Origin of the sequence: Paenibacillus sp. JNUCC32, from assembly GCF_014863545.1 — a bacterium.
Taxonomy (GTDB): domain Bacteria; phylum Bacillota; class Bacilli; order Paenibacillales; family Paenibacillaceae; genus Paenibacillus_AQ; species Paenibacillus_AQ lautus_A.
The window spans coordinates 4261030-4318700 of record NZ_CP062260.1 but is presented as its reverse complement, the minus strand read 5'-3'; the positions used below and the strand labels follow the sequence as shown (position 1 = coordinate 4318700).

The 57671-nt window shown below is 53.1% G+C and carries 48 protein-coding genes (1 of these 48 running past the window's edge); 37 read left to right on the top strand and 11 right to left on the bottom strand.

Annotated features, from left to right (window positions below):
* Positions 1–123 precede the first annotated feature (123 nt).
* Positions 124–663 (top strand): GrpB family protein, encoded by a 540-nt coding sequence (locus JNUCC32_RS19355; protein ID WP_192569517.1) that lies wholly within the window; start codon positions 124–126, stop codon positions 661–663.
* 13 nt (positions 664–676) lie between these two features.
* Here JNUCC32_RS19355 and JNUCC32_RS19350 read toward each other — a convergent pair whose 3' ends face one another.
* Positions 677–1738: a response regulator gene (locus tag JNUCC32_RS19350; RefSeq protein WP_192569516.1), complete on the bottom strand. Its 1062-nt coding sequence runs from the start codon at positions 1736–1738 to the stop codon at positions 677–679.
* Positions 1716–3584, bottom strand: a complete 1869-nt coding sequence (locus JNUCC32_RS19345; protein ID WP_192569515.1) for a sensor histidine kinase — start codon at positions 3582–3584, stop codon at positions 1716–1718. Before JNUCC32_RS19345 ends, JNUCC32_RS19350 begins: the two co-directional genes overlap by 23 nt.
* Positions 3585–3779: 195 nt before the next feature.
* On the opposite strand from JNUCC32_RS19345, the gene JNUCC32_RS19340 reads away from it, so the two are divergent.
* The 8 genes from JNUCC32_RS19340 to JNUCC32_RS19305 all read left to right on the top strand — a co-directional run bounded on the left by JNUCC32_RS19340 (position 3780) and on the right by JNUCC32_RS19305 (position 12019).
* Positions 3780–5144, top strand: coding sequence for an ABC transporter substrate-binding protein (locus JNUCC32_RS19340; RefSeq protein ID WP_192569514.1), 1365 nt, complete (start codon positions 3780–3782; stop codon positions 5142–5144).
* Between the two features lie 29 nt (positions 5145–5173).
* Positions 5174–6139 carry a carbohydrate ABC transporter permease gene (locus tag JNUCC32_RS19335; RefSeq protein WP_012819332.1) on the top strand — a complete coding sequence of 322 codons (966 nt, stop codon included), beginning with the start codon at positions 5174–5176 and terminating at the stop codon, positions 6137–6139.
* Between the two features lie 63 nt (positions 6140–6202).
* Positions 6203–7027 carry a carbohydrate ABC transporter permease gene (locus JNUCC32_RS19330; protein ID WP_192569513.1) on the top strand — a complete coding sequence of 275 codons (825 nt, stop codon included), beginning with the start codon at positions 6203–6205 and terminating at the stop codon, positions 7025–7027.
* A 55-nt stretch (positions 7028–7082) separates the two neighbouring features.
* Positions 7083–7949: a sugar phosphate isomerase/epimerase family protein gene (locus tag JNUCC32_RS19325; protein ID WP_192569512.1), complete on the top strand. Its 867-nt coding sequence runs from the start codon at positions 7083–7085 to the stop codon at positions 7947–7949.
* Positions 7946–8956, top strand: a complete 1011-nt coding sequence (locus JNUCC32_RS19320) for a Gfo/Idh/MocA family protein (RefSeq protein ID WP_192569511.1) — start codon at positions 7946–7948, stop codon at positions 8954–8956. Before JNUCC32_RS19325 ends, JNUCC32_RS19320 begins: the two co-directional genes overlap by 4 nt.
* A 54-nt stretch (positions 8957–9010) precedes the next feature.
* Positions 9011–10039, top strand: coding sequence for a Gfo/Idh/MocA family protein (locus JNUCC32_RS19315; RefSeq protein WP_096775167.1), 1029 nt, complete (start codon positions 9011–9013; stop codon positions 10037–10039).
* Between the two features lie 17 nt (positions 10040–10056).
* Entirely contained in the window at positions 10057–10848 is a 792-nt protein-coding gene (locus JNUCC32_RS19310) for a glucosamine-6-phosphate deaminase (protein WP_192569510.1), read from the top strand.
* Positions 10841–12019, top strand: coding sequence for an N-acetylglucosamine-6-phosphate deacetylase (locus tag JNUCC32_RS19305; protein ID WP_192569509.1), 1179 nt, complete (start codon positions 10841–10843; stop codon positions 12017–12019). Before JNUCC32_RS19310 ends, JNUCC32_RS19305 begins: the two co-directional genes overlap by 8 nt.
* 118 nt (positions 12020–12137) lie before the next feature.
* On the opposite strand, the gene JNUCC32_RS19300 is transcribed toward JNUCC32_RS19305, so the two are convergent.
* The gene (locus JNUCC32_RS19300) at positions 12138–12800 is read right to left on the bottom strand and encodes a CatB-related O-acetyltransferase (protein WP_096775170.1); all 663 of its coding nucleotides are present in this window, start codon (positions 12798–12800) and stop codon (positions 12138–12140) included.
* A 219-nt stretch (positions 12801–13019) separates the two neighbouring features.
* Positions 13020–13967 carry a helix-turn-helix transcriptional regulator gene (locus JNUCC32_RS19295; protein ID WP_192569508.1) on the bottom strand — a complete coding sequence of 316 codons (948 nt, stop codon included), beginning with the start codon at positions 13965–13967 and terminating at the stop codon, positions 13020–13022.
* A gap of 111 nt (positions 13968–14078) precedes the next feature.
* Between JNUCC32_RS19295 and JNUCC32_RS19290 the strand changes: the two genes are divergently transcribed.
* The 3 genes from JNUCC32_RS19290 (at position 14079) to JNUCC32_RS19280 (ending at position 15912) form a co-directional block, all read left to right on the top strand.
* Positions 14079–14567 (top strand): DinB family protein, encoded by a 489-nt coding sequence (locus tag JNUCC32_RS19290; protein ID WP_096775172.1) that lies wholly within the window; start codon positions 14079–14081, stop codon positions 14565–14567.
* Between the two features lie 38 nt (positions 14568–14605).
* Positions 14606–15094: a helix-hairpin-helix domain-containing protein gene (locus tag JNUCC32_RS19285; protein WP_192569507.1), complete on the top strand. Its 489-nt coding sequence runs from the start codon at positions 14606–14608 to the stop codon at positions 15092–15094.
* 146 nt (positions 15095–15240) lie between these two features.
* The gene (locus JNUCC32_RS19280) at positions 15241–15912 is read left to right on the top strand and encodes a DUF4097 family beta strand repeat-containing protein (protein WP_192569506.1); all 672 of its coding nucleotides are present in this window, start codon (positions 15241–15243) and stop codon (positions 15910–15912) included.
* Positions 15913–16063: 151 nt separating this feature from the next.
* On the opposite strand, the gene JNUCC32_RS19275 is transcribed toward JNUCC32_RS19280, so the two are convergent.
* The 3 genes from JNUCC32_RS19275 to JNUCC32_RS19265 all read right to left on the bottom strand — a co-directional run bounded on the left by JNUCC32_RS19275 (position 16064) and on the right by JNUCC32_RS19265 (position 18382).
* Positions 16064–17515, bottom strand: a complete 1452-nt coding sequence (locus JNUCC32_RS19275; RefSeq protein ID WP_192569505.1) for an erythromycin esterase family protein — start codon at positions 17513–17515, stop codon at positions 16064–16066.
* A gap of 128 nt (positions 17516–17643) precedes the next feature.
* Positions 17644–17841, bottom strand: a complete 198-nt coding sequence (locus tag JNUCC32_RS19270; RefSeq protein WP_009594955.1) for a helix-turn-helix transcriptional regulator — start codon at positions 17839–17841, stop codon at positions 17644–17646.
* Positions 17842–17866: 25 nt separating this feature from the next.
* Positions 17867–18382: a DUF6773 family protein gene (locus JNUCC32_RS19265; protein ID WP_192572699.1), complete on the bottom strand. Its 516-nt coding sequence runs from the start codon at positions 18380–18382 to the stop codon at positions 17867–17869.
* A gap of 438 nt (positions 18383–18820) precedes the next feature.
* On the opposite strand from JNUCC32_RS19265, the gene JNUCC32_RS19260 reads away from it, so the two are divergent.
* Complete coding sequence (locus JNUCC32_RS19260; RefSeq protein ID WP_192569504.1) at positions 18821–19717, top strand: putative RNA methyltransferase; 897 nt, start codon at positions 18821–18823, stop codon at positions 19715–19717.
* A gap of 108 nt (positions 19718–19825) precedes the next feature.
* On the top strand, positions 19826–20251 hold the full coding sequence (locus JNUCC32_RS19255; protein ID WP_192569503.1) for a VOC family protein: 426 nt from the start codon (positions 19826–19828) through the stop codon (positions 20249–20251).
* 85 nt (positions 20252–20336) lie between these two features.
* Here JNUCC32_RS19255 and JNUCC32_RS19250 read toward each other — a convergent pair whose 3' ends face one another.
* Complete coding sequence (locus JNUCC32_RS19250; protein WP_009594975.1) at positions 20337–21386, bottom strand: S-layer homology domain-containing protein; 1050 nt, start codon at positions 21384–21386, stop codon at positions 20337–20339.
* A 380-nt stretch (positions 21387–21766) separates the two neighbouring features.
* Between JNUCC32_RS19250 and JNUCC32_RS19245 the strand changes: the two genes are divergently transcribed.
* The 14 genes from JNUCC32_RS19245 (at position 21767) to JNUCC32_RS19180 (ending at position 42046) form a co-directional block, all read left to right on the top strand.
* Entirely contained in the window at positions 21767–22681 is a 915-nt protein-coding gene (locus JNUCC32_RS19245; RefSeq protein WP_192569502.1) for a coiled-coil domain-containing protein, read from the top strand.
* 222 nt (positions 22682–22903) lie between these two features.
* Positions 22904–23947, top strand: coding sequence for a LacI family DNA-binding transcriptional regulator (locus JNUCC32_RS19240; protein ID WP_192569501.1), 1044 nt, complete (start codon positions 22904–22906; stop codon positions 23945–23947).
* A gap of 420 nt (positions 23948–24367) precedes the next feature.
* Positions 24368–25735 (top strand): ABC transporter substrate-binding protein, encoded by a 1368-nt coding sequence (locus tag JNUCC32_RS19235; protein WP_096775181.1) that lies wholly within the window; start codon positions 24368–24370, stop codon positions 25733–25735.
* Positions 25736–25795: 60 nt separating this feature from the next.
* Positions 25796–28753, top strand: coding sequence for an extracellular solute-binding protein (locus JNUCC32_RS19230; protein ID WP_192569500.1), 2958 nt, complete (start codon positions 25796–25798; stop codon positions 28751–28753).
* 12 nt (positions 28754–28765) lie between these two features.
* On the top strand, positions 28766–29734 hold the full coding sequence (locus JNUCC32_RS19225; protein WP_096775183.1) for a carbohydrate ABC transporter permease: 969 nt from the start codon (positions 28766–28768) through the stop codon (positions 29732–29734).
* 4 nt (positions 29735–29738) lie between these two features.
* Entirely contained in the window at positions 29739–30650 is a 912-nt protein-coding gene (locus JNUCC32_RS19220) for a carbohydrate ABC transporter permease (RefSeq protein WP_009589726.1), read from the top strand.
* A 12-nt stretch (positions 30651–30662) separates the two neighbouring features.
* Complete coding sequence (locus JNUCC32_RS19215; RefSeq protein WP_192569499.1) at positions 30663–32126, top strand: gluconolactonase; 1464 nt, start codon at positions 30663–30665, stop codon at positions 32124–32126.
* Positions 32107–32727, top strand: a complete 621-nt coding sequence (locus JNUCC32_RS19210; RefSeq protein ID WP_096775185.1) for a Yip1 family protein — start codon at positions 32107–32109, stop codon at positions 32725–32727. Before JNUCC32_RS19215 ends, JNUCC32_RS19210 begins: the two co-directional genes overlap by 20 nt.
* A 14-nt stretch (positions 32728–32741) precedes the next feature.
* Positions 32742–35318, top strand: a complete 2577-nt coding sequence (locus tag JNUCC32_RS19205) for a DUF5696 domain-containing protein (protein ID WP_192569498.1) — start codon at positions 32742–32744, stop codon at positions 35316–35318.
* Positions 35315–36214 carry a carbohydrate ABC transporter permease gene (locus JNUCC32_RS19200; protein ID WP_009589745.1) on the top strand — a complete coding sequence of 300 codons (900 nt, stop codon included), beginning with the start codon at positions 35315–35317 and terminating at the stop codon, positions 36212–36214. Before JNUCC32_RS19205 ends, JNUCC32_RS19200 begins: the two co-directional genes overlap by 4 nt.
* A 49-nt stretch (positions 36215–36263) precedes the next feature.
* Entirely contained in the window at positions 36264–37259 is a 996-nt protein-coding gene (locus tag JNUCC32_RS19195) for a carbohydrate ABC transporter permease (RefSeq protein WP_096775188.1), read from the top strand.
* Positions 37260–37435: 176 nt separating this feature from the next.
* Positions 37436–38452, top strand: a complete 1017-nt coding sequence (locus tag JNUCC32_RS19190) for a glycosyl hydrolase (protein ID WP_192569497.1) — start codon at positions 37436–37438, stop codon at positions 38450–38452.
* Between the two features lie 146 nt (positions 38453–38598).
* Positions 38599–41157, top strand: coding sequence for a glycoside hydrolase family 2 protein (locus tag JNUCC32_RS19185; protein WP_192569496.1), 2559 nt, complete (start codon positions 38599–38601; stop codon positions 41155–41157).
* Positions 41158–41503: 346 nt separating this feature from the next.
* Positions 41504–42046, top strand: a complete 543-nt coding sequence (locus tag JNUCC32_RS19180; RefSeq protein WP_192569495.1) for an RBBP9/YdeN family alpha/beta hydrolase — start codon at positions 41504–41506, stop codon at positions 42044–42046.
* Between the two features lie 450 nt (positions 42047–42496).
* Here JNUCC32_RS19180 and JNUCC32_RS19175 read toward each other — a convergent pair whose 3' ends face one another.
* The 3 genes from JNUCC32_RS19175 to JNUCC32_RS19165 all read right to left on the bottom strand — a co-directional run bounded on the left by JNUCC32_RS19175 (position 42497) and on the right by JNUCC32_RS19165 (position 47360).
* Entirely contained in the window at positions 42497–44317 is a 1821-nt protein-coding gene (locus JNUCC32_RS19175; protein ID WP_192569494.1) for an ABC transporter substrate-binding protein, read from the bottom strand.
* Between the two features lie 78 nt (positions 44318–44395).
* Positions 44396–45904, bottom strand: coding sequence for an ABC transporter permease (locus tag JNUCC32_RS19170; RefSeq protein WP_192569493.1), 1509 nt, complete (start codon positions 45902–45904; stop codon positions 44396–44398).
* A gap of 13 nt (positions 45905–45917) precedes the next feature.
* The gene (locus tag JNUCC32_RS19165; protein WP_192569492.1) at positions 45918–47360 is read right to left on the bottom strand and encodes an ABC transporter permease; all 1443 of its coding nucleotides are present in this window, start codon (positions 47358–47360) and stop codon (positions 45918–45920) included.
* 145 nt (positions 47361–47505) lie between these two features.
* Between JNUCC32_RS19165 and JNUCC32_RS31795 the strand changes: the two genes are divergently transcribed.
* The 9 genes from JNUCC32_RS31795 to JNUCC32_RS19120 all read left to right on the top strand — a co-directional run.
* The gene (locus JNUCC32_RS31795) at positions 47506–49248 is read left to right on the top strand and encodes an ABC transporter ATP-binding protein (RefSeq protein ID WP_192569491.1); all 1743 of its coding nucleotides are present in this window, start codon (positions 47506–47508) and stop codon (positions 49246–49248) included.
* Positions 49249–49455: 207 nt separating this feature from the next.
* The gene (locus JNUCC32_RS19155; protein WP_009589707.1) at positions 49456–50091 is read left to right on the top strand and encodes an SGNH/GDSL hydrolase family protein; all 636 of its coding nucleotides are present in this window, start codon (positions 49456–49458) and stop codon (positions 50089–50091) included.
* A gap of 315 nt (positions 50092–50406) precedes the next feature.
* Positions 50407–51528, top strand: coding sequence for a sugar ABC transporter substrate-binding protein (locus tag JNUCC32_RS19150; RefSeq protein WP_192569490.1), 1122 nt, complete (start codon positions 50407–50409; stop codon positions 51526–51528).
* Positions 51529–51672: 144 nt separating this feature from the next.
* Positions 51673–53163 carry a sugar ABC transporter ATP-binding protein gene (locus JNUCC32_RS19145; protein WP_192572698.1) on the top strand — a complete coding sequence of 497 codons (1491 nt, stop codon included), beginning with the start codon at positions 51673–51675 and terminating at the stop codon, positions 53161–53163.
* Positions 53160–54155: an ABC transporter permease gene (locus JNUCC32_RS19140; protein ID WP_192569489.1), complete on the top strand. Its 996-nt coding sequence runs from the start codon at positions 53160–53162 to the stop codon at positions 54153–54155. The genes JNUCC32_RS19145 and JNUCC32_RS19140 overlap by 4 nt, the downstream gene beginning before the upstream one ends.
* Before the next feature lie 287 nt (positions 54156–54442).
* Positions 54443–54898, top strand: coding sequence for an acyl-CoA thioesterase (locus JNUCC32_RS19135; protein WP_036662299.1), 456 nt, complete (start codon positions 54443–54445; stop codon positions 54896–54898).
* A gap of 50 nt (positions 54899–54948) precedes the next feature.
* Positions 54949–55947, top strand: a complete 999-nt coding sequence (locus JNUCC32_RS19130) for a Gfo/Idh/MocA family protein (RefSeq protein ID WP_192569488.1) — start codon at positions 54949–54951, stop codon at positions 55945–55947.
* A 128-nt stretch (positions 55948–56075) separates the two neighbouring features.
* Complete coding sequence (locus tag JNUCC32_RS19125) at positions 56076–57152, top strand: Delta(5) desaturase DesA (protein ID WP_192569487.1); 1077 nt, start codon at positions 56076–56078, stop codon at positions 57150–57152.
* Between the two features lie 87 nt (positions 57153–57239).
* On the top strand, positions 57240–57671 hold the beginning of the coding sequence (locus JNUCC32_RS19120; protein WP_192569486.1) for a sensor histidine kinase. Its footprint extends 702 nt past the window's final position; 432 of the gene's 1134 nt are visible here — the first part of the coding sequence; the start codon lies at positions 57240–57242; its stop codon lies off the right edge, out of view.

Below are 57671 nucleotides of genomic sequence, written 5' to 3'. Positions count from 1 at the left end.
CATAGCACACTGGCTCTTGTCGATTAAAACCATATAGGGCATGATGGAGTCATACGTGGCCCGCTACTTTTGGCTTGAGGAGCTTCACCAGCACGCACGTACCCATTCGAAGGAGGTTCCTTCATGACCATTGACGAAGCCATCCACTTGGAGCCCTATGACAAGCAGTGGGCGGATCGGTTTAACGACGAACATCGGCTCTTGATCGGGGAGATCGGTCCTTATACGGGTGCAATCGAACATTTCGGAAGCACGTCCGTACCGGGCATGACGGCCAAACCCATCGTCGATATACTGGTGGGCGTGGAGACCGCCCGGCATACGGATGAAATCCTTCCCAAACTGGCCGCTATGGGTTACGAGAACTTGGGCGAATCCGGGATCATCGGCCGCATTTACCTCCGTAAAAGAGGAGAGCTCGCCTATAACGTTCATATCGTGTCGTACCGTGGCGACATCTGGAACCATAACATCATAATTCGGGATTACCTCCGGGCTCATGCCGTGGAATCCGAGCGATACAGCGAGATCAAACAAAGGATCGTTTCGCAAGGAGCCCGGACCCTTCTTCGATACTCCGATGAGAAGAATGCGTTCATGGAGAAGCTTCTTGCCAGAGCGAAGGAGTGGAAGAACGGGAGAACAGGAGAACAAGCTAATTAAACTCCTGCCTGTCTCATTCTCCTTTCATGGCCTTGCATTGCTTTCGGTACGCCGAAGGGGTGAGGCCATGAAATTTTTTGAACGTCTTGCTGAAATGGACATAGTCCGAGAAGCCGACGCGGTAGGCTGCTTCCTGAGCGGAAAGCTCCGACTCCGCAAGCAATTCCCTCGCTTTTTCCATGCGAACCTGCACCAGGTATTTCACGAAGTTCATATTGGTTTCGTTTTTGAAGGTACGGCTTAAATACGTCACCGACATCCCCACCGAATCGGCTACCTCCTGCAAGGACAAATCCTCCATCGCATAGTTTTCTTCAATGAATCGTTGGGCTTTTTGGATATTATGGCGGGATCCCAGATTTCTGGAGCCTTTAATCAATGCCAGCATTTCCTTGACCTTATCCTCTGTTTGGCGGCGGCAGGCAAGGGGATCATCCTGCGCCCACTGCTCCTCGCCGGTGTCCATGTTCAGCATCAACCCGCGTTCTTCAAGCGCAGACAGCAGTTCCGATATCAGCATATGGGCGTACCGTGACAGGCTGACCTCTTTCGGTCCCATCGTCTCAAAAAGGGCCATGATCTCATGGGTTTGTTCCAAGGCCTCCCGCTCCTCGGCAGACCACAGCAGCTCGGCGAGCCTGGCTTTATGGCGCTGCTGCGCAAGCGTCCATTTCGTCTGCTGGGAGAATCGCGCTTTCCGCTCGTCCAGCTCCCTGCAGGCACGTTCCAGCGTTGCATGGAACTGGGCCGGGTCGATGGGCTTCAGCAGGAAATCCGATACGCCATAACGCATGGCCTGACGCGCGAATTCGAAGTTGTCGTGGCCCGACAGGATAATGAAATGCATCTGTGCATGGGATTCCCGGACACGGCGGATAAATTCCAGCCCATCCATTTCAGGCATGCAAATATCGGTCACGATGATGTCCGGACGGCTGTTCTCCAGCATTTCTAAGGCTTCAACCCCGTCTTCGGCTTCGCCGGCAACCTCAATCCGAAGCCCCGACCTCTCGACAAGCTTTCGCAAACTCAAATGAATGGCGTATTCGTCATCAATCATCATGATCCGGTACATAATGTCCCTCCTCGCTAGTCCTATATGGCAGTCTGATTTCAAATATCGTGCCTTCCGAGGGCACGGATTCCACAAGGTACAGTCCATACTCGTCCCCGAAGGTAAGCTGGAGCCTTTGATGGACGTTCAAGAGGCCGATGCCGCTGGTGGTTTCGTCCCCGTCGTTTCGCAGGACGCCAGCTTCCGGCTTCTTGCCGGAATTCAGAATTCGCCTGATCTGCCGCAGCGTTTGCGCCGTCATGCCCACCCCTTTGTCCCGGATCACGATCGCATAATAACCAGCCTCCGCGCGTGAGCTTATCCCGAGGTAGGAAGGCTTCTTGCCCCTGTATCCGTGGATGAACACATTCTCCACGATCGGCTGCAGCGTCAGCCTGACGGCGTTCACGCGATCCAGATCCCGTTCGTTCACGTCCATATCGATCCGCAGCTTGCGGAAGCGGGCGCTTTGAAGATCCAGATAATACTGGACATGCGTCATTTCCTCCCGGAGCGGCACAACGGATCCGGCATGGCCGATATTGTAGCGGAACATATGGGCCAGCGCCCGCGTCATGCGACTGATTTCCATATGATCGTCCGCGATGGCATATGAATTAATAATCTCCAGCGAATTGTACAAAAAGTGCGGGTTGATATGGGACTGCATGGAGCGGAGCTCGGATTCCTTCTGCTTGATTATGAGCTCCCGCTCCTTCAGCTGGGAATCCTGCACCTCCCGGATCAACCGCTTCAGCTCTCCCGTCATGCTGTAGAAGCTTTGAAACACGGCCGTCATTTCATTGTTGCGGAACCGGTTCATATGGGTGGGAAGAACGAAATCGCCCCGTTCGACGCGGGCCATCAACTTCTGCAGCATGGAGAGCGGCCTTGTCAATGACAAGGAAAAACCGCCAACAAGCGCCAATGCGATGATCAAGAGCATCGACGCGGCCGCAAGCGAGTAGTTCCGCTGGGTGATTAAATCGCCGATGAGATTGTTCAGCGGCAGATCGGCGACAACCGTCCAGCCGGTGATCTGCGATCGTTCATGGAGGACCATCTTCTCGGTGCCCGATACCGCGTCTTGATGCCGGAAGAAGGAGGAGTCCCGGTTCCGAATACGCGATAACAGCCCGGGCTCGACTTCGGCCCCGATCTGTTTCGGATTCGGATGGTAGATCATATGCCCGTCGCCGCCCATAATCCAGACGTCAAAGCCGCCCAGCGAATCGTTGGAGCAGATGGCGCCAATCTGCTTCAGATTGAGGTCGACGATCAATAAGCCCTTATATAGAAAGGATGAATTGTCATAGAGCTTCCGGGCGACGGTGAGGGATGGCGTGTTTCCTACCCGGCTGAGGCCGATGATCTGAAAATCGTTGTATTGGTCCAGCTGCGCTTGAAAGGAGCGGTTGCGTTTGCGGATTTCGCTCATATCGAGCAGTCCCGGCGCGCTTTCGTAATCGGTAATTTGCCGCTTGTTCTCGGCGACGAGCGAGATCCCGATGATATCCGATCTCCCGTAGATCATCTGGGCGAACAAGTCGTCCTCCACTTTTTTGGCAAGCTGAAAATAGGCATAGGGAGTGAGCTCCGTGGTCGAGAGAAATTGCTGGATCTGCGGGTTATGGATAAAGGGATAGGTGGAATTCTCCAGATTGGATATGTAAGAATCCAGCGAGACGTTGGTTTGCTCGATGATACGCTTGTTGGCGCCTGCGGCAAACTGTTCAATCGCTTCGGTGGACGACTGGTACCAGAAGCTGCCGAGCAGAAAGAAAGGGAGGCCAATGAATAGGATGATCAGCACGAACAATCGTTGGTTAATGGTCAGATTACCGATGGAAACGCCTTGGATGTTCATCGCTCTTCCGCCTTCCTGGCTTTGAAGTAGGGAATGTAAGGAACATTGTAGCAAAAAAACACAAGTTGTAAATAAAAAACCATGATGCCGCGGCAAGAAATCACAAGTGGGATAAGAAAGTACATGGGCGCTGACGGTCGTTATCAACTACAATCTCATTAATCCATTTCAACATTAATAGGGGGGCGACGTTTAGTGAAAAAGAGAAAAGGGTTCTACAGCTGGGTAACGGCCTTATTGCTGATATCCATCATTGTAAGCGGATGCGGCAATGCCAGCGATGGTAAGACCGGCACCGCATCTCCCGGCACCGGAGGCGGCGAGGAAGATAAGAAGGTAGAAATCCTGCTCGGATATTATTCGAGCGACAGCTCCGATGCGAAGATGAAGGAGCTGATCGAGCAGTTCGAGGAAAAGCATCCGAACATTACGGTGAAGACGCAGAGCGCCCCTTACGGGCAGTTCTATCAGAAGCTGGATACGCAGATCGCGGCCGGCCAGGCGCCGGACGTATGGCTGTCCGACGGCGTCTACGTCATGAAATATGCCCAGCGCGGTGCCGCCAAGGATCTGACCGATTGGATTGCCAAGGATCTGAAAGCCGACGAGTACTACGGCCTCGATTTCAACAAGGACGCGGACGGACGCTATTGGGGCGTGCCGCAGGGCATTCAGGTCGGCGTGCTGTTTTACAACAAGGATCTGTTCGATAAAGCAGGCGTAGCGTATCCTACGAACGAATGGACCTGGGAAGACCTGAAAGCGTCGGCAGCCAAGCTGACGGTGGACGCCGGCGGAAAAACAGCCGAGGACACCGGATTTGACGCAGCCAGCGTGAATCAGTTCGGGCTTACCTTCTTCAGCATTACCGAGGGCTGGTTCTCCGTGATGAAATCCTACGGCGGCGGTGCCCTTGACGAGAAGGCGGAGAACTCGATCATCAATTCCCCGGAGAACAAGCAGGCGTTCGAATGGATGGTCGACGGCATGCAGCGCGGCATTATTACGGATCCGGTCGACCTGAAGAGCTTCCAGAGCAATACCGCCGTGTTCCCAAGCGGATCGGCCGCCATGCGGATCGGCATTTATGCCCGGGTGCAGGCAGCGAATGAAGCCGGGCTGAATTACGACGTGACGCTGCTGCCGAAGGGACCTGACGGCAAGCGGGTGTCCCCGGTCATCGCCAATTCATGGGTGATTAACCAGAAGTCGAGCGACGAGAAGGCGCAAGCTGCCTGGGAGTGGATTAAATACTGGGCTACGGAAGACGATGTGCAGAAGCAGTGGACGGAGCTTGGCGAAGCCGTGCCCGTGAAAAAATCCGTAGCGGAATCCGAAGTGTTCCTCAAAGCGGGAGAGCAGCCGGCTAACCGCCAGGCCTTCCTGGACAGTCTGGAGTTCGCCCAAACGCTCGACAACAACGCGGTATGGGAAGAATGGGTGGGCAAATTCAACGAACATGCGGAGCGAGCCTTCCTGGGCGATGCAACCGTCGATCAGGCGTTAAGCGAAGCGGACGCAGCCGTTCAGGCGGTCCTCGATGATTTTTATAAAAAATAAATCAAGGGTGGAAGAAAGGCGGGAGTGAAATGGACAATACGCTAAACGACAATGCAGCACTCAAAGCCGATCCGATGCCGCATGGAAAGCCCGCCCGAAAACGGAAATGGGATCATGAGGGGAGATGGGGGCTGCTCATGGCCTCCCCTTATCTTCTCCACTTTATCATTTTTGTGGCGGGTCCCCTCGCCGCATCCCTGTACTTCAGCTTTTCCGATTACGATATGCTGAATCCGCCCGAGTGGAGCGGACTGGATAATTTCCGGCGCATGGCCGAGGATTCGATGTTCTGGCGTTCCCTGTGGAACACCCTGTATTTTGCGGTTCTGTTCGTACCGCTCCAGACCTTTCTCGCGCTCGTGCTGGCCGTCGCGTTAAACCAGCGATTGAAAGGGCTTAAATGGTTTCGGATGGCTCACTTCATCCCGGTGATCTCCTCATGGACCGTCATCCTCTACGTCGCCGACGCCGTATTCAATCCTCGCTTCGGCCTGGCCAATACGCTGCTCGCCAAGCTGGGGCTGGAAGGGCAAGGCTGGCTGCAGGACCCGAAGCTGGCCATCCCGCTGCTCGTCTTCATTGCGGTTTGGAAAGGGATCGGTTATATCATGGTCATTTATCTGGCGGGACTTCAGAGCGTTCCAGGGGATTTGTACGAAGCCGCGGAGATCGACGGCGCAGGAGCCCTGCGTAAATTCCGGTACATTACGGTTCCATTGATCTCGCCGACGACCTTCCTGGTTGTTATCATGAGCACGATTTCTACCTTCCAGGCATTCGAACAGATCTACGTGCTGACCGGCAGGGGCGACATCAGCTCGGCGGGAGGCCCGAATAACTCGAGCCTGGTCATGATGCTGTATTTATATCGCGAAGGGTTCACGTTTATGAGGATGGGCTATGCTTCCGCCATTGCCTGGGTGCTGTTCATGATCCTGTTCCTGCTGACGCTCATCCAGCTTCGCGCTCAAAAGAAATGGGTGCATTATGACTGATCCGGCGTTCAAGATGGAACTACTGCAAGTGCGGAACGGCATCGGGGGAAGGAGGAGCCTCAAATGAGAAGAAGACTGCTGGGAAAAAGTATCGGATACGTACTGATCGGGATCAGCTCGCTCATCATGATCGTGCCGTTTCTGTCGGCGCTTATGAATTCATTGAAAACCTACAGGGAATATACAACGGTTCCGCCCCGTTGGATTCCCGAAGTATTCCAATGGTCCAATTACGCCCAGGTGTTCCAGCTTGGGAATATTGGCGGCTACACGCTAAACAGCATCTTCGTGGCCGCGTTGTCCGTCATCGGCGCACTAATCTCTTGCTCGATGGTCGGCTATGCGTTCGCGAGACTGCGCTTTCCGCTGAAAGGCGCGCTGTTCGTGATGGTGCTGGGGACGATGATGATTCCGGCGGTGGTCATCATCATCCCGCATTTCATCATTTTTAACAAACTGAACATGCTAGATACGCTCACGCCGCTGTGGATCATCGAATGGCTGGCTCAACCGTTTGGCATTTTCCTCATGAGGCAAGCTTTTATGAATATACCTAAAGAGTATGAGGAAGCGGCCAAGATGGAGGGCTGCAATCCGTTCCAGATTTATCTGTGGATCTTCATTCCAATGGCCAGGCCCACGCTGGCGACGCTGGCGATCTTTACGTTCATGGGCAAGTGGAACGAGATTCTGACGCCTGTCATTTATTTGACCTCGAACGAGAAGTATACGCTGCCTATCGGCATACTCTCCTTGTCCGGACAGTGGACCGGCAATGAACAGCTCATGATTGCGGCGGCCTTGGTCAGTCTCGTTCCGATCCTGCTGGTATTCCTGTTCGCCGAGAAATATTTTGTGCAGAACCATAATATGGCCGGGATTAAATAACGGCGTATTCAGCGCTTGAGAAGGCGAAAATGCAGACGAAAGGATGAAAGACGAGATGAAAATAGCGGCATTCAGCGGATCACTCATCGATTACAGCATCCATGAAGCGATGTCGATCACGGCCGAACTCGGTTTTGACGGCATCGAAATCGCCTGCCGCGAACCGCATTTGAGCCCGGAGGCATCGCTTCCCCGGGTTCGCGAAATGAAGGCACTTGCGGATGGGCACGGTTTGGAGATTCCGGCATTGGCGGGTTACATGGGGCATTTCTCGACAAGCGGGGATGCCGAATGTGCCGGGGCCTATGATCAGTTCATGGGCCTGCTTGAACGCGCGGTGATGCTTGAAGCCGGCATGATCCGGATCTTTCAGGGAGGCCCGAATGCCTTCCTGGCGGAGGATTATCATTATGCCAAGGCGGCTTTCTGGATTCGGAAATGCGCGGAGGAAGCCCGCGCTGCAGGAAAACGGATCGTCCTGGAGATTCACAACCAGAGCCTGGTGGAGACGACGGACAGCGCACTGCGGCTCTTGGAATTGATCGGCGATGATCAGGTTGGCCTGATTCATGATGCAGGAAATATGTACATCACGGACACGGAATTTGGGGAAGAGTCGGTAAGGCAGCTAGGAAGCCGTTTGTTCCATGTGCATATCAAGGATGAACGGCGGATCGGGCAAGGAGGCGCCCCGGGAACGTTCAAGAATTTGACCCGTCACGGGGAAGAGTTCTTCCTGCATTGCCGCCTTGGCGAAGGAGAAGTGGATCACGGCGGGCTGCTTAGGGGATTACGGGAACAGAGGTACGCGGGTTGGCTTACGCTGGAATGCGCAGCTCCCTATCCGCCGAAGGAACGGCTCGCTTATGATCTGCTCGTCATTAAGGAGTGGCTGCAGGCTGTGGAGGTGTCGACCGGATGACGGGGAACGCACGGAAATTTGGAATCATCGGCTGCCAGCATGCCCACATCGGCATGTTTATCGAGGAGATGCTGGCTCTGGGCTACGAATGTGCAGGAGTGTACGAACCGGACAATCAGACGTTAGCCCGCACCCTCGCCGACCGGTACGGCCTGGAGCTGACGGGGGATCGGGAGTCGATGCTGGCAGACGAAGGCGTAGGAATCATCGGCTGCGCGGCCATCAACGATGAGAAGATGGATGTCATGGAGCTGTGCGAGCTGCACGGCAAGCCTGTCATGATCGATAAGCCTGCCGTAACGGATCGGGCCGGACTCATCCGGCTACGCGGCTTGTTGGATCGGGGAAGAATCGAGGTAGGCATGATGCTGACCGAACGTTTCCGTCCTTCTATCCATACCGTCCACGGGATGATTCGAGCTGGTGAATTGGGGGACATCATCCATATCTCGATGCGTAAGCCGCATCGGCTGAATCCGGAAACCCGTCCGGCCTGGCATTTTGACAGAGGGCAGTCCGGCGGCATCATCAACGATCTTTTCGTGCATGACTTCGACCTGTTAAGGTGGCTGACCGGCCGGGAAGTGGAGACGTCATCCGGTTATCTGGCGAAGCATATTCTGCCTGAATACCCGACCTTTTACGATGCGGCCGGCGTGCAGGTATTCATGGCTGGCGGGATCACGGCACAGCTATACGCGGACTGGCACACGCCCGCCGGCAGCTGGACTTGGGGAGACGGCCGGATATTCATTACGGGGACGCGCGGCATTGCCGAAATTCGGCTGGAAGGCGATCCCTTGCTGTCCAGCGATGAGGTAGCGCTTGTAATCACCGATCAGGAGCTGCGTTCTTTGCCTTTAACGGCTCCGGCGTTCTCCCTCTCGCAGGATTTTCTGAACCGGGTGGCGGGAGAGGCGGGCCTGATCACGCATGACGATATTTACAAAGCCTCGGAGGCTACGGTGATGGCCGATGAGGGAGCACGGATCCTGATTAGGGAATAGAAGAAAGCACGGGCTTCGATGCAAACAGAACGGGAATTGAGGGGGCTAGGGAACATGACGAAGGAAAAGCTGCCGGTTCGATTCGGGATCATCGGCTGCGGAATTATTGCGGATATCCATGCCAAGGGCATCATGAACACGGAAGAAGCCGCGCTTGCCGCCGTGTTCGATACGAAACGGGAATCGGCGGTCAAGCTGACTGAAACGTATGGAGGAGATGTCTGCGACACATTGGAGGAGCTGCTGGCGCGCGAAGATGTGGAAGTGGTCTGCATTTGCACGCCAAGCGGCATGCATGCAGAGCAAACGGCGATGGTTGCCCGGGCGGGCAAGCATGTGCTGGTGGAAAAGCCGATGGCGATCAAGCTTGACGATATCGAGCGCATGATCAAGGTATGTGCGGAGAACGGGGTGCTGCTCGCCACCGTCTTTCCGAGGCGCATGTCCCCGCAGGCCGGGTATGCCCGCCAGGTCATTCAAGAAGGACGCCTCGGGAAGCTCAGTTTATGCTCGGCGTATGTCATGCTCTACCGCGATCAAGCCTATTATGACAGTGCGGGCTGGCGCGGGACCTGGGCGATGGACGGCGGCGGGGCGATGATGAATCAGGGAATACACACGGTGGATATGCTCCAATGGCTCGTTGGGCCCGTAGCATCCCTGTCGGCGAAGGCCAAAGCCGTGCTGCGAAATATCGAAGTCGAAGATACCGTTATCGCCGCCCTTGAATTTGCGAACGGCGCGCTCGGGGTCATGGAGATCACGACGACGGCCTGCGACGGCAAAGGGCAGCGGCTGGTCATTCATGGAGAGAAGGGCGTGCTTGTCATGGAAGAAGATACGATCGTATCCTTTGAAATCGATGGTGAACAAGTTCAGCTGCCTGAATTCGATGCGTTCAAAGTTATACCTGACGGCCACCGCCTGCAAATTCAAGATATGGCGCTTGCCGTTCGCGAAGGCCGCGAGCCTATCGTCACCGGGGAGGACGGCCGACATTCCCTGGAGATCATTCTCGGTACCTACGAGGCTTCCAGGCAGCGCAAGGAAATTCAATTGTTGACCGGAACGCCGGCGTTGTAAGGGATGGAGGTGACTTTATGAGGACTGAGGGAAACATCAAGCCTGTTCTTGAAAAAGCTCAAGATCAACTGAAGGTCCGCGTTTATGACCAGCGCGAAGCGATGGGGAAAGCGGCGGCCGCCGATATCCTCGAGACCATGCAGCGCCTGCTGGCCGAGAAAGAGCGCATTCGCATCGTCTTTGCGGCCGCCCCGTCCCAGAATGAGTGCCTGGCGGCGCTGGTTCAAGCGGAAGGACTGGACTGGAGCCGGGTAATTGCATTTCATATGGATGAATACATCGGCCTCCCCCCGTCGGCCCCGCAGCGGTTCGGGAACTTTTTATCCCGGCGGCTGTTTGATCGGATATCTCCGGGAGAGGTGCATCTGATCGACGGTTTGAATGATCCTGAAGTTGAGTGCGATAGATACAGTCGACTGGTCGCCGCCGCGCCGATCGATATGGTGGTCCTGGGCATTGGCGAGAACGGGCATATCGCCTTCAACGATCCGCCTGTTGCCGATTTTGCCGACCCTTTATGGGTGAAGCGGGTCATGCTGGACGAGGCTTGTCGCCTTCAGCAGGTGAATGACGGCTGTTTTGCGAGCTTGCAGGAGGTTCCGGCATACGCGCTTACGCTCACCGTTCCGGCGTTAATGTCGGGTGCCCATCTGTTCTGCGTCGTGCCGGGCGCAAGCAAGCGGGCAGCGGTGCAGCGGACGCTGCAAGGCGAGATAAGCGAGGCTTGTCCTGCCAGCATTCTTCGGCGGCATCCGGATTGCACGCTGTACGTCGACCTGGAGTCGTACGGGGAAATTCGGAATGGATAGCCACGATCGGGTTCGGGCAGGCCGCCATTATGCAACAGGCGAGCCAATGGAGCTGGCATGGAATCCGGACGGCCGGATCGAGCGAGTCCTTCCACGCGGCGCGGACGAGGAAATATGGGTTGCTCCCGGATTGATCGATCTTCAGATTAACGGCGGTTACGGATATGACTTCAATTCGCTGCCGCTTACAACGGATACGGTCATCCAGGCAACCCGGCGGTTATGGGAAAAGGGTCTAACCCTGTTCTACCCCACCGTCATTACCAACGGAGACGAAGAGGTCGAACAACTGCTGAGGGTTATCGACGCGGCTTGCCTGGAGGATGAAGCGGTCGGTTCAACCATAGGCGGGATTCATTTGGAAGGCCCCTTTCTTTCTCCGGAGGAGGGGCCCAGGGGAGCCCATGATTCCCGGCACATCAAGGCACCGGACTGGGCATTGTTTACGAGATGGCAGGCGGCATCGGGGAACCGGATTCGGATCGTCACCCTATCGCCGGAGTGGCCGGAAGCTGCGGGTTTTATCCGGGCGTGCGTCGAATCGGGAATCATCGTATCGATCGGGCACAGCGCCGCTACACCCGAGCAAATCCGGGAAGCCGTGGAAGCAGGAGCGACGATGTCCACCCATCTGGGCAATGGCGCGCATCTGACGCTGCCGCGGCATCCGAATTATATATGGGAGCAGCTTGCGCAAGATCAGCTGTGGGCAGGCATGATCGCGGACGGGTACCATCTGCCGGATTCGGTCATCAAGGTGATGCTCCGCGCCAAGCAATCCAAAGTGGTGCTGGTCAGCGATGCCGTCTATTTAAGCGGAATGCCGCCAGGCGAATACGAGACCCATATCGGCGGTCATGTCGTCTTGACTCCCGAAGGCCGACTGCATCTCGCCCGCAAGCCCGAGCTGCTGGCCGGCTCGGCCATGATGCTTGCCGATGCGGTTTGGCGGCTGGCTCGGTCGGGACTGTGCACGTTTTCCGAAGCTTGGGACATGGCTTCGGTGCTACCCGCCCAGGCCATGGGGCAAGGGGAACGCTATGGGCTGAAGAAAGGAGCCCAGGCCGACTTCGTGCTTCTGGAGAAGCGCGAGGAGGGCCTTCTCATCGTGGAGACCGTCAAGGGAGGGCGTTCGGTTTACCGTGCGGATCGATCGATGTTGAAATCATAAACAGGATGTTATGAGTTTTGAACGATGAACGACAAGCTTGAGGCCAAGACAACAAATATCCCTTCTTGAATTCAAGAAGGGATATTTGCATTCCTATTTATAGGGAGGCATCAGAAATTTAAACGCAGGGTTTTATTTCTTTTTGATAATAGTCATATAATCGATGGACGGAAGAACTGGACAAGATATGTGCGGCTCGTTCAATTTGCTCGCGTTCCCAATCGTACCATCGCATTTCCATTAACTTTTCGATGTCTTCGTCCGCAAAGCGTTTCTTTATCTCTTTGGCAGGGTTACCGCCTACGATGCTGTAGGGCGGGACATCTCTAGTAACAACCGAACCAGCCGCAACAATGGCGCCTTCGCCAATGGTCACACCTGGCATAATCATGGCATTCATTCCAATCCAAGCATCGCTTTCGATGACGGTATCGCCTTTTGGCGCGAAAGAAGCCTCAATCTGATCGACAAACGGGTACACGGTTACCCATTCAGGATGATGGTTGTGATTTCCACCCATTAAAATAATGACGCCGCTTGCGATGCATACGTAATTTCCGATAATCAATTTATCGATATGCCAACCATAGTCTTCAATGGGATTAAACAACCTTCTGGATTTTGCATCCCCCCATAGATACCTAACGCAGCCATCTTCAAAATCATGATGATCGTAATAACCGGAATAGTATGAGTATTCTCCTACGCTTATCATCGGGTTTGTGACGATATCCTTCAGATACTTAATCTCGGACCAGTGTTCAAATCGATGTTGTTTCATTCTATTTCCTCGCTTCTAAGTAGAATAGATCATTTTTACTTAGAAGCTGAATACAGTAGCTACATTCTTAAACCTGATCAAACGACGAACCATCGTCCTCATCCTTTTCCTAATTGTTGATGAAATTGTAGCAAGGCGTGTTCTTTTCGTCAACGTACGCGGGTGCAGGGTTCCGATAAAATAATCCATACTCTTAGCCCAAAGGAGAGTCAGCTGCCTCTAACCATACTTCGCCATCATCTCCGCGAGCATCCCCTTGATGCGAACCACCAGCTCCTGCGGCGCCTTCACGGTGGCTTCATTCCCTAATCCGATAAAAAATTTAGCAAAATACAAAAGTTCGCTGGCAGGGACGTTCTGATCAAGCCGTCCGCTTCCATCCGGCCGCATAGCGATATGGGGGACAGGACATAACTCAGATTCGCAGCGCTGAACGCCTTCCCGGCTCAAATCCACGACCATCCGGACATAGACCGATTTCTCCGTCCCGTATTCCCTCCAGTTCCCCAGATGGATGTGCCGGTGATCCCGCGGCTCGATGCCGGTTGCATCCTCAGCCACGGACTGCATGCGGTCGCAGCGGAACAGACGGAAATCATCGCGCAGAAAACAATATGCGGGACAATACCAGAAGCCGTTGCTTGCATAGATGCCCACGGGCTGGATGCTTCGCGCGGGATAGCCGTCCCTGCTCTCGTATAACACCGTAACGACCCGCTGGTCGACGGCGGCATCCAGCAGAGCCCCGAGAGATTCAGCCTTCTGCTGTCTGGTATGCGTCAGAAAATCCACCCGGTTCTTCATCTGGTCAATCCGGTCGCGCACATCCCCGGGCATGTAATAATAAAATTTCTGAAGTGCGGTAGAGGACTCGGCTTCAAAGGGAAGAAATAGATAGTGACGCAGGGCGTGGCTGGCAAAAAACATCGCGACGGCTTCTTCCTCGCTGAAGGCGATCGGCGGGAGAACCCGTTCCTTCAGCACCTGGTAGCCGCCGTGCGGTCCTACCTCGGAATAGAGGGGGACTCCCAGTTCGCTGAGCTCCTGCAGGTCCCGCAAAATCGTGCGGGACGACACGCCGAATTGATCGGCCAGTTCTCGTACCGTGAATTTTCGCATTCGGTTAACGGTCATCATCAGCTCGATGAGACGTTTGGATTTGGACATAGGATCAGCTCCGAATCGTTGGATGACTATGACAATAGTTGTCACTATTATACGCTATACTTGCCGTAGAACCTAGAGACCCCTTATAACTAATAAATGGAGTGATGAAACGTGAGTCAATTGCATGAAATGAAGCAGCTGTTGTTCGAGGAGCTGGAGCTTATCGTTCGTACCAGTTCGAATCTGATCGGCAAAATTACAGAAGCCCATTGGGATTACAGACCTGCCCACAATATGAGATCGCTGCAGGAACTCGTGCATCATCTGGTTTCGGTGCCTGCGACGGACCTGTTGATTCTGCAAGAGAAGAGCGAAGCGGAGGTCCGGGAGCTGGAGGCAAGCATCGCCGCTGACGGCACGGACAAGGACAAGCTGATCTCTTGGATGACAAAGGGACTTGCCGATGTAAAATCCTACATGAATGGGCTGACAGATGAAGAATTTATGCAGAAGACTACGAGACCCTTCTATTTGGAGCACGGTTCAACCCAAGCCAAGTGGCTGATTGAAATCGTCACGCATGCCCAGCATCATCGGGCGCAAATGTTCAATTACCTGAAAGCCCAAGGCTATGAAGTAAATATGTTCGATCTATATTAAACGTCAGGTATGCAAAAGTGAGAACAGGGGGGAGAAGGATGCAGCGGCATGTACCGAGAAAATCGCCGAAGCTGCCGTTAACCGGCGAGGAGCTGGCGAAGCTGCGGTCAAACAAAATGAAGCTTATCGATATTGCGCAAATGGATATCGAGTTATTGTCCGGCGTGCTTGGTGTTTCGGATAGCCGTGCCCAATATATCCGGGGACTGGCACAGTTTCAGACGGTTCCTTCGATCGGACCGAAAGTGGCTGAACGCGTAGTCCAGTTAGGGTATTACGCATTGGAAGATATCAAGGATGAAGACGCTGCCTCTTTAACGGACCGGATGGAAGCGAGCAGCGGTTTCTGGGTGGATCCTTGCGTGGAGGATGCGTTTCGCTGCATCGTACATCATGCCAATCATCCGGGGAGCGGGAAGAGCTGGCATGACTTTACCGAAGTGCGTAAGCAATTCAGGGAGCAGCACGGATACCCTCCAACCCGTCCAACTTTATCGTGGTACGACAAAAAAGATGGACAACCATAGGGTCCCTACCTTGACCTAGCAGGAGGCACTGCCACATGGCGGTGTCTTTTTTCCTGTTGTTTACCAAACTTGAAAAATCGCTTGAAAGTGACGCTGCGTCATCCTGTACAATGACTTCAATGTTGAAAAGGGGTGGAGGTAAAGCAATGAAACGATATGCACCAGCTGCAATCCTATGGATCCTCGGCATGTTCTTGCTCAGCGCATGCGGTTCAAGGGATGAAGAAGAGGAACTCCAACGCGTAACGCTGGAGGAGGTTGAAGTGCTGGAGATCGACCATGGCAGCACGACCTTGTTCGTGGAGACAGCGGATGCGGAAGCATTGGAGGTTTCGCTGCTCCGAAGCGGCAGTTCCGCAGGAGCCGTTGTCGATCAAAAAGATAATCGGGTGAAGATTTCTTTAGATAACGATATCACTCGGATGTTCAATATCGGCCGGATGCCGCAGCTTCGCGTGAAAATTCCCGCGGACTATGCAGGGAAGGTCGAAATTGACGGTTCTTCCGGCAAGGTAACGGGAACCGGCTTGCAGAATCACAGCCTTCAGGTGAAGGGTAAAAGCGGGAATATCTCCCTTGCGTTCGCCCGTTTGAACAACGATGTGGATGTATCGGCGACTAGCGGAAACGTGAACATTCAGCTCGATGAAGAGACGCCTGATGCGACATGGGTGCTGCAATCCGGGAGCGGACGGAGGTCCATTGCCGTTCCGATCCAGGACAGGAACGAGAGCAACCGGAAGACGGAAGGGCGCACCGGTGACGGGGAGTTTGAGGTGAAGCTCAAAACCTCCTCGGGGAACATCTCGATAAAATAACCATGCGGAACTGAGCGTAAGAAAAAAAGCATCCCCGTTCGGTCCTTTCCAAGAGTTCATTGCTTCCGGACTCTTGGAGCAGATCGTCAGAGGATGCTTGTCATCTTAACCTATGAAAAATTCTTATATGACAGCAAGGAATGATAGCACCTTATTCTTCAGCAGGCACAGAAGCCTTGGATGAAGCGGAGGATCTCATATATTGGGGCGGGTTTACGTCATCGATCAGCAGAATACCGTCGTACTGGTCGCGGGCGATTAAGCTTTCCGGAATCATCCCCCAGCTATAGGCAAAACGCGGCTCAAACATCCACGAGTTGCCTGCCTCGCGTTTTTGGTAACGCAGATCAACGAAGGTATACGGCGAGCCTGCGGCCGAGAGGATCGATTCAATGGAGCCCGGCTCTGCCGGCAGGACGTCATGCACATTCCCCATATTATCCGCGGTTTGGCCGCTGGCCGGATACAGGCCAAGCACGTAACTGTATTTCTTCATTTCATCCGAGAGTTTCTCTCCCATTAAAGTCACCGGATATGGCGTACCCATCACCTCGGTTTGAGCTTTGCGGATGTGGTCGTTATGTCCCCACACGATGAATTTTTCCATCGGGTATACTTCGGTTGCCAGCCACATGAGATTGTCATGCATCGCCTGGTCCCGCCATTCCATCGATTCCAGGAACGGGACATAATCCCCGCTTTCCATACCAAGCGTTGATTGAATGGAGAGCTCCACATATTCCCGGGCTACCCGAATCCGGTCGTTCAGGGTCCGCTCGAGCAGCATGGACAGTTTGGGGTTATCCGGGTACAGCCGTTTCAGATGAGCTTCGTTTGCCTCCGTCTTTAATGATTCCAGAGCATCCTTGTACACTTGAATCAGCTGATGTTTCTCTTTGCGGTAAGCGTCTAGATCCGTACCAAGAGAGTAGTCGGACAGTTTCTTCTCAGCTTCCGATAGACGCTTAGCCATGGCCTGATCCTGCAGCCATTGTCCGTCCAACAGCGGATGCTGCAGCTGCATGTCAAAACCGGTCAGCACGAGCGGCTGCTTGCTCTGTTGTGCTGTTTTAATGTAGTCGAACAACGGCAAAATCTCCTTGGACCACCAGACGCCGAAGATGGAATCCTTCATCGTTTGTTCCGCGCTCCGCTGCCCGGCCCTGCCGTAAGCCAAGGAGCTGTTGCCAAGACCGCTCTCAAAGGCCAGAACGTTGTACCCCATCTCCTGATGCAGGAACTGGATCAAGCGGGTCTTCGCCAGATTGAACTCGCCAACCCCGTGGGAGCTCTCCCCTAGAAACACGAAACGTTTGTCATGCAGCAAGGGCTTCAGCATAGCCAGATCCCTATACTGGTTAGTGCCGTTGGCTGTGTTGGCCGGGTGAATCGTATCCAGTCGATATACATGGTCTTTGGCCCAATTCTCCCACTCGGCAATTTTTTCATCCGACGTTCGTGCAGTCGTAACCTCGGTAACCTGCCCTTGGATGGGATCGGCGGCAGAAGCATATGTTTTTCCTTCAGGGATGAAGGTGGTTCCCAATAGGGAAGCGGTGAGCAAAAACACGGTGAATGCTTTTCTAGCTTTATGTAATGGCATGATAGATTAGGTCACTCCTTATATGATGATTGGTTATTAGTTCTTGCCTTGAAACGTTGGCGTCACCTCCTTAACCTTGTCGGCAATTGCTGTCTGGCGGCGTTAGTGAATTGAAATGCAGCCCTGCCCTAGTCTTCTTCCCAGAACAGATCGTTCAGCGTACGCGATAATGCCTTGCATATGGCAACGCACAGGCTGAGGGACGGATTATATTTCCCAAGCTCGATCAGGCCGATGGTCTGCCTGGAGACGCCGACGATCTGGGCCAGTTCTTCCTGCGATAAATCCTTCTCGACGCGGGCCATCTTCAATTTGATGTTTTTCATGCGGCAGTCCCCCTAATATCCCTTTCTACGAGTCGAATGGATCGTTCTGCGACATTTTTTGGCTTACCTTGTTGGCGCCGTAGTGGATCAACCAATTCCCCCCGACAAAGAGCGGGATGTAGATGATCAGTGAGACGAGGAAAACGCTAAAGAAATATTTGAGCTCGGTCGCGCTGTTGTCATTGCCAAACAGAACCGCGCTGCGGATACCGAAAAAAAGAGCAAGTGCGACACCGATAACAAGCCCCCATATCGCCGTACGCATGCTGAACGAAATTTTGCTCCGCTGGTCATGGACCTCCACTTCATCCGAGTAAATCCCCAGCGCCACGCTGCGTATCCCGAAATATAAGCTTCCTCCCAGAATGATCAGCATTTCCAGCCAGACGGGTTCCGTTCGCGGCAGCACAAAAGATTTGATGATGACGGAAATGCTGCAAATGACCATGATCAAGGTATACACCTCTTTATATAACTTGTTCTTCAAATTGACGATACGCTCATCCTCAACCGAGTTTTTCTTAAGCCAATTCAAGCTCATCATTCCTTCCTTTTGGTTAGAGATACGTTCCTGAGATTTTCTGGATACATGCATTGTAATAGTATTTACGTCTTTTTGCAATATATATATGTCATTTTGAATTTAATATTTGTCTTTTAAGGTGAGAAGGTGGATAAAAGAGTCTCAAACACTCATCATAGTCTATAGGAGGAACTTATTCTTGATATATTTTGCTGAACCGGACGCTTGCCCTGGAGGTTTACATTCTGTGCTCGCGTGTTAGAATTGAATTAGGGCATCTCTCTTGCCCAAATTGATGTCGGGAGCGTGTTTTTTCTCATGATCCATTTCATTCGTTTACGCTAATGTGAGGTACAGATCCAAGTAGGCTCGGCCCTTTTTTTTGACAACTGCGGCTTGAGTTTATTTATCTGTGCCTTTTTTATTGCGATCAATCGAATGAAAGGATGATTTGCTGTGTCCAACAACGAAAAATTGTTAAAAAAAGCACAAAAACTTTCGATACACGAGAAGATGTTTCAATGCCCGATCTGCGGCGGTGCCATGAAGGTAGAACGCATGGCCAGCCTGGAATGCGAGAACAGGCATTGCTATGATATATCCAGACAGGGATACGTAAACCTGCTGAACCATTCATCCAAAACCAAATATGATAAGGCTTTGTTTGAGGCCCGAAACACGATCAGCGGCAGCGGCTTCTTCGGCCCCATGGTAGAAGCGGTAACGAATCGCCTGATCCAGGAGCTGAAGTCCCGGGAATCCGTGAAGCCTGTAAAACTGCTTGATGCAGGCTGCGGGGAGGGCTCCCATCTATCCGCCATCGGACATAAGCTTCGGGAGCACCCTTTGGTGCCGGATGTTCTCGGCGTAGGCATGGATATTGCCAAAGAGGGCATCGTTATGGCCGCCAAGATATCCCCTGATTCTATATGGTGCGTGGCCGATTTGTCCCGGAGCCCGTTTGCCGACCAACAGTTCGATTACATCCTGAACATTCTGTCCCCGTCCAATTATTCGGAGTTCAGGCGGCTGCTTGCGAGTGGCGGATCATTGGTGAAGGTAATCCCGGACAGCCTGTATTTGCAGGAGCTTAGAACCTTGTTCTATACAGGCACAGGCAAGGAGAATTACTCCAATGACAGCACAATAGAGCTATTCAGCCGCCACTTTGAGCAAATCGAAGCCGAGCGGGTGCAGTATCGAGTCATCCTGGATAACGATCAGATGAAACAGTTGATTCGCATGACGCCGTTATCCTGGAGCGCTTCGCCCGAGGCCATCGGACAAATGCTGGATGAAGCGATGGAGGTCACGGCGGACTTCAAAATCCTGTATGGATGGAATGAGGGATAACCATAACGGTCCTTCAGCCGAAAATGCCTCATATTTTGCTAAAGTGATCCAGTTGGGCGATAATAGGAGTAACGTTGTAAATATGAAAATAAGGTGGTTGACGATCATATGGCACTTCGAATGAATCCATATCTCGTGATGGACGGGAATGCTAAGGAAGCTATTCAATTCTATGAGAAGGCGTTGGATGCCCAGGTCATCATGGTTCAGACCTTCGGCGAGATGCCGGCGAACCCTGATTTTCCGCTGCCGGATAGCGCGAGAGATCGCATTTCCCACGCTTTGCTGAAGGTAGGAGAGACGGATTTGATGTTCTCCGATACGTTTCCCGGTCAACCGGTTCAATCCAGCAATCAGGTTCAGATCTGTATCATGACCGATCAGGCCGAACAGGCCAAGCGGATATATGAAGCGCTGCGGGAGGACGGTCAAGTGGTTATGCCCCTTCAGGAGACGTTCTGGAGCCCGGCGTACGGCATCGTGGCTGACAAATTCGGCGTGAACTGGAATATCTCCACGGAAGCGGAAGCGTAGAAGCTGATATATAAATGAACAAAAAGCCCTGACGATTTGCCGTCAGGGCTTTTTGTTCGGTTGCAGCGCAGTCGAGTTTCCTGAATTATGCCCGAGATCCGTCCCACCACTTATAGTAGATATGGACATGCCCGGCGGGGCTTGCCACGAGCGGATCGATAACGAGTGTTTTGCCGCTCACCTTCAACTCGATCACCTTCTTGTTCTTCTCCGCGGAGTCTATTTTCGCGAGGAAGGCGGAATCGACTTGGAAGCCATACAGCTGGAGGAGTTCGATCAGCATGCCGCGCTGGGTTTTATCGGCGGCATTGGAAAGCGCGATTCCGCTGAACTGCATAATCTGCGGCTCGAATTGAACGGACACGGCGTAATCCGTCTCACCGGTTTGCTTCGTGCTGGTCATCACGATTTTATTCGATCCGTCGTCATAAATGCGGTAGCCGCTGTACTTCGGAAATACCTTCTGGCGGATCACGAGGTACATCTCGTCCCGGTAAACGTCCCAAGGGGTTGGCAGCTTCGGCAGCATGGCCTCCGCGCTTGGCGCGGTAGGGCGGTCGTACAGGTTCGACATTCCGCGATCGGTCAGGTTTTTGATCAGCTGAAGCACTTCGGCCCGCGTGATGGTGCCGCTGCCTACATAGCCTTCAATCGTATTTTCACCTTTGATCCGGCCCTGCGCGTACTTTTTCCCCAGAACGTATTGAATGGCCTGATTCCCACCGTAGTTCACGCCGTCGGCGCTGGATATCAGCTCGGCCACATGGGCCCGCGTTATGTATTGGCTGCGCTTGGTTTTGTCAGCGAATCCGTGTACAGGATAGTTCTTGAAGTGCAGAAAATGATAATATTTATCCGACCATAGTTCGGTCAAATAGTTCTCCTGCAGGTCCTTGCCCGTAATGCCGACAACCAGCATGCGGATGAATTCGGCCTCGGTCACATTCTGATTAGGCATGAACATTCCGTTCGCATAGCCGTTGACAATCCCCTTGTCGACGCCCCATTCGATGGTCGTTTTTGCCCAGTGGTTATCAATATCCCGAAAAGTAACCCCGGCAAAAGCGCTGCCAGCTCCTACGAACAAAGAGACAGCCAGGAGTATAGGCGCACATAGTGTCCTGAACTTCAACATCTGCAATCCTCCATCTATAATTTGCTAAAATACTACAAAATACATTGTATAGGCCTATTTTTCGGGCGGTCAAGCATCAGAAAGCGGTTCCGAACAAAGATGGGCTGTTATAACTAGCTAACTAACTTTAGCGATACTAAGGGACTACAGGACCAAGGAAGTGCATAAATCTTCCGTTTTTGATGTGGGATATACGAAGGGAAGACATGTTTTTCATGAAGCATCCAGGGAGTGAGACACGCTGCCGTGCGAAAATATCCGGAGGTTCCAGAAATCGGATCTAGTCTAAAAGTTAGGGGTTCGGAGTTCCTATTGGAAGATGCCTTGCCATTAGGTAAAATATCCCTTGTTTACTATCTACAGAAGAGAGGCGAAAATCGATGAGATTGATGCGAAAATCGTTATTAACCTTATGCAGCCTTTTGCTTGCCGTCTCGGTTATGGTGCCGCTAACAACGATTCATGCAGCGGATCAGAAATGGATCAATCAAGTATGGAGCGAGTATAAATCCTATAACAAGAAGACGGTAAATGCGTATAACAATTACCAGAAACAAGCAGACAAGAAATATAAGGCGTTTTATAATGCCAGCCATGCCTCCCTGGACCAGCTCGAGAAAAAAGTGCTGGAGGATCAAAAGCAGTGGGACGAGAAGCTTCGAGCCGATTTGGAGCAGCTGAAGCTGAAGTATGAGGGAAACCGCGACCTAAAGGATAAGCTGGCACAATATGAACGGTTCATCAATCCAAGTTATTTAAACGGTCCGATGTGGAAGTATGCGAATGCCGCTAACCGCAATTATTTGAACAGTACCCTATGGAAACTAAGCAAAGAAATGAACGAGGATTATTTGAACAGCTGGATGTGGACATACAAGAAGACGATCACCCCGAGCTATTTGAACAGTTCCGCATGGAAATTCAGCAAAACGGTCAGTGAAAGCTATTTGAACAGCCCGATGTGGAAGCTCCGTAACGGATCCAGTACGTCGTACCTGAACAGTCCGATGTGGAAGTACAAACAAGGGAAAATCAGCAAAGCAACAGCTAAGAGCCAATACGGCAAGCTGTTTAAGGAACAGACAACCGCGATCTCCAAAGGCAATGCTGCAAGAAAATCCGAAATAACGAAAATGGCAAGCGGTACGCAGAAGAAGATAGACGAGCTATATAAGGAAACGGTGGTTATACTTGAGACACGTCGCGAGGAGGCGTTGAAGAGCATCTCCGACCTGCGGATCGAAATTGCCGGAGAAGGCTTGAAATGGGAAGCGCTGCTCGTGGAGAAACCGTAATTATCTATATTTTTAAGCCTACAAGAAAAGAGCTGCCCCAGATGGTCCTAACATGACCATAGGGGCAGCTTTTGTTTTTGTAAAAATGAAAACAAGAAAATGCAGGATATTCTTTGACTTTAACGATTATTTCACATAATATTATGTCAGTAACCTAACAAAAACTAACATAAATAACACGGAAGCTGAACGACAAATTCGCACTTAAGTAGGTTGATAACGATGAAAACGAAAGTGACGATTCAGGAAATCGCCGATTTCACGGGCGTGTCTAAATTCGCTGTATCCCGGGCCTTGTCGGGGAAATCCGGCGTCAGCCCGCAGACCAGGGACATGATCCTGAAGGCCGCCGGACAGCTTGGGTATTTCAAGGATCAGCCAGGCCAAGCGGCAGGAAGAAACCAGCAGCTCCAGGAGCCGGAGAACCGAAAATGGGCGGGGGCGGTACTGGTCCTGTTCCCGAATGTCCGATATCAGAATCGCGAATCGCTCTATTGGGGGCCGGTTTTTGACGGAATATCGACCCGCCTTAATCAGAAAGGGCTCGACATCCTGACGCTGACGGAGCCTTCGAATGACCACATGTTCTCCCTCCTGAATCCCCAGGGCATTCTCGGGATCGTAACGGTGGGAGCCGTGTCCACGCAAAATTTAATGGATATCAAGAAGCTGAACATTCCCGTGGTCATGGTAGACCACATGGACCCCGCGTTCCAATCGGACACGGTGTTCACCGACAATATGCACAGCATGAAACAAATCATGACCAAACTGATCAGCAAAGGATATAAAAAATATCAGTTCATCGGCAACATCGAAGATGCCCAGAGCTTTTACGAGCGCTGGATCGGTTTCTCGTCCGCGCTGGCCGATTACAAAATCGAGCATCGGCAGCTGCCTTCTCTGATCAGCCCGGAGATAGAGAACATACACGAAACGTTAGGCAAGGCTCTTGCCGGAAACGAGCTTCCGGAAGTGTTCGTTTGCGCTAATGATATCACCGCCATGTTTGCCATGGAGGCGCTCGGGAATCAGGGTATCGACGTACCGGGTCACGTACAGGTGACAGGGTTCGATAATACGTACGACAGCCTGCCGATTATGGCAACGGTGAACATCGACAAGGAATTGCTGGGAATGCGTGCCGTCGATCAATTGCTCTGGCGGATCGTGAACCCGGATTCCAATTATGAGCGTCTCCTTATTCAAGCCGATGTCATTGTTAGGGAATTGAATAACGCTGCGCGGGATACCGACGAACTATAAGCTGTACATGTAATGTTAAGTTAGCCCCGATGTCTTAAAGACATCGGGGCCTTTTTGTATTCATAACAAACAAATAACAAATGTACGGATTCTATGATAGTCAATTAAGATAAAATAACAGTAATTTCAGTTGATATATAGGGATTTATAGCGAACAAGTCCGATTTTTGCTGAATTAAAATGTAAACGCTGTCGCTAATTATTTAGGTTATTTATAAAATAATATTTAGGTTGTTTGTTATTATTATCATAAAATATATTGACGTAATTACGATCCTGGTGTTATATTTTTTGGCAAACAGGGATAACGGATTGGGGGCGGGGGAACAACAGGATTGCCGGGAATGAAGCATCGACATCATCTTGGGGGTACTTGCATGACGTTAACAGGGCGTTAAACAAATAGGGGAGGTTTTTAGCGTGAGAAAAATGAAAGGGCTTTCTTTATTGCTTATCTGTTTGTTATTTTTGATTACCGCTTGCAGCGGCGGAGGGGCCAAGCAGGCGGAGGCGCCGCCGGCGACCCCGGCTCCCAGCACGGAAACCGCGGCAGAGACTCCTAAAGAAGAACCCGCCGAACCTGAAGCAGAACCTGTTGATCTGGGCGGCCGCGTGATTAAGGTAGCCGCTTGGTGGGACCTGAAGCCGGCAGGCACAACGGCCGGTGAGAAGGCACGCCTGGAGAAGATCGCCGAAATCGAGAAGAAATACAATTGCAAAATCGAATTCGTCAACGTTCCCTTTGAGGAGTACATGAATAAATTCACGACAAGCGTGCTGGCAGGCGAGCCGTTCGCCGATATCGTGCAGTTGGAGTACAAGTCGGCATTGCCGGCGATTATGAAGGGACAGATCCTGCCGATCAGCGAATTTACCACGGACAAAAACAACATCAATAACGAAGCGGATCTGCAGACGAAATATCCATCCATTGGCGGAGGGGAATACGGCTTCGATAATCCGACCTCCATCGGGCTCGGACTTCATTACAACCGCGACCTGTTTAAGAAGAACGGGCTTCCGGATCTTCAGGAGCTGTATGCCAAGGGAGAATGGAACTGGGATAAATTCATGGAGCTTGCCAAACAGGCAACCAAAGATACGAATAACGACGGGAAAACGGACGTATGGGGCTTCTCCGGTTGGGCCATTGATGCGGTAAAGCATTTCACCGCCGCTAACGGGGGCAAAATCGTAGACGATTCCAACGGCAAAGAAGGCTTGTCCGATCCGAAGACATTGGAAGCAGCCGAGTTCGTGAACCGCCTCTACAACGTGGAGAAGGTTGTGAAAGTCAAGAGCGGCAACAAAACGAATTGGGAAGAAACCAACACCTTCAAAGACGGCGACGTAGCCATGTTTACGGCGGCGGAATGGATGCTGGGCGACATTACGTTCGAGGTTGGCGTGGTTCCGATTCCTGCCGGCCCGCAGGGATCGGCAGAAACAACGTATGCCAATACCGCCGCGTCCGCGAAGTTCATTGCCAAGGGCGTGAAAGATCCGGCCATCGTCTACCAAATTTACGAAGAGACGTTCGATATACCGCCGACCGAGGAATACCCGGGACAGGATTACCTGGAGAGCATCTATACCAATCAGGAAGACATCGACATGATTCGCGAGCATATTGCCGGAACCGGCGTCATCACGGTCGACGAAGCCTACACGGATTACCCTACGGGCGCTTTCATTGAGGACATTATCGTGAACAATCAATCGGTAACCGCTACGGCCGAGAAATATAAACAACAGGCACAGGCTGCTGTCGATAAAATGGGCAAATAAGATGGACGGGGGCGTTAAAGCTTAAGCCGCGCCCCCTTCTCCTGAACAGGGGGATGAACATTGACACATCAAACGCAGCTAAAAAAATGGATGACCCGGTTATTGGTTCTTGCTGCAATCTTCACCGCTTTGACGGTGTTCTTTAATAGAGGGGGGAATGAGTCCGGAGCCGGGGGGAGGCCGGAACACGGCGGGACAGGGCTTACATTGGAACGTCCCGCATCGCTGGTCAATCTCAGCACGCAGCCGGGGAAAAGCATTTCCTATGTCCAATATTTGTCGGATCATGACGGAAAAGGTCGACCTGATCGTGAGATCACGATTCCCGCGGCGGATTACAGCCGTGCCGAGGGCGGGGAATTCCGCAGGCTGGAAGCCTATGAGGGTCATCCCGGAACCTCGTTGTTCACGGGGGAGAAGGGTGAGGTGGAATGGAAGGTTCATGTAGAGGAGGAGGGATTGTACAATCTGTCCCTGCTCTATTATCCGGTGGAAGGAAAGAGTTCCTCCATTGAGCGTTCCATCCGCATCGACGGGGAGGTTCCATTCCAGGAGGCCGCTTATTTGCAATTCGACCGCATATGGGATAACGCCAAGGACGGCATCGATCAGGATAACCAGGGCAATGACCTGAGGCCGAAGCAAATCGAACGCCCCGCTTGGACCACGGCGGTGCTGAAGGATGCGGATGGTTACATCACGGAGCCGCTTCTTTTTTACTTTGAGGAGGGGGAGCATACCGTATCTTTAACGGCCGCGCGGGAACCGATGGTTATCGGGGAACTCAAGCTGTTCCAGCAGGAGAGTCCGCCGACGTATGCCGAGCTGTACCGGCAGTATGAGGCTGAAGGGATTCGAAGAACCGAAGGCGCCTTGCTGGCGATTCAGGGAGAAGACGCAGTCGCCAAATCCTCGCCGACCCTGTATCCGCTAAGCGAGCGTTCGAGTCCGAGCGTCAGCCCTTACAGTGCGTCGAAAGTCCGAATCAACACCATCGGCGGCTTCAACTGGCGGCTGCCCGGACAGTGGATCGAATGGGAACTGGACGTCCCGGAGAGCGGGCTCTATAGGATAGCGTTCAAATCGCAGCAAAATTTTGTGAGGGGCATGTACTCGACGCGAAAGCTGACGATCGACGGGAAGGTTCCGTTTGAAGAAATGAACCACGTCGCTTTCCGCTTCAAGAACGGATATCGCATGGACGAGCTTGGGGGCGATGAACCTTATCTGTTCCGGTTGGAGCAAGGCAAGCATGTGTTACGCCTCGAGGCGAGTCTGGGTGAATTCGCTCCCCTCATTCATGAGGTGGAGGACAGTCTGCTCAACCTGAATGCCATGTACCGCAAAATATTGATGATCACCGGCACGAATCCGGATGAATTCAGGGATTACCGCGTAGAGCAGCGGATACCGGAACTGCTGGAAGCCTTCCGGTACGAAAGCGGCAGACTGAAAGCGGTCGCGGCCAGATTGGTTGAGCTGTCGGGTCAATCCGGCGACCAGGAGGCGCTGCTGAAGACCATGGCGCTTCAGCTGGATGAGATGATCGAGAAGCCGGATACGATTCCGCGCAGGCTGGAGGCCTACAAGACGAATACCGGCGGACTCGGAACATGGCTGCAGCAGGCAAGGGAGCAGCCGCTGGAGATCGATGCCCTCTATGTTGCATCAGCCGATGCCAAGCTGCCGAAGAGCGGAATGGGGGCTGCCGATAAGGTGAAGCATGAGGCGTCGACGTTCTTCAGCTCCTTCTTCATCGATTACAACAATATCGGTAACGTCACGGATGAGAAGAACCAGCGTTCGATCACCGTATGGATCGGCAGCGGCCGTGATCAGGCCAATACCATCAAGGCGATGATCGACGAGACCTTTACGCCGGAGACCGGCATCAACGTCAATCTGAAGCTGGTGAACATGGGGACGCTGCTCCCCGCCACTTTGTCGGGACAAGGACCGGAGGTCGCGATGCAGATCGGCAATGACCTCCCCGTGAACTTTGCCATGCGAAATGCCGCAGCGGACCTGATGCAATTCCCTGACTTCGAATCGGTAGCGGCCAGATTCCGGGACAGCGCCTTGGTGCCATACCGATACCGCAGCGGCGTATATGCGCTGCCGGAGACGCAAACCTTCAACATGATGTTCTATCGGAAGGACGTGCTGGAGGAGCTGGGTCTTGAAGTTCCGAAGACTTGGGACGATGTGGCCAGCCTGCTTGCCGTATTGAACAAAAATCATATGCAATTCGGTCTTCCCGTCGTGGCGCAGGCACCGGATCAGTGGACCACGCTGCCGCCGAATTCGATGTATGCGGCGCTCCTGATGCAATCCGGCGGACAATTCTACCGCAACAACGGCCGGGAGTCGGATCTGGATTCCAAGATCGGGCTGGAAGCATTTAAACAGTGGACGGAGTATTACACCGACTACAAGCTGGAACGGGAATACGATTTTGCGAACCGGTTCCGTACCGGACAGATGCCGATCGGCATTTCCGATTACACCACTTATAACCAGCTGTCGGTGTTCGCGCCGGAAATCCGCGGCGTATGGGGGTTCGCCCCCGTTCCGGGAACCGTTCAGGCGGACGGCACGATTGACCGCACCGTACCGAGCGGCGGCAGCGCCGTGCTGATGCTGGACGATGCGAAGGACAAGGATGCGGCCTGGGAATTCTTGAAATGGTGGACCAGAGATGCGACGCAGACGAATTTCGGCCGCGAAATGGAAGGGCTGATGGGCGCGGCGGCCCGCTATCCGACCGCCAACATCAAGGCGCTGGATAGTCTGCCGTGGCCGGTAGCCGACTACGAGAATTTGAAATCCCAATTCGAATGGGTTCAGGGAATACCCGAGGTGCCGGGCGGTTATTCGACGGGCAGGCATTTGTTCAATGCCTTCTATCGTGCGGTCATCAGCGGCATCGAGCCGCGGGAGGCCTTGATGGATTCGGTGCAGTATATTCACGACGAAATCCGAACCAAGCAAGCAGAATTCGGCGAGCTGCAGGAATAGGGGGAGTCCAATTTGCATAATGCCAGCCTTCAGGATCCTGAAGTTACGATGTCAGCCGCAATCCGCCCCGTCAAGCCGCAATCCTGGTGGAGGCGGAAGCTGGCGGAGATGAAGGCCAGCAAGCATTCCTATATTTTGCTTGCGCCTTATATGATCCTGTTCACGCTGTTTACCGTTTTTCCGGTCGTCATTTCGATGATTCTCAGCTTTACGTACTTCAATATGCTGGAGTTTCCGCGGTTTGTCGGCTGGGATAATTATACGCGCCTGTTCCTGGAGGACGATATCTTTCTGGTCGCGCTGAAGAACACGCTGCTCTTTGCAGCCATAACGGGACCCATCAGTTACTTGGCCTGCTTCCTGTTTGCTTGGGTCATCAATGAGCTGGGTCCGCGGCTGCGGGCGTTCATGACCCTGATCTTCTATGCGCCTTCGATCTCGGGGAACATTTACTTCATCTGGCTGATGATCTTCTCGGGAGACCGCTACGGCATAGCGAACGGCATGCTGATTAAGCTGGGCATCATCCTGGAGCCGATCCAATGGCTGAAAACCGAAGCGATGATCATGCCGATTATCATTTTGGTCCAGCTGTGGCTCAGCCTCGGAACCGGCTTCCTGGCCTTTATCGCCGGACTTCAAACCGTGGATAAAACACTCTACGAAGCGGGTGCCGTGGACGGGGTCCGCAACCGCTGGCAGGAGCTGTGGTTCATAACGCTGCCTTCGATGCGGCCGCAGCTTATGTTCGGCGCGGTCATCCAGCTTACGACATCGTTTGCCGTGGCCGACGTATCGATTGCGCTGGCCGGTTTCCCGAGCGTGAACTACGCGGCGGAAACCATCGTCACGCATCTCATCGATTTCGGTACGACGCGCTTTGAGATGGGTTTTGCGTCGGCGATTGCGACCGTGCTGTTCATCCTGATGGTGGGAACCAACCTGATCGTCCAAAAATTGCTGCGCAAGGTAGGTGAGTAGACGCGTGAGGGTTACATACGAACTTCCGAAAAAACGGGACGGCCGCCTGCTGAACGTCAGGCTTAAAGCTCGCAGCAAACGGGTAAACCGCTCGTTCATGGGGACCTTCTCCCTGTTTGCGCTGCTGGCGGTGTTCGGCGCTTTCATGGCGCTGCCCCTGGTGTACGCCATCAACAACGCGTTCAAACCGCTGGACGAAATTTTCCTGTTCCCGCCGACGCTGTTTGTCCGCAATCCGACATGGAATAACTTTTCCGATTTGATCAATCTGCTCGGCCAGTCCTGGGTACCGTTCTCGCGGTATATCTTCAATACGGTCTTCATAACCGGGGTCGGCATTGTCGGTCATGTGATCTTTGCATCCGCGGCGGCTTATCCGCTGGCCAAACACAAGTTTCCGGGCAAGGTATTCCTCTTCCAGGTCGTCGTGCTCTCGCTGATGTTCACGCCGGTCGTTACGGCGACGCCGAATTATATGATCCTGTCGTGGCTGGGGCTCATCGACACCTACTGGGCCGTCATTATACCGGCTTTCGGCTATTCGCTAGGGTTATATCTGATGAAGCAGTTCATGGAACAGATACCGGATGCCCTATTGGAAGCGGCCAAAATCGACGGAGCGAGCGAATACCGGATCTTCTGGTCCATCGTGATGCCGAACGTGAAGCCGGCGTGGCTCACGCTGATCATATTGCTGTTCCAGATCCTGTGGGGAACCGACGGCAACGGCTTTATTTACAGCGAACAGCTTAAGACCCTGCATTATGCATCCAATCAGATCATTCTGGGCGGTATTTCCCGGGCCGGCGCGGGCGCGGCCGTGGCAGTCATCCTGATGAGTGTGCCGATTGTGCTCTTTCTGTTCTCGCAGAGCCGGATCATCGAGACGATGGCGACCTCCGGGATGAAGGATTAGGGAGGGGATCAGATGTCAGCGAAAAAATGGTTGCTAACTCTCGCGGCGGCCTCCCTGCTGCTTACCGGCCTGATGCCGGGGAGCGTCTCCGCCAGTGCTCCGTACGAGAGCTATATCTACAATTATTGGGAGGAAACGGTTGCCGTGCCTGCGGCTTATTTGCCGGAACGCGCCGTTACGGGGAAGGAGCTGGGCATTGGGGATTTTTTGGATCCGAGCGATATGCATGTGTCGGAAGCCGGAAACGTCTACGTGCTGGACAGCGGCAACAAACGGATCGTCGTCCTGGACGACACGTGGAACGTGATCCGGGTGATTGATTCATTCATGAACGAAGGGAAAGAGGACGGTTTTGCAAATCCTGCCGGCATCTTCATTGACGGGGACGAGCAAATCTATGTTGCGGATACGGACCATCAACGGGTTGTCGTGTTGACGACGGAAGGGTCGCTTGTCCGCATCATGGAGCAGCCGGAGTCGGATGTGCTGCCACAAGGCTTTCAATTCATTCCCCTGAAAGTAGCGGTGGATGAAGCCAAACGGGTATTCGTTGTCGCCCGCGGCGTTTACGAAGGCATTATGCAGTTCGAGGAGGACGGTACCTTTCTCGGGTACGTCGGAACGATTAAGGTAAAGCGCGATTATGGCGATTATTTCTGGAGATTGGTATCGACGAACGCGCAGAAAGCCCAGATGAGACTGTTCATCCCGACCGAGTTCTCCAATCTGGATATGGACGGCAAGGGGTTCGTCTATGCCACGAATATTGACGTCGGATCCAGGGAACCGATGAAACGCCTCAATCCGTCGGGAGAGGATGTGCTAAAGCGCTTCGGCTACTTTCCGGTTGCGGGAGATATTTATTATCGAAGAACGGTGGGGCCGTCCAAGTTCGTTGATATTAAGGTGCTCGGCGACGGGATGTACAGCGCGCTGGACTCTACCCAAGGTCGCGTCTTCACATACGACGAGACCGGCAATCTGCTGTTCGTATACGGCGGCATCGGGAATCAGCTGGGCCTATTTAAGACGCCGGCGGCGATTGAACGGCTTGGGGACCGTCAGCTTGTGCTGGACCGGGGAAAGGCAAGCATCGTCATATTCGAGCCGACCGAGTTCGGGAAGCAGGTTAACCTTGCCGTCCGCCATCATTACCGGGGAGAAGACGCGGAGGCGGAGAGCTATTGGGAACGGGTTCTTCAGCTCAATGCGAACTATGACATCGCTTATATCGGCATCGGGAAAGCGAAGCTCATGAAGGGGGAGAACAAGGAAGCCCTTAAGTATTTTGAGCTGGGCATGGACCGCAAGAATTATTCCGTGGCGTATAAACGATATCGCAGGGAGGTCATGAAGGAGCATTTCGGCACCTTTTTATCGGCAGGGACCGGGGGCCTGCTGCTCTACGCGGTCTATAGAACGGTAAGAACCCGAAAGCAGAGGAGGGCAGGAAAGCATGAAGCAGGATTATCTTAAATTCCCCCTTCATTTGATCGTTCACCCCTTCGACGGATATTGGGACCTGAAGTATGAAAACCGGGGGCGGCTCGGTGTCGCTTATCTCGTATTGGCGCTCGTGGTCATTGCCATGATTCTGCAGCGGCAGTATGCGGGATTTCTGGTCAACTACAATGATCCGCGGACGCTGAGCAGCATCGACGAACTGATATTTATCGTCCTCCCGTTCTTCCTGTGGTGCGTCTCCAACTGGTCGGTCACCACGCTCATGGGCGGTGAAGGGAAGTTTAAGGAGATCGTGATGGCCAGCGCATATGCCCTCATTCCGATGGTTCTGATCTATCCGCCCATGACGCTGGCGAGCCGGTTCATGGTCCAGGAAGAGACCGTGTTCTATTATCTGCTAACGACGGTAGCAGCGATCTGGTTTATCGGGCTGCTCTTTGTCGGCACGATGACGGTCCACCAATACTCGGCCGGCAAAACGGTCGTCACGATGTTACTGAGCCTGATCGTCATGGGCATTATCGTATTTCTGGGCACGCTCGTCCTGAGCATGCTGCAGCAGATTTACACGTTCGTTGTCAACGTTTACCGAGAGATCATTTTCAGGCAATAAGGAGGCCGTAGGCCGTGAAAAAAAGAAAATGGCTGTACACGGTGCTTGCATGTACCGTTATAACGTGCATGGCTGCGGGCTTACTGATCTACGTGAACCGGGGAGCGCCGGCGGTCGACGTCGCTGCGTACAGTACGGCGGCGACCGAGACGGCGCAGGGCAGGGAGCTCTCCGTCCTGAACGATTTGACAGGCGGCGTGCCCGGCATGGATCTGGTAGCGGAAACGGAGGCGCTTGCGCTGTATTATCATCCGGACACGACCGAGGTCGCGGTACGGGATAAGCGGAGCGATACGGTATGGTACAGCAATCCGCCAGACCGGATGGAGGACGGAATGGCTTCGCCTTTCGAGAAGGAAATGCTGTCTTCGCAATTGACGCTGACGTTCCGGGATGGGATCGGCACGCTTGAGACTTATCCGAATTATACGTGGAGCGTGATGAACGGGAACTATACGGCGGAAGCCTTGGACAACGGCGTTCGCGTCACGTATACGCTGGGAGATGTCTCGCTCGGGATCGACGCCTTGCCGAAATACATCTCGCAGGACCGGCTGCAGGAGAAGGTGGTCAGCAAGCTGGATGCGTCATTGGCCAGATACGTGCAGGCCCGGTATTACCCCATGAAGGATAACCCTGCGATGCTGGAGCGCCTGGACGACCAGATCAAGAAAGAGCTGGTTCTGAAAAAAATGCTGGGCGCTTTCGAGCAGGCGGGTTACACCGCGGAGGATCTTGCCTATGATAACGAAGCGGGCGGAGGAGCCGCCGCAAGCGCCTCTTCGAAGCCGCAGTTCAAGATTCCGCTCGAATACCGGCTGGAAGAGGATTCGCTTGTCGTTACGATACCGCTTGACCAGGTAACGGAAAGTGAGAGTCACCGCCTGCGCAGCGTAGAGCTGCTTCGCTATTTCGGCGCGGCGGGAACGAAGGCCGAGGGTTATATGCTGGTGCCGGACGGCAGCGGCAGCCTGATCCACCTGAATAACGGCAAAGTGAAGGAAGAACAGTACGTGCAGCGCATATACGGCACCGATCCGAATCATAACAGCAGCAGCCGCGGACAGGTGGCCGAGCAGGCGCGGATGCCCGTATTCGGCATGAAGAACGGGGACGGCGGCTGGTTTGCCGTGATTGAAGAAGGCGACGCCATCGCGAGCGTGTCAGCGGACATTGGCGGGAAGCAGAATTCGTACAATCATGTATTCAGCAGCTTTGCCGTGCGCGGCGAGGATATGCTGGAGCTTTACACCGGAAGTACGGTGCAGGAAATCCAGCTGTTGAATGACAAGCTGTACAACGGGAAGCTGTCCGTCAAATACCGTTTCCTGTCCGGCGAAGGGGCCAGCTACTCCGGCATGGCCCGCTTGTATCAGGAAACGCTTGCGAAGGAAAACAAGCTGGTTCCCCTGGAAGAAGCGGAGGGCATTCCGTTCTATCTCGATATGCTGGGAAGCGTGGATAAACGGAGATCTTTTCTGGGCGTACCGTATGATGCCGTCGTCTCGATGACCACCTTCGAGCAGGCAGGCGAGATCGCCGCTCTTCTGAACGGCGAGGGCATCGCCAATCTCCGAATGCGTTATCTCGGCTGGTTTGGCCAAGGCGTCCATCACAAAACCCCGGTGAAGGTAAAGACGGACAGCGTTGTCGGAAACGCCGCCGAGCTTAAGGCACTATCCAAGCAATTGCAGGACGCCGGCGGCGGGCTGTATCCGGATGTTGCCTTCCAGCATGTCTACCATGACGATGGGGCGTTTACGCCGTCATCCGATGCCTCCCGTTTCGTAACCAGGGAAACGGCAGCGCTGCATCCGTATGACCGGAACACGAACCGGATGAACTCGTATTACGGCACGTACAACCTGATGTCGCCGGCGAAGCTTCCCTATTACGTGGACCGATTCACAGGGCAATATGAACGGTTTGGCATGGGGGCCGTGTCATTGCGGGACCTGGGCGATGTCCTGAGCTCCGATTACCGGGTGCAGCGGGTGGTTTTCCGGGAAACCGCGAAGTTTATCGTGACCGATCAGTTGAAGGCGCTGCACGAGGCATACCCGAATACGATGGTTTCCGGTGCCAATGCTTACAGCTGGCCATATGCAGGCCACGTGCTCGATGTCCCGACGTCGAGCAGCGGATTTGGGCTGACGGATGAAGCCGTGCCGTTTTATCAAATGGTCATTCACGGCTACCTGGATTATGCGGGAGCAGCGGTCAATAACCTGAATGAACAACATTTGCGCAAAGCGCTCCTGCAGTCGCTGGAATTGGGAACGGCTCCGCATTTCCTATGGTCTTATGAACAAAGCTCGAAGCTGAAGTATACGCGTTTCGATGACATGTACTCCACGCATTACAAGGATTGGTTCGAAGAAGCGGTTTCCTTGTACCACGAGCTGAACGAGGTGCTGGCGCCGATCCGGACGCAGCGAATGGTGGAGCATAAGCGGCATGAAGACGGCGTGGTGGAAGTAAGGTACGAGAACGGCGCCTCGATTCTGATCAATTATACCGATCAAGCGGTTGATGTTAACGGGGTCCTAGTGGAACCGCAAAATTACGCTGTAGGTGGTGACCGGGCATGAAAATGAGATTGTCCCTGACTCAGAAAAGATCCATGCTCGGCCTCCTCTTCATCGCGCCATGGCTGATCGGCTTTATCTTTTTGTTTGCCGGGCCTCTGTTTCAGTCCATTTTGTTCAGCTTCAGTAAATTGAACATCTCTCCCACGGGCTATGAGCTGGAGCCGGTAGGTTGGAGCAATTTCAACACCGCGCTGTTCGTGGACGCGAACTTCAACCGGATCCTGACGGAATCGATACTGGGCATGGTGGTGGACGTTCCGCTGATCTTGTTTTTCAGTCTGTTCTCGGCCGTTCTGCTGAATCAGAAATTCCGGGGGAGAGCCCTTGCGAGAGCGATCTTCTTCCTGCCGGTCATCCTGGCGTCAGGCGCGATTTCGGCAGCGGAAACCTCGGGTCTGATCAATCTGGTCGGAAATGCGACGGTGGCGGAGGAGCTTGGGCAAGCCTCCGGGCAGTTCAACGTGCTATCGATGGTGCGCATCTTGTCCGAAGCCGGATTTCCCATTACCGTAACCGAGTACATTATCGGGGCGGTCATGAGGATCTACGATATTATCAGCAGCTCGGGCGTGCAGATTCTGATCTTTCTTGCCGCCCTGCAGGCCGTCCCTGGCTCGATGTACGAGGTCGCGAAGATAGAAGGGGCTACCGCTTATGAATCGTTCTGGAAAATCACCTTTCCGATGGTGAGCCCGCTCATCCTGACGAACATGATTTATACCATCATCGATTCGTTCGCGGACAGCACCGTGACCCGAACGATTTATGAGACGGCCTTCAAAACGCAGAATTTCGGGCTCAGTGCCGCGATGGCGTGGCTGTATACCATCGTTATCAGCTTGCTGCTGGTGTTGATGGGAATCATCGTCTCAAGGAAAACCTTTTATCAAAACTAATGGCAAAGAGATTCCTGACTGACGGGTGCAGGAAAAAAAGGAGGTCCTTATGGCATCGATTCGGGATCGCTCGGACGAAACGGCTCAGGAACGACTGAACCGCTTCAAGAACAAGGCGCTGCCGATTCTGTGGTCAGTGTTCCGCTATCTGCTGATCATCGGCATCACATTCATCATCATCTATCCGATCATCACCAAATTCTCCGTCGCGTTCAAAGACAAACAGGATATTTATAACCCAACGATTTACATGATTCCGGTGCATTTCACATTGGATAATTTCAAGATCGTGCTCGACCTGCTGGATTATTGGCCGCTGCTGCTGAACACGATGATTTACGTATTCATCACGATGCTGCTGACCACGATGTCGACGGCGCTTGCCGGGTATGGCTTTGCAAGGTTCACCTTTCCGGGAAGCAATCTGCTGTTCGGCCTGGTGGTGCTGACGATCCTGATCCCGATGAGCACGCTGATGGTGCCGATGTATTTGCATTTCCGCAGCTTTGACATTCTGGGACTGGTTCACTTGTTTTCCGGAAAAGAGGGCATCAACCTGCTGAACAGCTACTGGCCATCGATCATTACATCGGCCACGGCCACCGGGCTTAAGGCCGGACTGTTCATTTATATCTTCCGCCAATTTTTCCGGGGGCTGCCGAAGGAGATTGAGGAGGCGGCGCTGATTGACGGGGCAGGCGGGATTAAGACGTTTTTTGCGATCATGCTTCCCAATGCGATTCCGCCGCTCATTACGGTGACGCTGTTCTCGTTCGTCTGGCAGTATAACGACACCTTCTATACCTCGCTCTTTATGAGCGAACAGTCCCTCATGCCGCTGAAAATCGCTTCGCTGCCGGCGGACGCCAACCAGTTTCTCCCGGCTCTGATGGGGCTCGGCTCATCGGCCAAGGCCGATCCGAACTATGTGGCGCTTGTGGTGGATACGGGGATATTGCTGGCCATTCTGCCGCTGATCGGATTGTATCTGTTCGTGCAGCGCCATTTTGTGGAGAGCGTGGAGCGTACGGGGGTTGTCGGGTAGAGGCTGCTGCAGGGCAGGTGCAATCCCGAAGAATGCGTAACATGTCGCAGGACAGATGTTGTGCTTGCCTGATTAGGTATGCCGCAGGAATCGGGCTGTGCCATTGGGTGTGACGGATGGAGGAAATGTGTAGAATCTTTCATCCATACGGCAATTACAGGATAGGAGTGAATCGCATGACAAAAGCAAACGGCAGCCGTTATGAGGTCCGGCCGGACTTGATCAATCCGGCCGCTTCGAATGAAGCGAAACGGTTAATGGGTTATCTGTGCAGCATTTACGGCAAGCGGATGCTGACCGGGCAGCAGATTGGGGTTGTGTCAACGCCGGAATTCGAGATGATCCGCGAGGTCACGGGAAAATACCCGGCCGTCGGCGGGTTCGATTTCATGAATTACTCCCCATCCCGGGTGGAGCGCGGAGCCGAGCGTCAAGATACGGATCTGGCGATGAAGTGGTGGGACCGCGGCGGGATCGTCACCTTTTGCTGGCATTGGAATGCCCCGAAGGATCTGATCGATTTGCCGCCGGACCGGACTTGGGGCCGAGGTTTTTATACCAATGCGACAACCTTTGATATCGCACGGGCGATGTTGGAGCCTTCGTCGGAAGAGTACGGTCTTATCATCCGGGATATCGATGCGATCGCTGCCGAGCTCAAGCGTCTGCAGGATGCCGGCATTCCGGTGCTGTGGAGACCGCTTCACGAGGCATCGGGCGGATGGTTCTGGTGGGGGGCCAAAGGCCCCGAGCCTTGCATCGCGCTTTGGAAGCTGATGTACGAGCGCATGACGCATCACCACGAATTGAACAACCTGATCTGGGTATGGAACGGGCAGCACAAGGATTGGTATCCGGGCGATTCCTACGTCGATATCATCGGGGAGGACATTTATCCGCCTGCCCGGGATTACGGCTCGCAATCCGAGCGGTTCCGCACCGCTGCATCGTATACGGATGCGGCAAAAATCATTGCCCTGACCGAGAACGGTGTCATACCCGACCCCGATCTCATGCAGGAGGACGGATGCCCGTGGGCATGGAATTGCACATGGTATGGAAACTTTGTGTTCACAGGGGAAGGAAATAACCGGAGGTATTCAGAAGAGTATACGGATGAGTTGCAGCTGATCCGTACCTATCATCATCCGTTTACGGTCACGCTGGATGAACTTCCGGATCTGAAAGGCTGACGGCTTGATCTGTAAGGCATGCTGCCGCTCGCCGGGAAGCTGATCGTAGCGTGGAGAACGAGCTGAAGTGCGAAAAAAGTCACGTCTGTATGAGGTATGACCCGAACCGCATCAAAATCAATATATAGAGATGGAGAGAGACGATCATGAATTTTAACGTTATGACTTTAAATCAATGGAAATTCAAGGCTTGCGATGAATCCGAGTGGCTTCCGGCCCAGGTGCCGGGCTGCGTTCATACCGACCTGCTGAAGAATGGCATCATCCCCGATCCCTTCTACGGGACGAATGAGCATGACCTGCAGTGGATCGATAAGAAGGATTGGGAATATGAGACGTCATTTGATTTGGATTCGAATCTGAGCGCACAATCCCGCATCGAACTCGTATTCGACGGATTGGATACCTACGCGGACGTGTTCGTGAACGGGGCCAAGGTGCTTTCCGCCGATAATATGTTTCGTTCATGGCGGATCGATGTGAAATCACAGCTCAAGGATTCGGGAAATGTGATGAAGATCCGCTTCCGTTCCCCTATCCAGGAGGATCTGCCGAAGCTTGAGAAGCTCGGATATCCGCTGCCTGCTTCGAATGACCAGTCCGAGGTTGGCGGGATGGGCGACCAGAAAGTGAGTATTTTTGCCCGAAAAGCGCCTTATCACTACGGCTGGGATTGGGGGCCGCGTTTCGTGACCAGCGGGATCTGGCGGGAGGCCAGGCTCGAGGCTTGGTCCGAAGTCAGGCTGGATGATTTGTTTATTCGCCAGGATGAGGTTACGACAGAAATGGCCAGGGTTACGGCCGTTGCCACCATTGCAGCGGAGCAAGCTTGGCAAGGCGTGCTTCGGGTAAGTGCGGGCGGCCAGACATGGGAACAGGATGTTCGGCTGGAAGAAGGCCGTCATTCGGTTGAATTGAGCCTTGAACTTGCCGAGCCGAAGCTGTGGTGGTGCCGCGGCCTGGGCGAGGCCCATCTCTATTCGTTCCATGCCGAGCTGGCGGAAGCGGAACGGACCGTTGCGGAGAAAAAGGTTCGAACCGGCCTGCGCAGCGTCAAGCTGGTACGGGAGCAGGATAGCCGCGGCACTTCCTTTTACATCGAGCTCAACGGCACGCCTGTGTTTGCCAAGGGAGCGAACCATATTCCGAACGACAGCTTCATAACGGAAGTGACGGCGGAACGCTATCGCCATGAAATCGCGTCCGCTGCGGAATCGAACATGAATATGCTGCGCGTATGGGGCGGCGGTATTTATGAAGAGGACGTCTTTTACGATCTGTGTGATGAATACGGGCTCATGGTATGGCAGGATTTCATGTTTGCTTGCAGCATGTATCCAGGCGACGAGGCGTTTCTGGAGAACGTGCGGCTGGAAGCGGAGGAGAACCTGGTCCGTCTGCGGAATCACCCGAGCATCGTGCTCTGGTGCGGCAACAACGAGATTGATTCCGCCTGGGCGCACTATGAAGAGAAGGGCGGCTGGGGCTGGAAGCAGGACTATACCGAGGAGCTCCGCGAAAAGATCTGGAGCGACTACGAAAAGATATTCCACGAAATTCTTCCTGAGGCCGTAACCGGTTGTGCTCCGGGAGCGGAGTATTGGCCTTCCTCCCCGCTGGTATCGCTCAGCCATGACAAGGAGCAGCATGCCAATCCTTCCACAACGAGCGGGGATATTCATTACTGGGGCGTGTGGCATAACACGGAGCCGTTTGACAACTACAACGTTTACGTCGGCCGATTTATGAGCGAATACGGGTTCCAGTCCTTCCCGGAACCGAAAACGGTGCGGACGTATGCAGAAGATCGCGATATGGAGCTGGAGTCGAAGGTCATGCTGGCTCATCAGAAGAACGGTGCCGGCAACCGCTTGATCAAGAGTTACATGGATCAATATTATAACGAGCCGAAGGATTTCGAGGCTTTCCTGTACATGAGCCAGATCCAGCAGGCCGAAGCGATGAAGACGGCGATCGAAGCCCACCGCCGCAACAAGCCGTATTGCATGGGCACGCTGTATTGGCAGATGAACGACTGCTGGCCGGTCGCTTCGTGGGCAGGCATGGATTACCTCGGCAGATGGAAGGCGCTGCAGTACGCGGCCAAGCGCTGCTTCCGGGATGTCAGTCTCTCGGTCGAATCCAAGGAACAGGAGATTCGGGTTCATCTCGTATCCGATATTTCAGAAGCGGTCCAGGGCACGCTGAAGGTTCAGTTAGTCGATTTTAACGGAAAAGAGCTCTATGGATCCGAGCAGCCGATCCGTGCGGAAGAGCAAGCGTCGCTCGTCGTATTCCGGGCTGCGGCCGATGAGCTGCTCCGCGGGCATGATTCATCCGAGGTCGTACTGTTGGCGCAATGGCTTCAGGATGGAGTCGTGGTTGATAGCAAAACATTCTATTTCGTGAATGACAAGCATCTTCGTCTGCACAGTCCGACCATCAGCGTAAAAGAAGTCGAAGGAAGCGATGGTACGGCGTTTGTGCTGGAGAGCAGCGTGCTTGCCCGCCACGTATGGCTGTCCGCCGAAGCGGAAGGCTTCTACAGCGATAACTTCTTCGACCTGATTCCGGGCATCCCGGTGACCGTATCCTTCAGCCGCCGAGATAACGGAGAGCAGGCATTTGTACCAGGCAAGCCGGGCCGGGCCGAGGTTCGGTCCATGGCCGATTGCATCGATCCGTCAATGGTGCTGACCGTGTAATTCATCCTGCAATCGATCCGCTAACAAAGCCGCCCCTATAACCGATTCCGGTGCAGGGGCGGCTTTGTTTGTTTTTAATAGAGCCGTGAATTTGTTGCTGAAACGGCAAACCATTTCTTTGTTGGCGTCATCATAAGCGGGGATCCGGGAGGTTCGACACCTTGATCTTGATAAACCTTTATTATGTGGTAAAGGGTATGCCAAGGGTTTCTGATACAGGTCGGATGGGGTCAGATGTCAGCAAACGAAAAGAAGTCCGGCATGCTGCTATCAGTTATTCTAGGTTGGTACACATCCTGTTGGACATGCTTATACCCATGAGCAAAGATCGAGAAGGAGACGGATCATGAAAAAACAAGTTTTGTTCATTCATAGTGCCGGCCCGCAAGGCATCCGCCAAGGAAGCAGCGGCTTGATCGCCCATTTACAAGAACGGCTGGGTGAAGCTTATCATGTCTTATCTCCCGGCATGCCGGATCCGGATTACGCTCTGTGGAAAGCGCAGATTGCCAATGAAATCAAGGCATTGGATGGGGAGGTGCTGCTGGTAGGTCATTCCCTCGGCGGTTCCATACTGTTGAAATACCTCTCGGAAGAAGACGGGCAGCTAACCGTCTCTGGACTGTTTTTGATCGCCGCCCCTTATTGGGGCAAAGACGACGATTGGCAAAACGAAGAATATGCATTGTCCGATTCATTTGTTTCCAAGCTGCCGCATCTCCCGAACCTATATCTATATCACAGCCGTCACGATCCAGTAGTACCGTTCGCGCATGCTCAGCACTACGCGAAGCAGCTTCCCCAGGCCGTCACCCGGGCATACGAGGGCGACGATCACTACTTCCGCGAGGGATTGCCCGAGCTTGTGGATGATATTAAGCGCTTGTAATCCAAGGCTTCAGTCTTGTTAACACCCCTGTATATGTGTAAATACAGGGGTGTTTTTCCCCTACACTTCCCACCTCCAAAAAAAGGGCGAGAGTAGCTGCGCCGCGGCTAATCGTTCGTCTTTTTATTTGTTTAGTATCTTCGAATAAGTGTGGAGATGCATATCCGTCCCGATAAGACTTCAGCGGAGAAGGCGGAATGATGCTGAAGAAGCGAAGCGGTCTCCTTTGTCCCCGGATTTCTACGTTAGTTCATTCATTCATGGAAATCTGGGGGCAACAGAGATCGGAAGTATCATCCGCATGCGGAGCGATGCCAAAAAACAACCGGCACAATGTAAAAGGAGGAGCGGCTCCATAGTGACGCTAAGAAGAGGGGGAGCAAGAAGGCGCATATAAACCTCGCATCAAAAAAGACGACATCAGCTTTTCGCTAATGTCGTCCTCTTTTGTTACTTGCTCGCTTTGTATGCGTTCAAGAATTCCTTCACCTTCGCCGGATCGGCTACCAGCTCGTTGCCGGTTTTGACGATTGGGCTGACGGTGGAGTAGGCTTTGATTTTGTTGTTGTTGTAGTAGGCCAGGATTTCATCCTGGTTGATCGAGTAAAGCACCGCTCTTCTCAGATCGTCGCTTGTTGCCACATCGCGGTTCTTCGTGTTGAACAGCAAGTAGGACACGGCGTTGCTTTCGATCGTTTGCAGCTTCAGCTTGCCGTCGCCTTTCACTACGTCGTATTTCGTTTCCGGCACGCCGTAGTACAGGTGGATTTCGCCGCTGCGCAGTGCGGAGAGCGTGCTGTCCGCATCTTTGATAAAGCGTACTTTCACTTGCTCGATTTTCGGTTCGTGCTCCGTGCCCTTCATGTAGCCAGGGTTTTTGAAGAAGGTGGCTTCATAGTCATTCTTGGAAGACAGGATATACGGACCGCTCGCATACAGCGTGTTGTTGTACTTGTCGCCTTCGGTTACGGTATTTTGGTCGCCGTAAGGGATGTCTTTGTTCACGTCGAATTTCTCAACGTCATACGTATTGATGGATTCAACTTGCTTCTTCGATACGATACCGGCCGATTGGTGAGCCAGGTAGTTCAATACTTGCGGGAACGGCTCGGTTGTCGTCAATTTGACGACTTGGTATTTGCCGTCTTTCGTGCTTGCTTGATTCTTGTCGTCGACGAGGGAAGCGATCTTGGTATCCAAACCGGCTTCCAGCGCTTCCTTGACGCTTTCGCTGCCGCCGGAAACCTTGGTGTTTTCCAGTACGCTCAGGTCGGTTACGGCTTCAACGGTGTTGATGTGCTCGTGAAGCGTGTAGGTACGATGATCAGGCACCGAATTTTTGTCTTTCGCTCTGTTCATGGAGAAGATGACATCGTCCGCGCCTACGCGCTCGCCGGAATCTTCCGCTTTTTTGTTCGTGATTTTTGCAAAGTTAATGTCGTCTCTAAGAATGAAGTAGTACTCCGAGTTGCCTTCGCCGATGGCATGGTTATAAGACAGCGAGCCTTCGGACGTGATCTTGTCATCATCGGTCAGGTTGATCAGACGTACGTTCATGTTGGTGTTGATGATGTTAATGGAACCGTCGTTGCCCTTGATCGGGTCAAGCGAAGTCAGTTCAGAGATCGATTGGGACAGAATCAGCGGCTGCGTCGCACGCTTGGATTGGTCTTTGAAATCGACGGCTTCCCAAGGCAGGGAACGGGATTTCGAAAGACGAACGGAATTCTCGTCCAGCACATCCTTGTTGAACGCTTGGCTCTTCAGGGAGATGTACAATGGAGCGATGTAAGCTTTGTCCGTTACCAGACGTTGTTCCAGCTGCTTGTAAGTCTGAGCGGCGTCTTCCGGCGTTTGCGTGGCCGCTTGGTCGATCAGCTTGTCCACTTCTTCGTCGGACATGATGCTGTAGTCGCCGCCGGTTTTGAACAGGGAACGAACGGCATAGTCAGGGTTACCCGTTACGGTTGTCCAGCTGGACAGCGCGATGTCGTAATTGCCGGCATCCTGCTGTGCCTTGAAGCTGCCGTAGTCCGGCTGCAGATTCAGCTTCACGTTGAAGCCGTTCTTGGTGAGCTGGTCGCGAATGATGTTGACATCGGATTCGTTAGAGCTCATGCCAAGCAATTCAATATTAACAGCGGATGTGTCTGTAGCTGTATCCGCTGGTTCTTGCTGATTTTGCTGTGCATCATCTTTGGTTGTTACGTTGCATCCGGCCAGTACGATGACCAGCGAGAGGAACAATAACAGCAAGGAACTCTTTTTCATTGGTGATACCCTCCTGAGTTGTATATATATAAAATATTTTTTGAAACCAACGTTAGTGTGCCCAGGGCACGAAAAGCTTTAATCCAGCTTCGGATCGAGCGCATCCCGCAGTCCGTCGCCCAGAAAGTTGAAGGACAGGACAAGCGCGATGATGGCTAGACCCGGATAAATGGCCAAGTAGGAATGCGTCTCAAGATACGTGCTTCCGATCTTCAGGATATTCCCCCATTCCGGGATATGCGGCTCGACGCCGAGACCCAGATAACTCAAGCTGCTCGTCGAGATGACGGCTGCACCAATGGTTAACGTCGATTTGACGATCATGGGCGCGAGCGAGTTGGGAACGATATGCTTGAAAATGATCGAAAAATTGCTCGAGCCGAAAGCCCTGGCCGCATCGACGTACTCAAAGGTGGAGACCAGGAGCACATTCGCCCTCATGGTTCTTGCATAAGTCGGTATAGCTCCTACGCTGAGCGCCAGAATGAGGTTGACGGTATTGGCTCCGAATGCGGCAATGATCGCAATGGCGAGCAGGATGCCCGGAATGGCGTACAGCACGTCCAGCAATCGCATGATGACGTTATCGGTATGGCGTCCATAGTAGCCGGAGACGGCACCGAGAATGCCGCCGATGACAACCGGAATCGCCGTAGAAGCGAATCCGACGATCAGCGAGATGCGGGCCCCGAATACGATCCGGGAGAACAAATCCCGGCCGAAGTTATCCGTACCGAAGGGGTATGCCAGGCTTGGCGGCTGCAGGATGGCGCTGTAGTTGTTATCGATCGCAATGCTGTAATCGAAGGTAAACAGACTGGTCACCGACAGGCAGAACAGGAAGATCACGAAGAACAGTCCGGACATGGCCGTCGAATTGGCAGTAAGCTTTACCCATACGTCGCCCCAGCGGGTCATCGCGGGATTGCCGTTCTTGCGGATCTTCGCAAGCAGGTTGATGCCGAGCACCAGAGCAAAAATATTGCCCGTTGCCGCAGTCAGAATGATCGGAAAAGCAAGCCAGGTCAATGCCGGATGCGCATAATTCGATTTTACGTACCTGGCAACAAGGATAAGCGCGATCAGCTGAACGACCGCTATAACCAGAAGCACGGCCATGGCCGGCAGGAACGTATTCGAGACGTAAGGCTTGAACAGATTCAGCGCTGATATCGCGATGGCGAACAGCTGGGTTAGCAGCATGTAAACGGCAATCGTATATTCGGGAGGCTTCTGTTTTTTGATCAGATTGAAACCGAACGTGACGGTAAACAGATTCCCCGTAACGATGCTCAGCAGCTGAACGTAACCCAGGATCCTGGTCGAGCGCCGGATTTCTCCGTCCCTTTGAAGATCCCTTCGGATCAGCAGCGTAATGATGATCTGTATGATCGAAAACAGTGCATATGCCGCAAAGGCGGTGAACACCCACGGTTTGATGGTTCCCCCAGTGAAATCAAAGCTGTTCAGAAGCAGGATCACCGTTAAGGTCAGAGAGATAACCCATGTGAAGCTGGCTTGACTGTACTCGTGTGAGGATTTCAGCTGGTGTTTGGTTTCTGGTTTGAAAAGAAGCTTCTTAATCATGAGTACACCTGCTTTAGTATTGTTTCATCTTGGACCTGATCCGTGGATCGAAGAATGCGTACAAGATATCGATGATGACGTTCACCAGCGATATGGTGATGGCGGTGTAAACCACGCCGCCCATGATGGCCGGGATGTCAGGGATAAATTGTTTATCCACGATGTAGCTGCCGATACCGCTGATGTTGAATACCTTCTCCGTAACGGCGGAACCGCCGAGCATCCCGCCGAACTGAAGCCCGATGACGGTAATGATCGGAATGATGGCATTGCGGACAGCATGCTTCATCAGAATGGTGCGCTTGCCCAGCCCCTTCGCTCTGGCTGTGATCATATAATCTTCATTAATGACTTCCAGCGTGGAGGAGCGCGTCATTCGGGCCACCGAAGCGGTAAGTCCCGTCCCGAGCACGATCACCGGCATGATCATGGACAGCCAGTTCTCCGGATTGAAGGTGGCGGGCAGCCACTGCAGCTTGATCGAGAAATTCAGGATGAAGATCAGTCCCTGCCAGAAGTTCGGAATGGACAGCCCGATCAGCGCGATGAACATAAACGTATAGTCAAAGAACGAATTCGGTCTCGTGGCCGAGATAATCCCGATCGGCAATGCGATCGCAATCGCGATGATCAACGAAATGACCGTAAGCGTCAGCGTGATCGGAAACTTTCTGGCGATGCTGGAGGTAATCTCTTCGTTGCCCGAGAAGGATTTGCCGAGATCGAAATAGGCGATGCCTTTAATGTTGTTCCACAGCTGCGTCAGATAGCCCTGATCGAGTCCGTGCATTTTGTTGAAAGCCGCGATCTGTTCCGGCGTTGCCGTCTCGCCCAATATGTTGGCCGCGGGGTTAAACGGCGACAAGTGAAGAATCGTAAAGACGAGAACCGCTACGCCAAAGATAACGAATACCGTCATCACGAGTCTCTCCGAAATATATTTCAGATAGGGATTGCTGTACAAAAAAATAAGGATGTACATCAGCAAGCCCGGAATAAGTGATATAATGAAGAACAACGGGTTCTCGATGAGAGAACCGAACGTATCGGCCAGAGTCAGCCGTTTGCGATTGTTCAGCTTCAGGTCTTTGGCGGTCCGATCCTTGAGGACTTCACGGAACCTTGCCTCTGCGATCTTGTCGACTTCCTGCTTGAGCTGAGCCTCGCTGATTTTTTGCTTGAAGAACTCATGCTTGCGTTTCTGCTGCTCCATCATCTCGGAGCGAAGGGCCTCCAGATATCCGACGGCCAGCATCTCCCTGCGTATGCGGTTCTCAGCCGCCGCGTAGTCATCCTTCTTTCTCTGGACCAAATAAAATAGGAAGACCACGAGATTCACGGGCGCTCCCAATAATAATAGTAAGTATCTATAAGAAGGATTCAGAAGGATCTTACTGTATGTGCTGCTTATCGAACTTATGAGTCTGTTTGGTCTTGCTGCTTCTGTCCCCCCCATAAGGTGCCTTTCCTCCTTGTTTCAAATTGCATTATTCCGAGTGATATAGTATATTTTATTTTAGCCTATTTTAAAAGTCAATAGATTATAAGAGTTGTAGAGTATATTACTTTAATGACATAAGCATAATGGCAGGTGAGCAGAGTTGGAACCGATATTGCAGGTTAAAAATTTGAGCGTGGCCTTTCAATCCCGTGATTCAGAATTTCACGCGGTGCGTGGGGTCAGCTTTGAAGTGAAGAAAGGGGAGACTCTCGGTATCGTCGGAGAATCCGGGAGCGGCAAAAGCGTCACGGCACGCTCGATCATGCGGCTGCTGCCTTCCCCGCCTTCTTATATGAAGGATGGAGAGATCCTGTTCCTTGGCCAGAACCTGGCCGAGAAAACCGAGAAGGAGATGGAGAGCATCCGGGGACGCGATATCGGGATGATTTTTCAAGACCCGATGACCTCGCTGAATCCGACCATCCGCATCGGGGAACAAATATCGGAAAGTCTGGTCAAACACCTGAAGCTGTCCAAGCAGGAAGCGAAGCAGCAGGCGCTTGACATGCTCAAGCTGGTCGGCATCCCGAACAGCGAAGCGCGTTATAATCAATACCCGCACGAGTTCTCGGGCGGCATGCGGCAGCGGGTGATGATCGCCATCGCCCTGGCGTGCCGACCTGCGCTGCTGATTGCGGACGAGCCGACGACGGCGCTTGACGTAACGATTCAGGCCCAAATCCTCAATCTGATGAAAAATATGCAGGAGCGCTTCGGTTCCTCCATTATATTGATCACGCACGATCTCGGCGTTGTGGCAGGCATGTGCGACCGCGTGGCCGTGATGAAAGACGGCGTGATCGTGGAGACGGGAACGACGGAGGAAATCTTCGAGAATCCTCAGCATCCCTATACCTTGAAGCTGTTAAACGCGCTTCCGCGCCTCGACGAGAAGAAGAAAGCGAAGCCGGCGCCGATCATCGTACCAAGCACGGATTACAAAGGACCGCTGTTAGAGGTGAAATCCCTGAAGCAGTATTTTGATATGGGCAAAGGGAATGTGCTTAAAGCGGTGAATGATATCAGCTTTCATATTCAGGCGGGGGAGACCCTCGGGGTCGTCGGCGAATCCGGCAGCGGAAAATCAACGACGGGACGAGCCATCCTTCGACTTCATCAGCCGACCGGCGGAGAAGTGCTATATCAGGGGATGTCCGTGAATCGCCTCTCCCCTTCGGAAATGAAGGCCATGCGGCGCCATATGCAGATGATCTTCCAGGATCCGTATGCTTCACTGAATCCCAGATTGAAGGTCGTGGACATTATCGGCGAAGCGCTGGATGTCCATAAGTTAACCGGCAGCAAGCAGGAGCGGAAGAAGCGGGTCGAGGAGCTGCTGGATATGGTCGGACTGGATCCGGTTTATGCGACGCGCTACCCGCACGAGTTCTCCGGCGGCCAGCGCCAGCGGATCGGAATTGCGCGGGCGCTGGCGGTAGAGCCGAAATTCATCGTGTGCGATGAGCCGCTCTCCGCGCTCGACGTGTCGATCCAATCGCAGATCGTGAAGTTGCTGGAGGAGCTGCAGCACCGTCTGGGCTTGACCTATCTGTTCATTGCGCACGACCTGTCGATGGTGAAGCATATCAGCGACCGCGTTGCCGTTATGTATATGGGCAAGATCGTCGAACTCGCGGAAAGCGAGGAGCTCTACTCCAATCCGCAGCATGATTATACGAAGTCCTTGCTCGCGGCGATTCCGGTGCCCGATCCGAAGATCGAATCCAAGAAGAAACGGGTCCTGCTGGAAGAACGCACCGGAGAGGATAAATATAATCTGGAGCATTCCGAGCTTGTGGAAGTATCGGAAGGCCACTGGGTGGCCATGCCGACCGGAGCCTAATCGAAAAATAGAACCTGTCCCGACCGGAGTCGGGGCAGGTTTTTTTATCCAAAAAATTATCCGAATCGGCGATTTGCAGTGCTCATAAAAAGGAATTGAGCCCTGCACGGCAAATATTTAAATGTTAGGAAGCGTTCTCACGATACATGAGCCTACGAATTTCCAAGTGTACGCACAATAGCAACATACCGATGAGGAGGAAGTGGAATGAATCGTTTGCAGCAAGGGGATGTCGTATTATTTCAAGGGGACAGCATTACGGATTGCGGTCGCGACCGCAACTTTTCCGGCAGCTTGGGGAACGGCTACCCGCTATTGATCGACTCGTTGTTCGGCATGAAATTTCCTGAGTTGAACGTTACCTTTTTGAATAGAGGGATCAGCGGAAACCGGGTCGTCGACTTGAATAACAGATGGCAGGAGGATTGCCTGGACCTGAAGCCGGACTGGGTATCCATCTATATCGGAATCAACGACACTTGGCGCCGATATGATAGCGGGGACCCGACAAGCACCGAGGATTATAAAGCCGGGTACCGCAAATTGATCGAACGGACGAAAGAAGCGCTGGACGCCAAGCTGATTCTGGTTGAACCGTTCGTGCTGCCTCATCCGGAGGATCGGAGAGCTTGGCGCGAGGATCTGGATCCGAAAATCACGGCGGTCCGCGAATTGGCGGTGGAATACGGAGCCCTCCTGGTGCCGCTGGACGGATTGTTCGCTGCGGCGTCGGTGCGTCGCGAAGCTGCCTTCTGGGCGCCGGACGGCGTGCATCCGTCACCGGCCGGACACGGCCTAATCGCGAAGGCCTGGCTCGAAACGATGGGCGTTTCTTTGGGCTAATGGTTGGTTTTAGAGCTGAAGCTGGAAGCAACAAACGCTGGATGCACGGAATCCGTGCTCCTAATGGAAAGAGCTCGGGCGCGAATGTCGTGCCCGGAGCTCTTTTTTTATATGAGAATGGCAATAGGTATGAAATATGGGTTCATGGCTGCCGATACAATTAGAAATGTTAGAAATCACTTTCATTTTTTTTGCGTATGTGGTGTAATGCATTAAAGCGAAAAAATAATGGTTGACGCCTCCTTTTAAATCCTATAGGATTACTTGTATTAATTATTATTCGTCTTTTTTACGGAAAACAGGGGGAGAGGGAACATGAAAGCCATGAAACATGTAAGGAAATTATCGGCGCTGGCGCTGGCGTTTGTGATCGTATTGACCGGATGCGCCGAATCGGGCAGCGGCGGCGGTAACGGGTCGGGCAATCTGGCGGACAAGGTCGAGAACCTGCCGGCAGGCATTGCCGAGAAGGATCCGGTGAAATTGATGGTCGTTCGGAAAATCGGGGGCGATGACCACACGGCTCAATTTTTGGCAGGGGCGAAGCAGGAAGGCGAGGCTCTCGGGTTTAAGGTGGATACCTTCTCGGCGAACGGAGACTCCGCCAAATTCCACGATGCGATCGCGCAAGCCATTGACAGCGACTACGATGGATTTATCATATCGCATGGCGACGATCCTGCATCGGTTCAGGACGTGAAGAAGATTACCGAAAAGGGAATTCCGGTCGTCACCTTCGACTCCTTGCCGGAGATCGGTGACATTGCAGGGGTGACCCAGACATCGCAGGATGACGAGCAGCTCGCGAAGCTGGCGTTGGACAAGCTGATTGAAGAGCAAGGGCCGGAGGCCAACATCGTTTACCTCTGGGTAGACGGATTCCCGCCGATGGTGCGTCGTAATGCCGTATACCAGGAAACGCTGAAGAACAACCCGGGCATCAAGGAAGTGGAGCGTTTCGGCGTAGCGAGTGACCAGACTTCCTTGGAAACGCAAAACGCGGTATCCGCTATCCTGACGAAATATCCGAAGGGCGAAATCGATGCAATCTTCGCAACCTGGGATGCATTCGCCATCGGCGCGGCGAGAGCGCTGGAGGAAGCGGGACGCAGCGAGGTTAAGATTTACGGCATCGACGTATCCAACGCGGACCTGGAGCTGATCCAGAAACCGGACAGCCCTTGGGTGGCTACCGCAGCCGTCGATCCGAAGATGATCGGCGCCATCAACGTTCGTTTGCTAGCTAAGAAGATTGCAGGTGAGGAAACACCTGCTACGTATAATCTGGAGCCTGTATTGATCGAGCGCTCCGGCCTTGAAGGGGCATCTGAAGCGGTCAACATGGTTAATTTGGCCGATATTATCCCGAGCTGGGGAACAAGCACGGAATTCGAAGAGGACTGGATGAAGGCATTGAAAGAAGCAGGCGGCAAATAAACAGCAATATTCATACAGGCGCTCTTGTCGGTCATCGATAGGGGCGCCCTATCCTATTTGAAGGGAAGAATACACTTGCGAAGCGTGATGGAGCCAACAACTGCCAGCTCGACCGATATTTCGGGAGCGGCACCCTTACTTCAAATGAAGCGCATATCGATCTCTTTTCCAGGCGTTAAGGCGTTGACCGATGTTGACTTTCAGACGACTGCGGGAACGGCTCATGCGTTGATCGGTGCGAATGGCGCGGGAAAGTCTACCTTAATGAAGATTCTATCGGGAGCGTATACCCATTACGAGGGCGAGATCTGGATCGACGGAAGCAGGGCGGACATCCGTTCACCGAAGGAAGCAAAGGACCTGGGCATTCAGATCGTCTATCAAGAGGTGGATACCGCGCTCATTCCGAACCTGACGGTCGGCGAGAACATCATGCTCGACCGGACGGTTCACGATATGGGCAAACGGCACTTGATCCGTTGGAAGGAGCTCCATCGGGAAGCCGAATCGATTCTTGCGCGGATGAATATCCGGGTCCCGGTCAAAAAGCTGATTTCGGAGCTGACGCTGGCGGAGAAGCAGATGGTGCTGATCGCCAGAGCCGTTTCCAAACAGTGCCGCATTCTGGTGCTGGACGAGCCGACCGCGCCGCTCAGCCATAGCGAGACGGAGCAGCTGTTCAAGCTGGTGCGCAAGCTGAAGCAGGACGGAGTCGGCATTATTTTCATATCGCACCGGCTGCCGGAGCTGTACGAAATCTGCGATGACATTACGATCATGCGGGACGGTTTGCTGGTGAAGAGCGACCGCATCGCGAATATCGATCAGCCGAAAGTGGTGGAATACATGCTGGGCTCCAAGATGGATCAGCAGTTTCCCCATATCGAGCGAGACATCGGTCCTGCGCGGTTAGAGGTAAAAGGCATGTACGACCCGGGCAAAATCAACGGCGTTGATCTGTTCCTTCGCCAAGGGGAGATCGTCGGTCTGGCAGGCCTTGTCGGGGCCGGGAAAACCGAGCTGTGCCGGGCGGTATTCGGGGCTTCCGGCACGTCAACCGGCGAGATGATACTGGATGGAAAAAAGCTGCGTATCCGCTCGCCGCATGATGCCGTGCGGCACGGCATTGCGCTCGTACCCGAGGAGCGCCGCCGGGAAGGCGTGTTCGTGGAAGAGCCGGTGTCCGTCAATTTAACGGCCGCGGTGCTGTCCCAATTTTCCAAATGGGGTTCCTGGCTAAGCTTTGGCAGGGAGAAACAGGCGGCGAGAGAGATGATCGAGTCGCTCGGGATCAAAACTCCGAGCGAGAGAGCGCGGGTGAGAAACCTGTCCGGGGGCAACCAGCAGAAGGTGGCGATCGGCAAATGGCTGCTGGCCGACGCGGACGTGTATATTTTCGATGAGCCGACCAAGGGCGTAGACGTTGGCGCGAAGCGGGATATTTTTAAGCTGGTGGCCGAGCTGGCCAAGCGGGGGAAATGCGTGCTGTACGCTACGAGCGAGCTGTCCGAGATCGTGGGCATCACCGACCGGGTGTATGTGATGTATGACGGCCGCATCACGAAGGAGTTGACAACGCGGTCAACGAATGAAGAGGAATTATTGCTTTACTGCACAGGAGGCGGGTTGACATGAATACAGCAAGACCTGTTAAGGAGAAGCCGGCGGCTAGCTTCGCATTCGATTTTCTATATAAATACGGCACATTGATAACGGTATTCGTACTTATTCTCGTATTCGGGACCGTTGCCGACAACTTTTTGAATACAAGCAACATTATTAACATTCTCCGTTCGATCTCGATCGTGACGATCATTGCCGTAGGACTGACCGTATCGCTCGCCGTTGGCGGCTTTGACCTGTCCGTCGGCTCGACGGCCTCCCTGGCAAACGCGCTGGTCATATCCATGTTCGTCTGGCACGGGCAAATCATCGGCATCGGCCTCGGCCTCACGCTGCTGTTCTGCCTGGCCGTCGGGCTGATCAACGCATTTCTGGTCATCAATTTCAAGATCGACGACATGCTGATGACCTTGGCGACGATGTTTATCTTCCAGGGCGTTGCCCTGACGTATACCCGGGGCGCTACCATCTCCCAGAATATGATCATGCCGAGCGGGGACTTTGCCACCGGTAAAATCCCGGCGCTGTTCGAGAAGATCGGGCAGGTGCCATGGATCATTATCATTATGGTTCTCGTGGTCCTCGTGGTCCATCTGTTCCTGACCTATACGAAACACGGACGGTACATGTACATGATCGGGGGCAACCGCGAAGCGGCGGCTTTATCCGGGATCCCGGTGAGTAAATACCGTCTGATCGCTTATCTGGTCTCCGCATTGTTTGCCGCCATCGGCGGGATTATCCTCGGGGCTCGCGTCATGACGGCCGAGGTCAACTCCGGCGGGCCCTATCTCATGGATGCCGTTGCCGCGACCTTCATCGGATACTCCGTATTCGGAGCCGGCAAGCCGAACGCGCTCGGGACCTTTGTCGGCGCTGTGTTGATCGGTATATTGCAAAACGGTCTGATCATGCTGTCCGTGCCGTATTATGCGATGGATATCGTCAAGGGCTCGGTGCTGGCGTTGGCGCTGGCCTTAACCTACTATAAGAAGAGACATTGATGACGAAGCGACACGTGCTTTGACCCAGCTAGTTCCATTCATACTATCGAGACCATCCCTCCCGTGATCCTGATCGGGGGCGGATGGTTTTTTTCATGGATCGGTTCTATGGGTGGCAACCTATGGGAGGGAAATGAATTCAAAGACTTATTCTAAGGGCGAATCCGGCAAGATATCCATCATTTGGTTATTTAGTTGACGGACGCAGCGGGTATTCATTATCCTGTAGAAGACTGGTTTAGCATTGTACATACATTTCCCTCCTATAAAGAGAAAGGGGACTCATCATGAAAAAAACAACCTTCATACAACCGGATCCCAAGTCCTGGCTGGACACGTTTCACTTTGAAATTCCGATAAAGATTAGGTATTGCGAAACGGATATGCTGGGTCATGTCAATAACGTCAGTTATTTCATGTATTTTGAGCAGGGACGCATTGAATATTTCGAGAATCTGGGATTGACCGACGAACTGTTCGGCGATCAAAAGGTGTCGGTTGTTGCGGATCTGGAGTGCCAGTATTTGGCGCAAATGTATCTGAAGGACCCGCTTAGGCTTCATGTGCGGGTGGCTGAGATCGGACGCTCCTCCATGGACATTCAATATGCGATCGTGGTGGACGGCGCCTTGAAGGCAGCCGGCCGCGGAACCATCGTGCTCATCGAGACCGCTTCAGGCAAGAGCACGCCGATTCCGGATTCGGCACGCGAACGAATTTCGGCTTTTGAAGGATGGATGTAAGCCAACGATAAAGATCAATCAGGATAAACCATGAAGGGAAGGGATAAGGGATGAACATCCGTTTTGCCATTATCGGCACAAACTGGATCACCGAGAGGTTTCTCCAGTCGGCACTGGAGACGGAAGAATTTATTCTGGCTGCCGTATACTCCCGTACGGAAGAGAAGGGCAGGGCTTTTGCGGCTAAGTACGCGGATCCCAAGGTCTACACCGATCTTGAGGCGATGGTGCAGGATGACGAAATTGATGCGGTATACATTGCGAGTCCGAATTCCTATCACGTGGACCAGGCGATATTATGCATGAACCATGGGAAACACGTCCTCTGCGAGAAGCCGATGGCTTCCAACGCGGTTGAAGTGGCCGCAATGATCGAAGCTGCGAAGAACAATGACGTTCTGTTGATGGAAGCGTTGAAGTCGACGCTGATGCCGAACTTCAAGACCGTCCGGGACAACCTGTACAAGCTGGGCCCGATACGGCGTTATTTTGCGAGCTATTGCCAATATTCCTCCCGTTATGACGCGTTCAAGCAGGGGACGGTGCTGAATGCGTTCAACCCTGAATATTCCAACGGTTCTTTGATGGATTTGGGGATCTATTGCCTGTACCCGATGGTGACCCTGTTCGGAAAACCGGACACGGTGAAGGCTTCCGGCTACATGCTGTCTTCCGGGGTGGACGGCGAAGGCAGTCTTCTGTTGTCCTATCCCGAGATGGATGCCGTCATCATGCATTCCAAAATCAGCGATTCCTACGCTCCAACCGAAATTCAGGGCGAGAACGGCACGATGATCATCGACAAAATCAATCAGCCGTACGATGTGAAGATCCGTTACAGAGACGGCACCATCGAGAACGTGACCCAGCTGCAAACGCATGAATCGATGTATTACGAAGCCCGGGAATTTATCGATTTGATCCGGTGCGGCGAACGGGAAAGTTCAATCAACACCCATGCCAACTCGCTCATTACGGCCGAAATTATGCAGGAAGCCAGAAGCCAGATCGGACTGCGGTTCCCGGCGGATTCCCGCACCGATATATGATATTTGTCATACTCCCGAAATGACGTTTATGACTACGACGCGCATGACATTCTATCTATACTTAAGTTAGACAAGTGCGTGATAGCTTGATGACGTCCTTGCGCTTCATTTCGAGGAGGAAGACAACTATGGCTAAACCCGATAACAAATTGTCCAGCTTGAAAAAGAACGTTGCCCCTTATGAAGAAATTGACACAAAGGCGAGTATAGGTCAGCTTTTCAATACACTGGTTCCCTTGATACTGCTATGGTATGCAGCCTATTTAAGCTTATCGGTATCGTACTGGCTTACCATTCCCATAGCCGTGATTGCTTCGGGGTTTGTTGTCCGGACGTTTATCATATTCCATGATTGCTGTCATGGATCTTTCTTCAAAAGCCGCAAGGCGAATCAAATTCTCGGCACGATTACGGGCGTGCTTACGCTGTGCCCTTACGAGCAATGGAAGAACACCCACGCGATTCACCACGCGACGAGCAGCAATCTCGATAAGCGGGGAATCGGCGATATGTGGGTACTAACCGTTGAAGAATATGGTGCGGCCTCCTTTTGGGAGCGTCTGTACTACCGCGTATACCGCAACCCGATCGTGATGTTCGGTTTGGGTCCCATCGCCATATTTTTGATATCCTATCGCTTCAACCGCAAAGGCGCGAGACGCAAGGAGAAGATCAGTAACTATATCACGAATATTTCGATTGTAGCGCTGTATGCATTGCTGTGCTGGGCGATCGGATGGCAGGCATTCCTGCTCGTTCAGGCTCCGATCTTCATGGTTTCCGGAATGCTTGGCATTTGGCTATTCTATGTGCAGCATCAATTCGAGGAAACGTATTACGAGCATGATGAAGAGTGGAGTTATATCAATGCAGCCGTAGAGGGCAGCTCTTATTACAAGCTTCCGAAGCTTCTGCAATGGATCACGGGCAACATCGGCTTCCATCATGTTCACCATTTGAGCCCGAAGGTGCCTAACTATAACCTGGAGAAGGCGCATGAAGCCGCTCCTCCGCTGCAGAAGGCTACAACGATTACGCTGAAGACCAGTTTGAAGTCCATTCGCTTCCGTCTGTGGGATGAAGAGAAGAAGGTGTTTGTCACCTTTAAGGAAGCGCGTCAGTCGCTTCGCAAGCCGCAGGAGCCGGCATTGACGAAGGCCGAGAAGAACCTGGCGAGCCCAAGACCCAGGGTGCAGGGCGAATAGGCCGCTGAGTCATGATGCTATATTAGAGAACGGATTCGCTAAGGCTAGTAAATGGATTAAGCTTGAACCGACAGAAGGTGGGACTCCATGCAGAAATGGTATCAGATCTTTCATAAAAGCACGGGACTGAGCCCTTACGTATGGGTCGTCTTCTACATCCTTCCGTTCTATTTCATCTTCCGGTCGACCTCGACCTATCAGATCGTGATCGGCGTTCTGATGATCGTGATGTTCTTCGCTTTTTATGTGTTGTCATTTCTGTCCAAAGGCTGGCTCGTCTATTTCTGGACGAGTCTGCAAATTCTGATATCGATTGCGATGTCCGTGGTATTCGGATATATCTATTTCTCGCTGTTCCTCGCCTTCTTCATCGGGAACATCAAGAATAAGGCCGGATTTATTACGCTGTACTCCATCCATTTGGTTACGACCATTATTACGGTGAACTATGGATTGTTAACGCGGAATCCGTTCTTCATCACGCAGCTGCCATTCGTGCTTGTGAGTGTGGTAGGGGTT

Bases quoted from the DNA above. Each gene is read 5' to 3' on its own strand.
- JNUCC32_RS19355 (WP_192569517.1), top strand. From the start codon at position 124: ATGACCATTGACGAAGCCATCCACTTGGAGCCCTATGACAAGCAGTGG.
- JNUCC32_RS19350 (WP_192569516.1), bottom strand. From the start codon at position 1,738: ATGTACCGGATCATGATGATTGATGACGAATACGCCATTCATTTGAGT.
- JNUCC32_RS19345 (WP_192569515.1), bottom strand. From the start codon at position 3,584: ATGAACATCCAAGGCGTTTCCATCGGTAATCTGACCATTAACCAACGA.
- JNUCC32_RS19335 (WP_012819332.1), top strand. From the start codon at position 5,174: ATGGACAATACGCTAAACGACAATGCAGCACTCAAAGCCGATCCGATG.
- JNUCC32_RS19330 (WP_192569513.1), top strand. From the start codon at position 6,203: ATGAGAAGAAGACTGCTGGGAAAAAGTATCGGATACGTACTGATCGGG.
- JNUCC32_RS19325 (WP_192569512.1), top strand. From the start codon at position 7,083: ATGAAAATAGCGGCATTCAGCGGATCACTCATCGATTACAGCATCCAT.
- JNUCC32_RS19320 (WP_192569511.1), top strand. From the start codon at position 7,946: ATGACGGGGAACGCACGGAAATTTGGAATCATCGGCTGCCAGCATGCC.
- JNUCC32_RS19315 (WP_096775167.1), top strand. From the start codon at position 9,011: ATGACGAAGGAAAAGCTGCCGGTTCGATTCGGGATCATCGGCTGCGGA.
- JNUCC32_RS19310 (WP_192569510.1), top strand. From the start codon at position 10,057: ATGAGGACTGAGGGAAACATCAAGCCTGTTCTTGAAAAAGCTCAAGAT.
- JNUCC32_RS19305 (WP_192569509.1), top strand. From the start codon at position 10,841: ATGGATAGCCACGATCGGGTTCGGGCAGGCCGCCATTATGCAACAGGC.
- JNUCC32_RS19300 (WP_096775170.1), bottom strand. From the start codon at position 12,800: ATGAAACAACATCGATTTGAACACTGGTCCGAGATTAAGTATCTGAAG.
- JNUCC32_RS19295 (WP_192569508.1), bottom strand. From the start codon at position 13,967: ATGTCCAAATCCAAACGTCTCATCGAGCTGATGATGACCGTTAACCGA.
- JNUCC32_RS19285 (WP_192569507.1), top strand. From the start codon at position 14,606: ATGCAGCGGCATGTACCGAGAAAATCGCCGAAGCTGCCGTTAACCGGC.
- JNUCC32_RS19280 (WP_192569506.1), top strand. From the start codon at position 15,241: ATGAAACGATATGCACCAGCTGCAATCCTATGGATCCTCGGCATGTTC.
- JNUCC32_RS19275 (WP_192569505.1), bottom strand. From the start codon at position 17,515: ATGCCATTACATAAAGCTAGAAAAGCATTCACCGTGTTTTTGCTCACC.
- JNUCC32_RS19270 (WP_009594955.1), bottom strand. From the start codon at position 17,841: ATGAAAAACATCAAATTGAAGATGGCCCGCGTCGAGAAGGATTTATCG.
- JNUCC32_RS19265 (WP_192572699.1), bottom strand. From the start codon at position 18,382: ATGAGCTTGAATTGGCTTAAGAAAAACTCGGTTGAGGATGAGCGTATC.
- JNUCC32_RS19255 (WP_192569503.1), top strand. From the start codon at position 19,826: ATGGCACTTCGAATGAATCCATATCTCGTGATGGACGGGAATGCTAAG.
- JNUCC32_RS19250 (WP_009594975.1), bottom strand. From the start codon at position 21,386: ATGTTGAAGTTCAGGACACTATGTGCGCCTATACTCCTGGCTGTCTCT.
- JNUCC32_RS19245 (WP_192569502.1), top strand. From the start codon at position 21,767: ATGAGATTGATGCGAAAATCGTTATTAACCTTATGCAGCCTTTTGCTT.
- JNUCC32_RS19240 (WP_192569501.1), top strand. From the start codon at position 22,904: ATGAAAACGAAAGTGACGATTCAGGAAATCGCCGATTTCACGGGCGTG.
- JNUCC32_RS19215 (WP_192569499.1), top strand. From the start codon at position 30,663: ATGTCAGCGAAAAAATGGTTGCTAACTCTCGCGGCGGCCTCCCTGCTG.
- JNUCC32_RS19210 (WP_096775185.1), top strand. From the start codon at position 32,107: ATGAAGCAGGATTATCTTAAATTCCCCCTTCATTTGATCGTTCACCCC.
- JNUCC32_RS19200 (WP_009589745.1), top strand. From the start codon at position 35,315: ATGAAAATGAGATTGTCCCTGACTCAGAAAAGATCCATGCTCGGCCTC.
- JNUCC32_RS19195 (WP_096775188.1), top strand. From the start codon at position 36,264: ATGGCATCGATTCGGGATCGCTCGGACGAAACGGCTCAGGAACGACTG.
- JNUCC32_RS19190 (WP_192569497.1), top strand. From the start codon at position 37,436: ATGACAAAAGCAAACGGCAGCCGTTATGAGGTCCGGCCGGACTTGATC.
- JNUCC32_RS19185 (WP_192569496.1), top strand. From the start codon at position 38,599: ATGAATTTTAACGTTATGACTTTAAATCAATGGAAATTCAAGGCTTGC.
- JNUCC32_RS19180 (WP_192569495.1), top strand. From the start codon at position 41,504: ATGAAAAAACAAGTTTTGTTCATTCATAGTGCCGGCCCGCAAGGCATC.
- JNUCC32_RS19175 (WP_192569494.1), bottom strand. From the start codon at position 44,317: ATGAAAAAGAGTTCCTTGCTGTTATTGTTCCTCTCGCTGGTCATCGTA.
- JNUCC32_RS19170 (WP_192569493.1), bottom strand. From the start codon at position 45,904: ATGATTAAGAAGCTTCTTTTCAAACCAGAAACCAAACACCAGCTGAAA.
- JNUCC32_RS19165 (WP_192569492.1), bottom strand. From the start codon at position 47,360: ATGGGGGGGACAGAAGCAGCAAGACCAAACAGACTCATAAGTTCGATA.
- JNUCC32_RS19155 (WP_009589707.1), top strand. From the start codon at position 49,456: ATGAATCGTTTGCAGCAAGGGGATGTCGTATTATTTCAAGGGGACAGC.
- JNUCC32_RS19150 (WP_192569490.1), top strand. From the start codon at position 50,407: ATGAAAGCCATGAAACATGTAAGGAAATTATCGGCGCTGGCGCTGGCG.
- JNUCC32_RS19145 (WP_192572698.1), top strand. From the start codon at position 51,673: ATGAAGCGCATATCGATCTCTTTTCCAGGCGTTAAGGCGTTGACCGAT.
- JNUCC32_RS19140 (WP_192569489.1), top strand. From the start codon at position 53,160: ATGAATACAGCAAGACCTGTTAAGGAGAAGCCGGCGGCTAGCTTCGCA.
- JNUCC32_RS19135 (WP_036662299.1), top strand. From the start codon at position 54,443: ATGAAAAAAACAACCTTCATACAACCGGATCCCAAGTCCTGGCTGGAC.
- JNUCC32_RS19130 (WP_192569488.1), top strand. From the start codon at position 54,949: ATGAACATCCGTTTTGCCATTATCGGCACAAACTGGATCACCGAGAGG.
- JNUCC32_RS19125 (WP_192569487.1), top strand. From the start codon at position 56,076: ATGGCTAAACCCGATAACAAATTGTCCAGCTTGAAAAAGAACGTTGCC.